The organism is Bradyrhizobium sp. SZCCHNS30572 (assembly GCF_032484415.1).
In the GTDB taxonomy this organism is placed as follows: domain Bacteria; phylum Pseudomonadota; class Alphaproteobacteria; order Rhizobiales; family Xanthobacteraceae; genus Bradyrhizobium.
In genome coordinates this window covers 1-55,796 of record NZ_JAUESY010000003.1, presented here as the reverse complement: position 1 = coordinate 55,796, position 55,796 = coordinate 1, and the positions used below count along the sequence as shown (strand labels likewise).

Here is a 55,796-nt window from a genome sequence, read left to right as displayed (position 1 = left end):
TCTTCGGCCATTGATCGATCGAGATCACGCGCTGGCTCGGACGCTGCACGATGGCATCCTCAATCACGCCATTGTCGTTGCGCAGGGGACGCGCAACCTGATCCGGCGTCAGCAGTTGGATCTGCGGCTGCGAGGTCAGCACCCGCTTGATGAAATTGGCCTCGAGGCCGGCCAGCATCGCCGACATGAACACGATGACGCCGACGCCGATCGCGATGCCGCCGATGATGAACAAGGTCTGCAGCCGGCCCTCGCGCAGGAAACGCACCGCCGCGATCCACTCGAAGGGCAGCCAGCGGTTCACGGCAGCACCGGGCGGAAGCGCTGGCCGGTCAGGATGCCGGAACTCTGGGGCACGGCGATGTCACCGGCGTTCAAGCCGTCGACGATCTCGACATGGCTGTTGCCGCGGATGCCGACGCGCACCGGCTGCTTGGCGGCGCGGCCGTCCTTCACCCCGAGCACCCAGGGCTGGCCCGAGGTGATATCGTGAACCGAGCGCACCGGCAGCTCCAGCGTATCCTTGCGGGAGGCGACCTCGATGTCGACAGACACCGTCATGTCCTGGCGCAGATAGTCGGGCGGGTCCTTGACGATCAGCTTGACCTGGACGGACGCGCGGGAAATATCGATGCCGGGGTTGATGTAGCTGACCACAGCGGGGAAGCGCCTGTCGGGGTAGGCATCGGCCGACGCGAGCGCCGTCTGGCCGAGCGCCAGCTTGCCGAGATTGCGCTCGTCGATCTGCAGGACGAGCTGGAGATCGCCGGCAGGCGCCAGGACGAGCAGCGTCTTGCCGGGCTGCGCCACGGTGCCGCGCTCGACACTGCGCGTGATCAGCACGCCGTCGCGCGGCGCCGAGATCGTCGCATAGCCGAGACGAGACTGCGCCGTGTCGAGATTGGCGCGCGCCTGGTTCAGCTGCGTCTCGGCCATGACATAGTCGCTGCCGCCGGGGCTCGCCGTGAAGACCTGGAATTCGGCGGCACGCTTCTGGGCCAGCGCAACGTCGAGCGTCTTCTGGGCCTCGTCGAGCGCCGCGCGCGTGGCATAGCCGTTGCCGGTCAGCTGCGACGTCCGGTCATAGGTCTGCTGGGCATTGAGCAAGGTCGCCTGCACCTGGCGCAACGCCTCCTTCGCCGACGGCAAGGTCAGCTCGGCGAGCTGGCGCATCCGCGCCTCGGCCTGCGCCACCTGCCCTTGTGCCTGCACCACCGCAGCCTTCAGCTCGCGCGACTCCAGCGAGATCAGCGGCTGGCCCTTGGTAACGTGCTGGCCTTCCAGCACCAGCACCTCCTCGACGGTGCCGGTGATCTGGCTGCCGATCTCGACGCGGAACGGCGTCTCGACGTGACCGCTGGCAACGACCGCCTCGACGAGGTCGCCGCGCCGGACCTGATCGACCACGATGGCAGGCCCAAGCATGACCCGGACGCTTTGCCAGCCGCCAAGGCCGAGCAGCACGATGATGGCGAGAGCGAACCAGCGATGCGCCCAGACCGCCGCTAGGACGGCCGGACCAACGGCGGCTTTCGTAGGGGACGGGAGAGCTGCGGCATGATCGGCCATGATCGTCAACACAAACTCGTCAATGCGGATGATGCCCAGTGACGCGCCATCCATTCCTTGAGTGCGGCCGTCAGCCCGCGGCGCATTGCATACAAAGCTAGGGGATCGCGACAGCAGGATGTTGCGCTAGGTCAACCGGCGGACGATCGTTCATGCAAATCAGGCATGATGACCATTACCAATCATCCACGAACATGAACGGACGCATGTGAGCACTGATACGACCCCCGGCCTGCACCGGTTCTGGCGCCTGTCGCCTGCGCAGGCAGGCGCAGCGCTGGCCTGCGACCTGGACGGCCTCGGCAGAGCCGACGCCGAGCAGCGGCTGCAACGCTACGGCCGGAATGCCGACTCCCCATCGCATGTCGTGGGGCCGATGCGCGCCGTGCTCCGCCGCCTGCTCGAGCCGCTATCGCTGATCCTGCTGGTGGCCGGCATCATCTCGATGGTGACGGGCGACGTGATCGGCGGCGCCATCATCGTCCTCATCCTCACGCTGTCGATCGGACTCGATACGGTTCAGGAGGGGCATGCCGTCAAGGCGGCCGAGGAGCTCCGCCGCTCCGTGGCCCTGAAGGCCGAGGTCAAGCGGGACGGCGCCTATCGCGAGATCGACGTCGACGCCGTCGTTCCCGGAGACATCCTGCGCGTCCGCGCGGGCGACATCGTTCCTGCCGATGCGCTGATCATCGAAAGCAAGGCCTTCACTGCCGGCGAGGCGGCGCTGACGGGAGAGCCCTATCCCGTGACGAAACAGGCCGGTATTCCCAGCGATGAGAACGACACGTCGAATGCGCTGTTTCGTGGCTCCGTGGCTCAGACCGGAGAGGCCGTCGCGCTCGTCGTCAACACCGGGCCGAACACGATGTTCGGCGCTGCCGCCTCGGCGCTGGCCGAAGCGCAGGCCCGCACGCCGTTCGAGCGCGACCTGCACGAGTTCGGCCTCGTCATCGCGCGGCTGACGCTGGCGCTGGTCGTGATCGTGCTCGCGGTGCGCGTCGTGTTCGGCCGTGATGTGCTCGACTCGCTGTTGTTCTCGGTGGCGCTGGCCGTCGGACTGACGCCCGAGCTGCTGCCGATGATCACCACCGTGACCCTGTCGCGCGGCGCGCTTCGCATGGCCAACCGCAAGGTGATCGTGAAGCGGCTCGCGGCGATCCATGATCTCGGCGCGATGTCGGTGCTGTGCACCGACAAGACGGGAACATTGACCTCAGCAGAGATCACGCTCGCCCGAAGCATCGCGCCCGACGGCAGCGACGACCCGCGAGCCGCGGAGCTCGGCGCGATCGCTGCCGCGCTCGGCGGCGATCGGGGCTCGCTCGACACCGCGCTCATCGCCGGCGCGGACCGTGCGGCAGCAGGATGGACCCTGGGCGGACAGCAGACCTTCGACTTCTCGCGCCGGCTCGGCTCGGTGCTGGCGATCCGCGGGGCAGATCAGATCCTGATCGTGAAGGGCGCGCCAGAGGCGGTGATCGAGCTCTGCACGCAGCAACGGCAGGGCAGCGCGACTACGCCGATCGACGCCAGCGGCCGCAACGAGATGTGCGCGCGCGTTCACGCGCTGGCGCGCGAGGGCCTGCGCACGGTCGCAATCGCGTCACGGCCCTGGACCGGCGCGCCGCGCGAGATCGAGACCGATGACGAGCAGGAACTGATCTTCGAGGGTCTGTGCGCGTTCGCCGATCCCCCCAAGCCGACCGCAGCCGCGGCCATCGCACAGCTTGCGCGCGCCGGCATCGCGCTGAAGATCCTTTCCGGCGACGATCCGGTCGTGGTCAAGCGACTGGCCGGGCTGGTCGGACTGAGGGCGGATCGCGTGCTGTCCGGCAGCGACATCGCCGAACTCAGCGATGACGCGCTCGCGGTGCAGGTGCGCTCGGCCGACGCGTTTGGCCGGCTCGCCCCCGATCAGAAATCGCGCATCGTCAAGGCGCTGCAGGCCTCGGGCCACGTCGTCGGCTTCCTGGGTGACGGCATCAACGACGCGCCGGCGCTGAAGGTGGCCGACATCGGCCTGTCGGTCGACGGCGCCACCGCCGTGGCGCAATCCGCCGCCGACATCATCCTGCTCGCCTCCGATCTCGAGGTTGTCGCCGACGGTGTGGAGGAAGGGCGGCGCACCTTCGCCAACATCCTGAAATACGTGCGAATGGGCGCGAGCTCGAATTTCGGCAACATGCTGTCCATGGCGCTCGCTTCGATCATACTGCCCTTCCTGCCGATGCTGCCGACGCAGATCCTGCTCAACAACCTGCTCTATGATCTCTCCGAACTCGGCATCCCGTTCGATCGTGTGAGTCCGCAGGCCACCGCGCGGCCACAGCGCTGGGACATGAAGCGGCTGCTGCGCTTTGCCGCGATCATGGGCCCGCTGTCGTCGCTGTTCGATTTTCTCACTTTCGGCGCCCTGCTCTATTTGTTCCATGCGACGCCCGACGAGTTCCGGACCGCCTGGTTCCTCGAATCGATGGCGACCCAGATCCTCGTCATCTTCATCATCCGGACCAACGGACGGCCATGGAGCAACCGCGCCGATCCGATGCTGACTGCGTCGTCACTGACCGCGCTCGCCGTCGCGCTCGTCGTGCCCTTCACCCCGGCCGGCGCCTGGTTTGGCTTCGTGGTGCCGCCGATCGCCGTGCTGGCCACCATCGCGGCTCTCGTTATCGCCTATCTGGTCTGCGCCGAAGGTCTCAAATCGGTCGCCGTACAGTCCACGACCTTGCGAACTCACCGGCGGCATCACCACCGCGGTTCATGACCAGCGCCGCTGCATAGTCGCGATGCATCTGCCCTCTTGATAGGCCGCTGCAATTGGTGTCTGTCGACGAGGCCGGGGAGGACCAGCGGCCGGGATGACCGGGCCGGATGCCGCGGCGCACGAACCGGGACCAACACCGCCGCATGTCTGCCGCCGATCCCACCGCGTCCGCCGCGCCCGCGCGCGGCTGGATCGCCAACCAACCTTACGTGCTGCTCAGCATCACCGCGCTGTGCTGGGCCGGCAACGCGATCGTCGGCCGGCTGGCTGCCGGGCACATTCCGCCTGTCACCCTGTCGTTCCTGCGTTGGTCGCTGGCGTTCCTGATCATTCTGCCGCTGGCCTGGAAGCAGCTTCGCCAGGACTGGCCGGCGATCCGCTCCAAGCTCGGCGTCATGATCGCGCTGTCGGTGACCGGCATCGGCGCCTTCAACACGCTGCAGTACTGGTCGCTCGAATACACCCAGGCGCTCAACACGCTGCTGCTGCAATCCGGCGGTCCGCTGATCGTGGCGCTCTGGTCGATGCTGCTGCTGCGCGTGCACCTCACTTTGGCGCAGGCGATCGGCATCGTGCTGTCGATGATCGGCGTGCTGCTGATCCTCACGCGCGGCCATCCGGCGGCGCTCGCCGACATCAGCTTCAACAAGGGCGACCTGATCTTCCTGGTCGCGATGGCGGTGTTCGGCTTCTACTCGGTGCTGACGATCAAGCGACCGCAGATCCATGGCCTGTCGATGGTCGCCTTCACCTTCGGCTGCGGAGCCGCGAGCCTGATTCCGCTGTTGATCTGGGAGCTCAACACGCGCCCGGTGATGGCGCTCGACACCCAGAACCTGCTGTCACTGCTCTACGTCGCGATCTTTCCCTCGACCATCGCCTATCTGTGCTTCAACCGCGGCGTTCTTCTGATCGGTGCCAACCGCGCAGCGCCGTTCTTCCACGTGGTGCCGGTGTTCGGCTCGATCATGGCGTTCGTCTTCCTCGGCGAGCGGCCGCAGATCTTCCACGTGATCGGCTTCGCCCTGGTGCTGAGCGGCGTCTACGCGGCCTCGCGCAAGCAGGCGACATGAGGCGAACGGTTCATCCGAGCGCCTTGAGCGTCATGCAGACGGCCATCAGCGACACGAAGCCCACCAGCAGGACGCGCAACCGTTCCGGCGGAACGCGGTTCGCGAGACGCGCGCCGACATCGGTGCCGACCGCGAGGCCGACGATCACCGCGACGAGGGTGGGCCAGGCCGGCATGGCGCCGTGCCGCCAGTAGATCCAGGCGGATGGAAGCGTCGTGGGCACCAGCGTCAGCGCCAGGCTGATCATCTGGGCGCGGTGCTGTGCCATGCCCAGCACCGCGCTCAAGCCAACCACCGTGGCGAGCCCGCCGCCGATCCCAAGAAAGCCTGAGGACACGCCGGCCGCGCAGCCAACTGCAAGGAGCGCTGCTCGATGTGGATCCGGCGCGGCGCCGGTTGCTTCGGCGGACTCCTTCGCCCGTCGCCTGCGCAGCAGCAGAGCATCGAGCAAGAATAGGTAGATCACATAGGCCCATTGCAGGACCGCCGCCGTCGTCCAGTTCGCGATCAGTGCGCCGACGATGCCGCCGACCAGGAATCCCAGGCCGAGCCAGAGCAACACCGCAGCCGTCACCCGATTGCCGCTATCCCAATAGCGCCTGATGCCGGCCGCGCTGGTCGGCGGGATCTGCGCGACCAGCGAGAGCCCTTGCGCGGTGTGCTGCTCGGCGCCGAGCAGCATGACCGCGAACACGACGAGCCCACCACCGGGAGTGACGCCGAGCAGCCCCGAAGTGAAGCCGCCGACCAGCCCGGTGCCGAGACCGGCAATGAGATCAGGAACGCTCGTCATCGAGACCCGCCCGGTACGGTTGGAGAGGCAGTCGCTTCAGGTCATCGCCGCGCCGTGAGTCCCGTCAGCAGCGTCTCGAATGCGGCCATCGCTTCGGATGACGAGAACGGCTCGCCCCACAATCGCTGCAGCACGAACCTCTGGAACATCGCGACGATCGTGCGGGCCATGCTGCGTGGATGAACGGAGCGGTCGATGACGCCGAGCCGCTGGCCCCGCTGCAGCAGCTCGGTGATCAAGACGGCCGGCTTGCGCACACCGTCCGTCACCTGCGCGCGGATATCATCGTCCCGCAGCGCCTCGGCCCAGAGCTGCAGCGCGATGCGCCGGTGGCGCAGGCCCTCTTCCTTTTGCATGTCTGCCAACGAGGCGCGCGCAATGGCGCGCAACGCTTCCAACGGATCAGAAATCTCACGCGCCGTGGCCAACAGGGCGGCATCACGGGCATGGCGATGCTCGCCGATCGCCTGAATGAGCTCTTCCTTGCTGGCGAAATGGCCGTAGATGCAGCCCGCGCTCAAACCAGATTGCGCAATGACATCGGCGATCGTGGTCTGATGGAATCCCTGCCGGGCAAAGCAGGCCTCGGCGGCCTGCAGGATCTCGTCCCGGCGCGCGGCCATCGTCTCGGGCTTGAGTTTCGGCATGCGCAGCTCCTGCCGAGCCGTTGCAGGGTTGCGGCTGTCGGCTCGATGGCGTTCCCGTCTGCGATGAGCATACAAAACGAATATTCGTTTTGTAATGGAGGCCCATTGGTGTTTCGACATGGCGGCCTTCCGCCCGGCGCTCTTGTCCCGCCCGCCATTTCGGGCACAAGCTCCGGTCAACAAGAGAAGCCGATTCCTTGCCCACCGCATCGCATCCGACCTCGCCGCTGGCCTGGCTCAACAACCAGCCCTATCTGCTTCTGACGCTGGCCTCGCTGTTCTGGGCCGGCAACATCGTGCTGGCGCGCTATGTCGCCGGGCACGTGCCGCCGCTGACCCTGTCCTGCATCCGCTGGATCGGAACTTTCCTGATGCTGTGGCCGTTCGCGCGGACGCATCTCGTACGCGACTGGCGTACCTTGCTGGCCAGCTGGCCGCTGCTGCTGGTGCTGGCGCTGACCGGCTTCGCCATCAACAATGCGCTGTCCTACTGGGCGATGCAGTACACCCAGGCGCTCAACGGGCTGCTGATCCAATCCTCGGCCCCCCTGTTCGTAGCGCTATGGTCGCTCGTGCTGTTCGGGGTCAGGCTGACGGCGGCGCAGTTCGCCGGCATCGCGATATCCTTGACCGGCGTGCTGGTCATTTTGCTGCGCGGAGACCTCGGCGCATTGGCCGCCATTCAGTTCAACCGCGGTGACTTGATGTTCGCCGGGGCGCTGCTGGTGTTCGGGATCTACTCGGCGGTCATGACGCGGCGGCCGGCCGTGCACCAGCTGTCGCTGATCTCGTGCTGCACGGCCTTGGGCGCCCTGCTGCTGCTGCCGCTGGCCGCGTGGGAATACGCGTCCGGCTTCGTGCTGCAGCTCGATCTGCTATCGCTCCTGACCCTCGGCTACGTCGTGGTGTTCGCCTCGACGCTCGCCTATCTGTTCTTCAATCGCGGCATCGGCCTGATCGGGCCGAACCGCGCCGCGCCGTTTCTACATCTGGTGCCGCTGTTCGGCTCGGTGCTGGCGATCCTGCTGCTCGGCGAGGAGCTGAAGCCGTTTCATCTGATCGGCTACGCGCTGGTCATCGCCGGCGTGATCATCGCCTCCCGCACCGGCCGCACCAAGGTCGCGTGAGCGCCTGCAAGCTCACGCCGTGCTTTCAAGGCCAGGCCCGGTCCATCACCGCTGCGACTAGGCCGTGCGCACCTTCGCCATGAAGCCATCGACGGCCTGCTGCAGCAGGCTCGACTGGCTGTCGAGCTCACGTGCGCTTGACAGCACCTCGGCGGCAGCCATGCCTGTCGCTTCCGCCGCCTTGGTCACGCCGCCGATGTGCGCGCTGATCTCGTTCGAGCCGGCGGCGACCGACTGGATGTTGCGCGCGATCTCGCGCGTCGCGTCGCCCTGCTGGGCGATCGAGGTCGAGATCGAATTGGTGATCTCGCTCATCTGCGCGATGGTCTGGGTGATGCCGCTGATGGCGGTGACCGCATCCTGGGTCGAGGTCTGCATCGCCGCGACCTGCGCCGAAATCTCCTCGGTCGCCTTCGCCGTCTGGTTGGCGAGTGCCTTCACCTCCGAGGCGACGACGGCAAAGCCCTTCCCGGACTCGCCGGCGCGCGCGGCTTCGATGGTGGCGTTCAGCGCCAGCAGGTTGGTCTGCGCCGCGATCGAGTGGATCAGCTTGACGACCTCGCCGATCTTCTCGGCGCCGGTCGACAGCACCTGAACGGTGGCATTGGTGCGCTCCGCGTCGCCCACGGCTTTGCTCGCAATCTCGCTGGAACGGGCGACCTGGCGCGAAATCTCATTGACCGAGCTCGACAGCTCTTCGGCCGCGGCCGCGACCGTGCCGACATTGTCATTGGCGCTCTGGGTGGCGGCGCTGACGGTCGAGGCGCGCGAGCTGGCATCGCTCGCGGTCGAGGTCATCGATTGCGCGGTGTGCTGCATGCCCTCGGCCGCCGACGCCACCGAGCGGACGATGCCGTTGACGCTGCGCTCGAAGTCGGCGGCCAAATTCTGCATGGCCGCGGTCCGCTCGGCGGCCGCACGCTGCTGGGTGGCGGCCTCGGCCTGCTCGAGCTCGCGCATCCGCAGCGCGTTGTCCTTGAAGATCTGGACAGTGGAGGCCATCCCGCCGATCTCGTCGCCGCGGCCGACACCGGGAATCTCGCCCTCGAGCCGGCCATCGGCGATCTCGCGCATGCGGACGCCGAGACGATCGAGCGGCACGCTGATGCTGCGGCTGATCAGCCAGGCGATCCCGCCGGCGACGACCGCGATGCCTGCGCAGGCCATCCAGATCAGCCATTTCAGCGGCTTCATCTTCGCGTCGAGATCGTCGACATAGACGCCGGTGCCCACGAACGTATTCCAACCGGGAATCATCACGGCATAGGAGATCTTGCGGGTCGGCTGCTCCTGGCCGGGGCGCAGGTATTCGTAGTGCAAGGTGACTTCGCCATCCTTGGCAACGCCGTCGCGCAGCTCGACGACGAGCTTGCGGCCGTTGAGCTCGAAATCGATCACGTTCGAGCCGCGCTGCTTCGGATCCTGGGAAAGCACCACATTGCCGTCCATCGTATAGGCGAACAGATAGCCCGTGCCCTTGTCGAAGGTCATCGTTCTCCCGCGATTGACGAACTCGTCGAGCGCAGCCTCCTTCGTCAATTTGCCGGCTTCGACATCCTTGATGAGGCCGAGGGCCATGTTACGCGCGGTCTCGACGATCGCCCGGCACTGTTCGATGCGGGCATTGACCATCTCCTTTTGCATCAGAGTGCCGGCAAACGTACCGGCCGCGGCAAGGCCCAGCATCGCCACGCCGACGACGATGGCGAGCTTGGGGGCAATCTTCAGGTTGTTCAGCAGCACGCAACGAACTCCGCCCGGTCCCCGATCGACGACCTCGATCTGTCAAGGTGAGCCGCTGGTTAACTGATCAGGCGATGGTTAGAGTTCGGTTGCGAACGCCCTCCGTAGAATCCCGGATCAGCTCGGGGCAACGGCATCCCGGACCGGGACCGCAGCGGAGGCCGGCCGCAACGGCGCGAACTCATCGGCGGTCAGCGTCTCCTTGGCAATCAGGAGCGCGACGCCGCGCTCGAGGTCCGGGCGATGGCTTTCGAGAATCGCCCTGGCACGGGCATCGCCGTCTGCAATCAGATCCCGTACGGCGAGGTCGATCTCGCGCCCGGTCTCCTCCGCCGCCGACACGATCTGATCCTGTGGCTGCAGGAACGACACCTGTGGACGCGGCGCGTAGGTGCGCTGCCCGACGGTCGCATCCATCCCGTATTTGGTGACCATCTCGATCGCGATCTCGGTCGCGCGCTGCAGATCGTCGGCGGCGCCGGTCGAGACATCGCCATCGAAGATCAGCTGCTCGGAAGCCCGCCCGCCCATCAGCACGGCGATGCGGTTCTTCAACTCGCTGACCGCGAGCAGGAAGCGATCCTCGGTCGGGCGCTGCATCGTGTAGCCGAGCGCGCCGACGCCGCGCGGAATGATCGAGACCTTCTGCACCGGATCAACGCCGACGAGATTGGCCGCGACCAGCGCGTGACCCATCTCGTGATAGGCGACACGGCGGCGCTCGGCGGGACTGAGCACGCGGCTCTTCTTCTCGATGCCGGCGACGATGCGCTCGATCGCCATCGTGAAATCGTCGAACGTCACCTCGTGGCCCTTGCGGCGGGTCGCCGCGATCGCGGCCTCGTTGATCAGGTTGGCGAGGTCGGCGCCGGTGAAGCCGGTCGTCAGTGCCGCGACCTTGTCGAGATCGACGCTGTCGGCGACCGTGATCTTGCGGACATGCACCTTGAGGATTGCGAGCCGCCCGCCCCTGTCAGGACGGTCGACCAGCACCTGACGATCGAAGCGGCCGGCGCGCATGAGCGCGGGATCGAGGATCTCCGGCCGGTTTGTCGCGGCGAGCAGGATGACGCCGGAGCTTGGGTCGAAGCCGTCGAGCTCCGCCAGCAATTGATTGAGCGTCTGCTCCTTCTCGTCGTAGCCGCCAAACTGGCCGCCGACGCTTCGGCTGCGGCCAAGCGCGTCGAGCTCATCGATGAAGATGATGCAAGGCGCGGCCTTGCGGGCCTGCTCGAACAAATCGCGCACGCGGGCAGCGCCGACGCCGACGAACATCTCCACGAACTCGGATCCGGAGATCGAGAAGAACGCCACACCCGCTTCGCCCGCTACCGCGCGGGCGAGCAGGGTCTTGCCGGTGCCGGGCGGGCCAACCAGCAGGATGCCCTTGGGCACGTGCGCGCCGAGCCGGCCATAGCTCTTCGGATCCTTCAGGAACTGCACGACCTCCTGCAGCTCGAACTTCGCCTCGTCGACACCGGCGACGTCGGCGAAGGTGACCTTGGTGTCGGTCTCGACATAGACCTTGGCGCGCGACTTGCCGATCGACATCAGACCGCCGAAGCCCTGGCGATCCATGACCTTGCGGCCGAGGAACACCCAGATGAGATAGAACATCAGCGCCGGCACGACCCAGGACAGCAGCGCCTGAATCAGCCCGCCCGAGGGCACACCGGTCACCGTCACGCCCTTCGCGGCAAGCTTTGCGGCCAGCGGCGGATCGACGCGCGCGGTGATGAACGACGTCTTGCCGTCGGACTGCTTGTCCTTGAACTTGCCCTGGATGGTGTCCTGGCTGACCGACACCTCGGAGATCTTGCCCTGCTCGATCAGCTGCTCGAACTGGCTATAGGGAATCGTCTCGACCGTGTTGTAGGTCGTCAGAAGCCATTGCAGCAGCAGCATGCCGACGCCGGCGAGGAAGATGTAGCCGACGGCGACGGCCTGCTTGCGGGTGTTCGGGTCGGATTCCATGTCGGCGCTCTCGGTCGAGATCGATCACGGCCGGACAGGACGTGATCGAACGGGGTCCCACTCGCGCATAACAGGGCCGGGACCGGGCGGCTTGTCATGGATCAAACGGCGCCGATCCCACGCCGGGCAATCAGCCCGACGGCTGCAACACGATCGACTTGTCCTTCGGCCAGCGCACACGCCAGGCGAAGGCGATATCCTTGGCCTCGCCGGGTCTGGCGTCGATCACCCATTCGACGACACCACGCCGGTCGCGGACGTTGGTCGAGGCCGGCGGCGTGGTCGCAGGAAGCATCTCAACCGTGATCTCCTCGTTCTCGCTGACCGGCAGTTGATCCTGGATCGCGACCTTGATCGGGAAATCATGCGCGTTGCGGACCGTGGTTTTGAAGGCGCGCTCGTCGATCTTCGCCGTCGTCACGATCAGACCGGCCGAACCTTCGTTCCGTTTGACGACACTGCGCTCGACTTTGACCTTGTCGTCGGCCCCGAAGCCGACATGAACGACCTCGTCCTTGCCGGCCGACGCCAATCTGCTGGTGCCGACGAACATGCCGTCGCGATAGATCGAGACCTTGCCCGGCAGCAGCGGCGCCTCCTCGCTCTGCGGGAAGCTCGCTTCGAGATAGGCGGTGGGATCGATGAGGGGCGCCGAACGGATCGTCAGTTCGGGCGTGATCGTCGCGGTGGAAATACGCAGGCTCTTCGCGCCATCATTGGCACCGACGCTGACGCGTCCGGGGAGGTGGAAGACGGTCTGAAAGGCGCTGATCTCCGCGACCGTCTGCTGCTCGACGGCCTTGTCCGCGAGATCTCCGAACGTCGTCCCTCCGCCAAAGCGAAACTCCTGCCGGCTCTCCATGAGTCCTCGTGCCGCGCTGACGGCCGCCGGCTTCGGCGCTGGCTGTGGCGGCGGCGGATATTGCGCGATGATCGTCCTGAGCTCGGGCGCGCTGCCGCCGCGTCCGGTCCGCACCGTCGAAACCGTGAGCGCGACCTCGGACCAGTCCTCCCCGGTGGCCTGCTGGATCTCGGCGCGTCGCACCAGTTCGAGAGCCGGTTTGCGGTCCTTCGCCGTCGTGTCGAGACGCGCGTCGTAGAGCGGCACCCAGCGGGCATTGCGCACCGCGTAGGTCACGCGCAAGGTCGCCTTGGTCGCCGCCGCAGCCGACAATTCGATCCGCACCTCCAGCTTGCTCGGGGGCTTCGTCGTGAGATTGTCCTGCAGGCGCGCGATCTCGCGATCGATCTCGCGCTGCTTGCGTTCAGCATCGCGGATCGCCGCGTCGGCCTGTCCGACCTCGTCGGCAACGGCGGCGAACGCGGCACGCCATTCCGTGATCGGACGCGCCTCGCCCTTTTCGCCGAGCCCGGCCGGCGATGCCTCGGCAAAACGCTCGGCAAATTTCTTGCGCGCCACGGCCGCGGCGATCGTGCCATCGAGATTGGCGCGCTCGTCCTTCAGCGCTTCGATGCGCTTGTCGATGTCGGGCAGATTGACGGGCGGCGCCGCACGCGGTGGCTTGGCGTCGACGGTGCCGATCACGAGCTTGGCGCCGGCCTCGCCTTCCACACGAAGCGAGGACGCATCGAGTCCGAGCGGGAAGTCCTTGGCGATCGCCGTCGTGTCACCGGTGGGAAGGTCGAGCGAGATGACCCGGGTCACGGTCGCACCGTCGGGATACACGGTGACGGCATCGACGGTGGACGTCGCGTCGAGGTTTGCCGCATGGCCCGGCGCCGTCGCCAGCGAGGCACCGAGAACGAGAGTTGTCGTAACCAGCCACGTCGTTCGCATTGCCATCGATCTCTCCGTATCCCAGCGCCCCTGAGAACCGGATGAGCCGGTCCCTTGCGGGGCGTTAGACGCCACGAGAGGTCCGCGGGTTCAAATCGTGCGACCGCAAAGCTTGCCGTTGAAATTCCGCCGAGCACAGACGAGCACAGAAAAGGGCAGCACGGCCACGGTGCCGTGCTGCCGCTTTCGGTCGGCCAATTTGGCCCAGCGCGTGAAGAGTTGAGGTCTGGTTGCGAACCGCGAAGGATGTGCGCTCCCTCTCCCAGTTGGGGGGAGGGCTGGGGTGGGGGTGCCTCCTCGATTGAGGCTGCCCGAGTGGAGCAAGCCCTCACCCGGCGCTTCGCGCCGACCTCTCCCGCAAGCGGGAGAGGTGAACCGAGCCAGCGGCTAAGTCGATTCAACCAAGAAGCACCGCGCGCGCTAGCGCGTCATCAGAACGCCAGCGCCTTGGCCTGCTTGACCTGCGGCAATGCCTGGATCTTGGCGAGCAGATCCGCCGGCACCGCACCGTCGACCTCGACCAGCGCGATCGCGTCGCTTCCCGGCGCGACACGGCCGAGATGGAAGGTCGCGATGTTGATCTTCGCGTCGCCGAGGAGGCTTGCGAACTTGCCGATGAAGCCCGGCTTATCCTCGTTGGTGACGTAGATCATCGACTTGCCGAACTCGGCGTCGACACGGATCCCCTTGATGTCGACGAGGCGCGGCTTGCCGTCGGCGTAGACCGTGCCCGACACCGCGCGCTCCTGATGCTCGGTGGTGACCGCGACCGTGATCAGGCTCTCATAGTCGCTCTCGCCGGCGCGCAGCACCTCGTCGACGATCATGCCGCGCTCCTTGGCGATCACCGGCGCCGACACGACGTTGACCTCGCCCAGCATCGGCCGCAGCAGCCCGGCCAGCACCGCCGAGGTCAGCGCCCGGGTCTTCATCTCGGCGACGTGGCCTTCATAGGTGATCTGGATCTTGGTGATGCTGCTTTCGGTGAGCTGGCCCGCGAACGAGCCGAGTTTCTCGGCGAGTGCGATGAACGGCTTCAGCTTGGGCGCTTCTTCCGCGGTGATCGACGGGAAGTTGATCGCGTTCGAGATCGCGCCGGTGAGCAGGTAGTCCGACATCTGCTCGGCGATCTGCAGCGCGACGTTCTCCTGCGCTTCCGTGGTCGAGGCGCCGAGATGCGGCGTGCAGATCACGTTGGCATGACCGAACAGCGGATTGCTGGTCGCCGGCTCCTCGGCGAACACGTCGAGGGCCGCGCCCGCGACATGCTTGGAGTTGAGCGCCTCCAGCAGCGCCTGCTCGTCGATCAGGCCGCCGCGCGCGCAATTGATGATGCGCACGCCCTGCTTCATCTTGGCGATCGCCGCGGCATCGATGATGTTGCGGGTCTTGTCGGTGAGCGGCGTATGCAACGTGATGAAGTCGGCGCGCTTCAGCAGCTCCTCGAGCTCGACCTTCTCGACGCCGAGATCGAGGGCGCGCTCCTCGGTGAGGAACGGATCGAAGCCGATCACCTTCATGCGCAGGCCCTGCGCGCGGTCGCAGACGATCGAGCCGATATTGCCGCAGCCGATCACGCCCAGCGTCTTGCCGGTGATCTCGACGCCCATGAAGCGGTTCTTCTCCCACTTGCCGGCCTGGGTCGAGGCGTCCGCCTGCGGAATCTCGCGCGCCAGCGACAGCATCATCGTGATCGCGTGCTCGGCGGTCGTGATCGAATTGCCGAACGGCGTATTCATCACGATGATGCCCTTGGCGGTCGCCGCGGGGATTTCGACATTGTCGACCCCGATGCCGGCGCGGCCGATCACCTTGAGCCGCTTGGCACGCTCGATGATCTTGGCCGTGGCCTTGGTCGCGGAGCGGATCGCAAGGCCGTCATAGTCGCCGATGATGTCGGCGAGCTTGTCCTTGTCCTTGCCGAGATTGGGCTGGAAGTCGACCTCGATGCCGCGATCCTTGAAGATCTGCACGGCGGCCGGGGAAAGTGCGTCGGAAATGAGAACTTTGGGTTTGGACATGACGATGTTCCTTCACGCCTCTCGCGAGAGAGGGACAGCGCATCGGCGCCGGAATGGGTGGAAGCAATCGAATCGTAGGGTGAGCAAAGCGCAGCGTGCCCACCGTCTTTCGCGTCGGTTGACGTTGATGGTGGGCACGGCGCTTCGCGCCTTTGCCCACCCTACGCGTCTTGAATTTCGTCATTGCGAGGAGCGGAGCGACGAAGCAATCCAGACTTTCTTCGTGGCCCTGGATTGCTTCGCTGCGCTCGCAATGACGGCACGAAGAGCGTGCGTCACGCCGCCTTCGGCAGCGCGGCCTTGGCTTCGGCGAACGCCCAGTCGATCCACTGCGTCAGCAGCGCGACGTCGTTGGCTTCCACCGTCGCGCCGCACCAGATGCGCAGCCCCGCCGGTGCATCACGATAGTGCGCGAAGTCGAAGCCGGCGTTCTCCTTCTCGACCAGCGACACCAGCTTCTTGGCGAACTCCGCCTGGGCATCGGCCGAAAGCGATGTGATCGCGGGATCGACGACCTTGAGGCACACCGAGGTGTTGGAGCGGATGGCGGGATCCTTGGCGAGAAAGTCGATCCACGGCGTCCGCGCCTTCCAGTCGGCGAGGACCTTGGTGTTGGCGTCGGCGCGGGCGATCAGCGCCTTGAGGCCGCCGATCGACTTGCCCCAGTTCAGCGCGTCCAGATAGTCCTCGACGCACAGCATCGAGGGCGTGTTGATGGTCTCGCCCTCGAAAATGCCGGCGTTGAGCTTGCCGCCCTTGGTGAGGCGGAAGATCTTCGGCAGCGGCCAGGCTGGCTTGTAGGTCTCGAGACGCGCCACCGCGCGCGGCGAGAGGATGAGCATGCCATGCGCGGCCTCGCCGCCGAGCGCCTTCTGCCAGGAGAACGTGACGACGTCGAGCTTCGGCCAATCGAGGGCTTGCGCGAATGCGGCCGAGGTGGCGTCGCAGATCGTCAGGCCTTCCCGGCTCGCGCTGATCCAGTCGGCATTCGGCACGCGCACGCCCGACGTGGTGCCGTTCCAGGTGAAGACGACGTCACTGGCCGGATCGACCTTGGACAGATCCGGGATCTCGCCATAGCCGGCGTGCAGCTTGGTGACATCCTTGAGCTTGAGCTCCTTGACGATGTCGCTGACCCAACCCTCACCGAAGGATTCCCAGGCGATCGTGGTGACAGGCCGCGCACCGAGCAGCGACCACAGCGCCATCTCGACCGCGCCGGTGTCGGACGCGGGCACGATGCCGATCTTGTAGTCGGCGGGCACTTCGAGGACGTCGCGCGTCAGCTCGATGGCCTGCTTGAGCTTCGCCTTGCCAATCTTCGCGCGATGCGAGCGGCCGAGGGGAGCGTCTTTGAGATTTTCGGAGGTCCATCCGGGGCGCTTGGCGCAGGGGCCGGAGGAGAAGTGCGGCACGGCAGGCCGCTGCGAGGGTTTCGCTGCAGTCATCGTCTATCCTTCCAGATAGTAAGCCTCCCGTTGGGGGGAGGTGTCCCGCCGGCGTGAATACGGTAAGGGTCGTTCCGCGTCAAGGAACTTCGCGCGCCTCCTGTCTGCGTTCACGCGGTCGTGCTGGCATGCAAGCGAATGCAATTCATTCCGGCGCGGCGCCGACCGGTGCCTGACCAGCCGGCGGACGATGCAGGAAGGTCATCGAGCCGTAGGCGCCGATCCAGGAGCCGACCGCCGCGAATGCGACGTAGATCCAGTTCTCCGTGTAGCTGATCACCGCGAATGACGACAGCATGTACCAGATCGAGCTCCAGGTCGCCGCTGACAACCGTCGCTTGGCAACGACCGCCGACGTGAACATGACGTAGACCGCGTCGGTGGCAGCCGTCGCCAGCACGACACCGAAGGCCGTCAGTGGATTGATCGCCGACATCGTCCTCTCCTCTTCGTTGTACTGCACCATGCGACGTCATTGTTTCGTCGAACGCATCCGTGCACAATGACGCGATCTGCACGCGCCGAACAACAAGGATAGAAGAATGGAACGCGTCCGTCTCGGGAGGAGCCCGCTCGACATCACCCGACTCGGCCTCGGGACGGCGCCGCTCGGCGGTCTTTTCGAGCCGGTCAGCGACGGCGATGCCGAAGCCACGATCGCCGCGGCGTGGGCGCGCGGCGTGCGCTTCTACGACACCGCGCCGCTCTACGGCTTCGGCCTCGCCGAGCAGAGGCTCGGTGCATTTCTGCGCCGGCAGCCGCGCGACAGCTATGTGATCTCGACCAAGGTCGGCCGGCTGCTGCGGCCGGACCCGACCGCCTCGGGCGAAGATCCGCACTACAAGGGCACGCCGCCGCTGCGGCCGCGGTTCGATTACTCCTATGACGGCGTAATGCGTTCGGTCGAGGAGAGCCTGGTCCGGCTCGGCCTCGATCGCATCGACATCCTGCTCGTGCATGATCCCGACGATCACTATGACGAGGCTGTGGCCGGCGCCTTTCGCGCGCTGCAGCGGCTGCGCGACGACGGCAGCATCCAGGCGATCGGCGCCGGCATGAACCAGTCGGAGATGCTGACGCGCTTTGCGCAGGCCGTTCCGGTCGACTGCTTTCTCCTGGCGGGCCGTTACACGCTGCTCGACCAGGGCGCGCTGACGACGCTCTTTCCGATCTGCCGCGAGAACAACATCGCCATCATTCTCGGCGGCATCTACAACAGCGGCATTCTCGCCAACCCTCACGGGCCGGCGAAGTTCAACTACGAAGATGCCGATGCCGCGCTGGTGGCGCGGGCGCGCCAGCTCGATGCGCTGTGCAGACAGCACGGCACCGAGCTCAAGGCTGCCGCGATCCAGTTCTGCCTGGCCCATCCCGCCGTGACCGTCGGCCTGCAGGGCGCCCGCAATGCGCAGGAGGCGGCCGACAACATCGCGATGGCGCAAGCTCCGATCCCGCCCGCCTTCTGGCGCGACCTGCGTGCCAGCAATCTCGTCGATGCTCGGGCGCCGCTGCCGGGAGACGCGCCATGAGCCGTGTCATCGACGCGCATCAGCACTTCTGGGATCCCGGTCGCGCCGACTATCCGTGGATGGCCGGCGACGCGCTGGCGCCGATCCGCCGTCCGTTCGGTCCCGCCGACCTCGCCCCGCTGCTGGCCGAGAACGCTCTCGACGCCAGCATCCTGGTGCAGACCCGCTCGTCGCTCGACGAGACCGAGGAATTCCTGCGCATCGCCCATGCGACGCCATTCGTCGGCGGGGTCGTCGGCTGGGTCGACCTGACCGATCCGTCGATAGGGTCGACGATCGACCGGCTGCGCGGCCTGCCCGGCGGCGACAGGCTGGTCGGCATCCGCCACCAGGTCCATGACGAGGCAGATCCGGCGTGGATCTTTCGCGGCGACGTCAGGCGCGGCCTCGACAGCGCGTTCGCGCACGACTTGACGTACGATCTGCTGGTGCGCACGCGAGAGCTGCCAGCGGCGATTGCGACGGTGCGCGCCTTTCCAAGAGCGCGCTTCGTGCTGGACCACGCCGCCAAGCCGCCGATCGCAACCGGCTTCGATCAGGACTGGGCCGATCGCATCGCCGAGCTCGCGGCTTGCGGCAATGTCTGGTGCAAGGTGTCGGGGCTCGCCACGGAAGCCGTCTGGACCGACTGGGACGCGGAGCGGCTGCAGCCCTACGTGACACATGTGGCGCGCTGTTTCGGCGCCGACAGGCTGATCTTCGGCTCGGACTGGCCGGTCTGCCTGCTCGCCGGCAGCTACCGTGAAATCAAGCAGGCGCTCGAGCGCTGCCTGACACAGCTCGGCTCGGACATCCGCGACAAGGCGTTCGGCCCGAACGCCGTCGCGGCCTACCGCCTGCCGCGCTGATCAGAACCGCATCACCATGCCGAAATGGCTCTTGGCGAAGCCGAGCCGCCCGTAGAAGCGTTGCGCGTCGGTGCGGCTTTGATGCGTCATCAGCTCGACCAGATTGCAGCGCTGCTTGCGCGCCTCGGCGATCGCCCATTGCAGCAGCTGCTCGCCGATGCCGCGGCTGCGGCGGTCGGTGGCGACCCGAACATCCTCGACCAGCGCGCGCGACGCGCCTTGCGAGCTGAGCCCGGGCAGGATGCAGAGTTGCAGGCAGCCGACCACCCGGCCCGCCTCCTCGGCAACGATCAGGGTGATGTTCCCATCCCGCGCGATCGTCTCGAACGCGTCGTAGTAGGACTGCGGCAACGGCTGCTCGAGGCGCTCGCGCGCCCGGCCGAGATGATCGTCGGCGAGCATGGCGACAATGGCAGCGACGTCGTCGCGCTGCGCAGGACGGATGCTGACGGACATCGGCATACAGGACAGGCTTGCAATCAGCTCAGAACTTGTAGCCGAGGCCCGCGCGCACCGTATTGATGCTGGTGTCGACCGTCGAGGTGAAGCGGACGTATTCGTATTCGGCCCGCGCAAACAGGCCGCCGACCAGATTGACGTCGACGCCGAGACCGGCGCTGTAGCCGTAGATCAGGTGATTGTGCTGAAGGTTGTTAGCGCTGAGCGGCGCAAGCGGCGTGTAGGTGCCGAGAAATGTCGTGCTGACCCGGTCCTGAACCGTCACGGACTGGCCGATATCTGCGTTGCCGAGTGCAAGGCCGAAAAATGCGTAGGGCAGGAAGCAACCCATCGCATAGCCGGCACGACCGCGGATCGTCGCCATGTCGGTGATCGAGATCTGCGAGGACTGCGTCGACGTCACGGCGTGGAAGTTGCCGTCGGTCAGTGCGGCCGTGCTGACGAGCGTGCGGCTCGAAGAGGCCATGCCGCCGTATTTGCCGTGCAGATAGCTCGCCTCGACGCCGAGCACGACGTCGTCCCACTGACTGTTGTAGCCGACGAAGGCGCCGAAGCCCGATGCGCGCGAGGATTGCTTGCCGAGATTCGGGTTCCAGGACGATACCTGCATCTGGCTCTCGATCAGCGTGTTGGCCAACACCGCCGCCGTCATGTTCTTGGTCGAGCCGTTGAAATTCTCATCGGACGAGCCGTAGCCGCCCTGGACGCCCACATAGTAACCGTCCCAGTTGACCCGCGAATTGTTCAGGCCCTCGGTCAGGCCACCGCGCAGGATCGGAAGGTCGGACAAGTCCGCGGCCTGGGCCGCGGAGACCATGCCGCACACCGAAACCGCCACCACCAGGCTACGCATCGCAACGCTCCAATCAGCACTTGACTCTCTGTTCCGATCATCGCGCGTTAACCTTAATCATTCGTTGTCGCAGCGCTCTGCACGGAAATTCTTTCAGCGAAAGCGCGCGGTTCGCTCGATCAGAAACGCGAAACGGCGCGGGAGGCCCGCGCCGTTCGTTCGATTTGCAGTGAGGGCGAGCGCTCGATTCAGCCCTTGCGGATCAGCGCCGGCATCGGCGGCGGCGGAGGATTGTCGAAATTCCAGCGCACGCCGAGCTTCAGGTCGTGCGAGGTGATGTCCTTGAACTTGAAGACGTTGCCGGTGGTGTTGCCGACGTAGTCGGATAGTACACCGGTCTGCCCGTGACCGAGATCGACGTAGCTGTAGGCCAGCTCCAGCACCAGGTTCGGATTGACGTTGTAAGCCAGACCGGCATGGGCCGCCCATGCGAAATTCCATTTCGAGGAGGTCGGCGCCGTCGCGAAGCTCGTGGTCGTGAACGGCAGGTTGTTGATGCCCGTGTCGGTGAAATTCGAAATCGTCACCCGCGCACCACCGACACCCGCGCCGATGAACGGCGTCACGCACCACCAGGTGCCGAGATCGACATAGGCGTTGGCGAGCACCAGCCATTCGGACTTGCTGCCGCTGTAATTGTCGATGCCGCTGTAGGGCACGCCGCCCGCCGTTGCATTGAAGCGGTCGGTGGCCTTGAAGTTCGCATTGCCGCGATACTGGCCGGTGACGTCGGCGCGGAACCAGCTGTTGAAGCGATAGCCGACGCCGACGCCATAGATGCCCGCGGTATCGAACGCCGAGGTCTGGTTGAACGACGTCATCGGCGTGTAGGCGGATTCGCGCGAGTAATGGACGTCCTTGACCTTCTGATTGCTGAAACCGATGTCGCCGCGCAGATACCAGCCACCGAAATCGGCCGCCGGCGGCGGCGCGTAGACCGGAGGGGGCATGATGGGCATGTCGGCAGCGAAGACCGAAGTGGAAAACAGAGTGGCCGCTCCGGCGGCGATCAGAAACTTAACGCTACGCATTTTTTCGTCCCTTTGGCCGGTGAAGCAATCGGAGAATTGCTTCCACATCACGCTGATGCCACACTATCACGCCAAATGCTTAAGCAGCGCTTAACCCTAATAATTAAGGTTGATTTTTCATGAGCGCGCGGAGTCGTTAACGGCCAAGCAACCCCTCCTAACAATTCGTTAGCGACAATTTTGACCGCAGGATGAAGAACAACTAATTAGTTGAGTCCTATCTCAATCGGTCGCAGCCAAGGGCGCTGGCGCGCAGGCGATCGCGTCCGGCAGTCCGACGCGCCCTGCTCGATCAGGCACATCCGCTCCCATCAGCTTGCGAACAGAGAAGGGACCAACAAAAAGGCCTGCCATCCGACGTCGATGGCAGGCCGCAGAGATTGATAAATTCCCGTCCGCGATCAAGCAGCAGCCGCAGCGTTGCCGACGGCAGCGACGATCTCGTCGACGACCTCTTCGACCAGATCGCGGTCGTCACCCTCGCCCATCACGCGGATCACCGGCTCGGTTCCGGAGGAGCGTACGAGCAGTCGGCCATGGCCGTTGAGGCGCTTCTGTCCGGTGTCGATCGCCGACTTCACCTCGTCCGCGTCGAGCGGCTTGCCGCTGCGATAGCGCACGTTCTTGAGGATCTGCGGCAGCGGATCGAAGCGATGGCAGACCTCGGAGACCGGACGGCGCAGCCTCTGCACCGTCGCCAGCACCTGCAGCGCCGCGACGAAGCCGTCGCCCGTGGTCGCGTAGTCCGAGAGAATGATATGGCCCGACTGCTCGCCGCCGAGATTGTAGCCGTCGGCCAGCATGCGCTCGAGCACATAGCGGTCGCCGACCGGCGTGCGCACCAGCTCGAGCCCTTGCCCCTGCAGGAAGCGCTCGAGACCGAGATTGGACATCACGGTCGCGACAATACCGGCGCGCGCCAGGCGGCCGTCCTCCTTCCAGCTCTGCGCGATGACCGCGAGCAGCTGGTCGCCATCGACGATGTGGCCGCGCTCGTCGACCAGGATCACGCGATCCGCGTCGCCGTCGAGCGCGATGCCGATGTCGGCGCGCATTTCCCGTACCTTCCGGCACAGTGCCTCCGGCGAGGTCGAGCCGCATTCCTTGTTGATGTTGAAGCCGTCCGGCTCCACGCCGATCGAGATCACATCGGCGCCGAGCTCCCACAGCGCCTCGGGCACGACCTTGTAGGCCGCGCCGTTGGCGCAATCGACCACCACGCGCAGGCCGTCGAGCGAGAGGTCGCGCGGCAGCGTGCGCTTGGCGAATTCGATGTAGCGATCGTGCACGCCGTCGATGCGGCGGGCGCGGCCGAGGCTCGCGCTCTGCGCCAGCTTCTTGTCGAGCGATTCATCGAGCAGTTGCTCGATCTGCCTCTCGACATCGTCGGACAGCTTGAAACCCTGCGGCCCGAACAGCTTGATGCCGTTGTCCTCGAACAGATTGTGCGAGGCCGAGATCATGACGCCGAGATCGGCGCGCATCGACTTGGTGAGCATGGCGACCGCGGGCGTCGGCATCGGGCCGACCAGCAGAACGTCCATGCCGACCGAGGTGAAGCCGGCCACCATGGCGTATTCGATCATGTACCCGGAAAGGCGCGTATCCTTGCCGATCACCACCCGGTGGCGATGCTCGCCGCGCTGGAACAGAAGACCTGCGGCCTGCCCGACCTTGAGCGCGAGTTCCGGCGTGATCAGGCCGTTGGCGCGGCCACGAATCCCATCGGTCCCGAAATAGTTACGGCTCATATGACCCCCAGCAACGGCTTCTGGATTTCGTTACCGGCGGGCGCGAATCACAGGACCCGCCCTGCCGGTCAGCCCGCGGGTTATAGTCGCCTTAAGGCTAAGATGGCTTCAAAAAATGTGATGAATCATTACCACGAAACCGCCACGGCCTCTGTAAGCCGTTGTTAAGGCTAATTTTTCATTCGACCTGACGGCTCTGGAGAACTCACCCGTCGGAGCCCCGGCGCAGCAGGAATGCGCTCGCTCCGGCAGCCCTGACGCCGTGTTGTTGCGGCACGCTCGCAGTTTGCGTGTCTTGCCCGGCCGCCGTGGCGGTTCCCAAGTTGGATTTGGCAGGCGCCGCAAAGATGCTAGAGGACTGCCGAGCCCAAGAAACGAGACGTCGGTGGGGGAGTCGAAGAGCGCGATGAAACACGTCACCTGCATTGAAGACCTGCGCCTGCTGCACAAGCGCCGCGTGCCCAAAGCCTTCTTCGACTACGCCGATCGTGGCTCCTATGCCGAGGAGACGCTGCGCGCCAATCGCGAGGATCTGCAGAAGATCAAGTTCCGCCAGCGCATCCTGGTCGACGTCTCCAAGCGCGATCTGTCGACGACGATCCTCGGCGAGCCCTCGTCGATGCCGCTGATCCTGGCGCCGGTCGGCCTCCTGGGCATGCAGCACGGCGACGGCGAGATTCACGCCTGCCGCGCGGCGCAGGCCGCCGGCATCCCGTTCACGCAGAGCACGATGTCGATCTGCTCGATCGAGGACATCGCGGGCAGCGTCGAGAAGCCGTTCTGGTTCCAGCTCTACGTCATGAAGGACCGCGGCTTCATCAAGGCCCTGGTCGAGCGCGCGATCGCTGCGAAGTGCAGCGCACTATGCCTGACCGTCGACCTGCAGGTGATCGGCCAGCGCCACCAGGACATCAAGAACGGCATGAGCGTGCCGCCGGAATGGACGCTGTCGAAGCTGTTCGACTTCGCCACCAAGCCGGCCTGGGTGCAGGGCGTGCTGCAGGGCAAGCGCCGCACCTTCGGCAACATCGCCGGCCACGTGAAGAACACCGAGGATCTCACCAAGCTCTCGGCCTGGACCGCCGCGCAGTTCGACACCTCGCTGAACTGGAAGGACGTCGACTGGATCCGCTCGATCTGGCCGGGCAAGCTGATCATCAAAGGCATCCACGACATCGAGGACGCCAAGCTCGCGGTCGAGACCGGCGCGCAGGCGATGGTCGTCTCCAACCATGGCGGCCGCCAGCTCGACGGCGCACCGTCCTCGATCCACGTCCTGCCCGGCATCGCGGAAGCGGTCGGCGACAAGATCGAGATCATGTTCGATGGCGGCATCCGCTCCGGCCAGGACGTGATGCGTGCGCTCGCGCTCGGTGCCAAATCCTGCATGCTCGGCCGCGCCTATGCCTACGGCCTCGGCGCCGGCGGCCAGGCCGGCGTCGCCAAGGCCATCGACATCATCCGCAACGAGCTCTTGACGACGATGGGCCTGTGCGGCGTCAACACGGTGGCCGAGATCGACCGGAAGGTGCTGGCGGATTAGCTCGAGAATCGGCGAGCAAGGTGCTCGGACTAATCAGCTTACGCGCCCCCGACTTCCACCATGCAAAAGCTGTCGTCCCGGACAAGCCGTGACGCGCGTCAGCGCGGCGCGGCGCTGATCCGGGACCCATACTCCGCGGCCGTCGTGTTGGGCAAAAGCCCAATTGCCACTGCGCCCTAAACTCCTCCCTGGGGGTATGGGTCCCTGCGTTCGCAGGGACGACACCGGCAACGGAGACGCAGTTGAGCACACAGAGAAAGGCAGGTCACATCGGCGGCGTCAGCCCATCGCGGCCGACGCTGACGCGGCTGGTCTCGAGCGAACCGTCAGGCAATTGCTTGACGGTGGCGATCACCTTGGCGCCGGCTTTCAGCTCGGACTCGTCGCCGGGCACGAAGGTGACGATCGGCGTGTCCGGCGTAATGTCGACGCGCTTTTCGCCCCCCTTGTACTTGACGAGCAGCGAGTGACCGTCGGTCGAGACCGAGCTTTCGGACACGGTGGCGTTGGTCATGCTCGAGTTCGGCTTCAGGTCCCACGACCGCGAGCCTTCGCCCGTTCCGCGCATGTCCTCGGGAAAAATGTGGATCTCGACCGCCTTCGGCGCGCCATCCGGGCCGGGCACCGTGGTGGCGCCGATGAACGAGCCCAGCTTGATGTCGGAAAGCTGCGCCTTGACGACACCCGAGACGCGCAGATCACCGGCCATGCGCAGCTTGAAGATCTCGCCGCTGCGGGCTTTCACCGTCATCGTATTGGCGTCGACGCTTTCGATGGCGCCGCGCACGCGCGTCGGCACCGGCGCCTGCTGGGCGATGGCGAGCGCGGATACAGTCGCAGCCATGGCGAGTGAAGCGACGGAACGGAACAGGATGAGACGAGCGGACATGCATGGCTCCGAGGGCGAGAGAAGATCATCCGCGTCCAATGCGGGGCTACGCGGACGCTCGATCAATGAGACGCCGACCATCTGCGCTTATTCCGCGCTCAAGCCCTTGTGAGATCGGCCTCGACCAGCGCGCGCAACTCGGGCGTGACCTGCGGACGGCGGCCGAACCACAATTCGAAGCCACGCACGGCCTGGTGCAGCAGCATGCCGAGTCCATCGGCAGTGCGCAGCCCCCTCGCCCGCGCCGCCGCGAGCAACTGCGTCTCCAGCGGCACGTAGACGATGTCGGCGACGACGGCCTGCTGCGGCAACAGCTCGACGTCGAGCTCGAGCGGCGGCTGACCGTGCATGCCGAGCGAGGTGGTGTTCACGAACAGGCCCGCGCGCGGCAGCAGCGCGCCGACGCGGTCCCAGCCTTCGGCAACGACATGGCTGCCGAACTGATCAGCCAGGGCTTGTGCGCGCGCCGCGGTGCGGTTGATGATGTGGACGCGGCCGATGCCGCGCTCGAGCAGGCCGAACACGACGGCCCGCGCCGAGCCGCCGGAGCCGAGCACCAGCGCCTCGTCGGTGCGGTCCCAGCCTGGGGCAGCGGCGTCCAGATTGCCGATGAAGCCTTCGACGTCGGTGTTGGTGGCCCGCAGGATGTGGTCCTCGTACCAGAGCGTGTTGGCCGCGCCGACGGCGCGGGCACGCGCGTCCGGCTCGCTCAGCTCCAGCACGCGCTCCTTGTGCGGGATCGTGACGTTGGCGCCGACGAAGCCGCGACGGTCGAGATGCATGACGAAGTCCGCCAGCTCTTCCGGCGGCACCGCCTCGATGGTGTAGCCGCCGACAATGCCGAGCTCGTGCAGCCAATGATGATGGATCAAGGGCGAGCGCGAATGCGCGGCAGGCCAGCCGATCAGGCACGCAGCGCGGGGTTTGGCGGCAAGGGTCATGGCCGTGACATCGGACAAGCCCCGGCTGGAGTCAATGCTGGGGCTCGGCAGTCGCCCCCAGGCGCCATGGCCCAAACGGCGACGCGGCGTTGAGGCCGCGTGTCAGCTCGCGGCGAGCCCATCGGCGACGTCCGCCGGTGCCGTCTCCTTGCCCTTGATGTCGGCCACCGCGCGCTCGATGGTCTCGCGGTAGCGCACCAGCGGCGGCCGCACGCCATGGGTCAGCAGCGCCCGACGCACGGTCGGCGACGCCCCGGTGATGAACAGGCGGATGCCCTGGCGCTTGGCCTTGGCGGCAACGCGGCTCATGGCGTTGGCGGCCGTCGAATCCAAGAACGGCACCGCTGCGAAATCGACCACGAAGGCCTTGCGGCGGTCGGCGATCGAGTCGAGCACGGTGCCGACGGTCGAGGCGGCGCCGAAGAAGAACGCACCGGTGATGCGATAGACCAGCACGTCCTTGTCGGCGCTGAGCTTCGGATTGTACGGCACCCGCGCCTCATCCTCGAAGTCGGCGCGGTCCTTTGCGACCAGAGGCGACCCGTCCTCGACGCCGGTCATCTGCGCCATCCGGTTGATGAACAGCACGGCGCCGAGCGCGAAGCCGACCAGGATGCCCTCGGTGAGATCGCGGAAGACCGTCAGCCCGAAGGTTGCGAGCAGCACCGTGGCATCGCCCCAGGACGATCGGATCAGGGTGGCGAACTCGTGCTTCTCGGCCATGTTCCAGGCGACAACGACGAGCACCGCGGCGAGCGCCGACAGCGGGATATAGCTCGCCAGCGGCGCCGCGATCAGCATGAACACCAAAAGAAACAGCGAATGCAGCATGCCCGACACCGGTCCGCGGGCGCCGGCGCGAACATTGGTGGCGGTGCGCGCGATGGTGCCGGTGACGCAGATGCCGCCGAACAAGGCCGAGCCGATATTGGCAAAGCCCTGCGCCACCAGCTCGCAGTTGGAGCGATGGCGACGGCCGGTCATGCCGTCGGCGACGACGGCCGACAGCAGCGATTCGATGGCTCCGAGCAGTGCGAAGGCGATCGCATCGGGAAACACCGCCTGGATCTTGGCGAGCGAAAACGCCGGCAACGCCGGCGCCGGCAGCTCGCGCGGGATACCGCCGAATTTCGTCCCAATGGTCTCGACCGGAAGCTGCAGCGCGAAGGTGATGATGGCCGCGACCACCACCGCGATCAGGATGCCGGGCCAGGTCGGCCGCAGATGCTTGAGGCCGATGATGATCGCGATCGACAGCGCGGCCGTCACGACCGCAGACATGCTCGCGGTCGGCGCGCCATGCGCGAGCGCCGTGAGCTTCGGAAGCAGCTCGCCCGGCTCCTTGCCCGCAAGCGTGATACCGAACAGATCCTTCAGCTGGCTGGCAAAGATGATGACGGCGATGCCCGCGGTGAAGCCGACTGTGACCGGATAGGGAATGAACTTGATGTAGGTGCCGAGCCGCAGATATCCGGCGATCACCAGCATCACGCCGGACATCATCGTCGCGATCAGCAGGCCATCGAGACCCTGGCGATCGACCGTCGCAGCGACCAGCACGATGAAGGCACCCGCGGGACCGCCGATCTGAAAGCGGCTGCCGCCGAGCAGCGAGACCAGGAAGCCGCCGATCACGGCGGTGTAGAGACCACGCCCCGGCGAGACACCGGAGGCGATCGCGATCGCCATCGACAGCGGCAGCGCCACGATCGCCACCGTCAGGCCCGCCAGCGCGTCGGCGCGAAAGTCGCTGAGGCCGTAGCCCTCGCGCAAGACCGTCAGGAGTTTGGGGGAATAAAGCTCGGCGAAGGTCGGCTCATGATGTCCGACCCGCCCGTGCGAACGGTGTTCGTTTGCGATGCTCATGCCCATCACGCTCCCGTCGCCTCATCGGGCCGCGGCGCAGCCGACGATGCGTCCCACACGAAGCGCCCAGGGGCCCCGTGCCCGCGCGATGAGCCTAGCTCGCGTCATCGCGCACAATGTCAGTTTGACGGCCCATGCGGCGGGGCGGCCCCGGGTCCTTCAGGCGAACACCACGCCCGCCATTCTCGCTGCGGGAATGCTCACCGATCAGATCCACGCCCGCACGATTGAGCGCATCGACGACCTTGGTCAGCGAGTCCACCACGCCGCGGACGTTGCCCGTTGAGGCTTCCATCCGCTGGATCGTCGGCAGCGACACGCCGGCCAGCTCGGCCAAGGTTCTCTGATCTATCCCGAGCAGCGCTCGCGCTGCCCGCATCTGGAACGACGTGATCACGATGGCCTCACGTAGCAGACACCATAAATGATGTCTGAGACAAAGACAATGATGTAAAATACATCACAAACTGATCCCGGACGCAAGCTGGAACCCGGCCCTCGCCGTTTGTTCCCTGCGCGCGAGCGAGGGCCATGACGCGATCCGGCCCGCCATCCCGAGAGAGGATGACGGGCCGGCGCTGTTCGGCGCGGAGCGTTCGGCTCAGGCGGCGTCACGATGGGAGGCGATGATGTGGTCGGCGGCGCGGCCGGTCACCTCGGCCATGTGGTCGAATTGGCGGGTGAAGCTGCCGGCGCCGGCCGTCGCCGAGCGCAATTCGACGATCAACTCGCCGATCTCGGCCTCCGGCATCATCGCCCGGACGCAATCCCAGCCCGGCCAGCCGTCGCGGGTGTCGAACGACAGGATCTGGCCGCGCCGCGCCGACAGGATCGCGTTGATCCTGGCGGTCGCTTCCGTCGGGCAGACGATCTCAACGGTGTGAATCGGCTCCAGCAGCACCGGCTGGCATTGCGGCAGCCCCTCGCCGACGCCGACCCGCGCCGCGGTGCGGAACGCGAGGTCGGACGAATCCACGCTGTGATAGGAGCCGTCGGTGAGCGTCACCTCGACGTCGATCACCGGAAAGCCCAGGGGGCCGCGGGCCATTGCGTCGACGACGCCCTCCTCCACCGCCGGGATGTAGTTGCGCGGCACCGCGCCGCCGACCACCTTCTCGGCAAAGCGGAAGCCTTCGCCGCGCGGCAGCGGCCTGATGTCGAGCACGACGTCGCCGAACTGGCCGTGACCGCCGGACTGCTTCTTGTGGCGGCCGCGCTGCGTGATCGGCTTGCGGATGGTCTCCTGATAGCCGATCGCAGGCTGATGCGATTTCACGTTGACGCCGAAGCGGTCGCGCAGCCGCTCCAGCGCGACGCGCAGATGCATCTCGCCCTGCCCCCACAGCACGGTGTCGTGGGTGCGCGGGTTCTGCACCATGGTCAGCGACGGATCCTCCTCGTGGAGCCGCTGCAAGGCCTGGCCGAGCTTGACGTCGTCCTTGCGGTCGACGGCGGCGATCGAGAGCGCCAGCACCGGCGGGCACGCCTCCACCTTTGCCAGCGGCGGTGGTGCCGTCTTGCCGGTCGCAACCGTATCGCCGGTCTTGACCGCGTCGAGCTTGCCGAGCGCCACCGTGTCCCCGGCCTGGGCGCCCGCGCGCTTGCTGTCGTAGGCGCCGGTGGCAGCCAGGATGCCGGACACGCGCGCCGCCTCGCCCGAGGCGGCATGCAGCGTCGCGCCGTCGTCGAGATGGCCGGACAGCACCCGCGTCAATGACAGCTTGCCACCATGCTGCAGATGCAGCGTCTTGAAGACATAGCCGAGCGCCTCCTTGGTGTCCTTCACGCCGAGCCGCTGCGCGGTCTCGGCGATTCCGGGCGCCTCGTGGCGCAGCGCCTTCATCAGCCGCAGCACGCCGTTCTCGCGCAACGCCGAGCCGAGCAGCACCGGGCAGATCAATCCCTCGCGCAATTCGCGCGCCAGATCGTCGAACACGGCGTCGCGCGGCGGCGGGATGTCCTCCAGCAGCTGCTCCATCAGCGAATCGTCGTGATCGGCGAGCTTCTCCAGCATCGAGAAGCGCGCCTCCTTCTCGCGGTCGAGATCGCCGCCTTCGAGCGCGATGACTTCCGACGCCTTGTGCTCGCGATAGATGAAGGCGCGCTCCAATGCGAGATCGACGAAGCCCTCGATCAGCTCGCCGTTCCAGATCGGGATCTGGCGCAGCACCAGCGGCACGCGCGAGGCAGGCTGCAATGTGGCAAGCGTCTCCCTGATCCGCGCATTGGCGCGGTCGATCTTGTTGAGAAACAGGAAGCGCGGAATGCGCAGCTCCTCGAGCTCGCGCAGGATGATCTGCAATTGCGGCAGCTTCTTCTCGTCCGCCTCGCAGACCACGATGGCGGCATCGACCGCCGGCAGCGCGGCGCGCATGTCGTGGATGAATTCGATCGAGCCAGGACAGTCGAGGAAGGTGTAGCTGTCGCCCATGAAGGTCGTGGTCGCCGCCGTCATGGCGACGCTCATCTTGTGCTGACGCGCCTCCGGGCTGGCATCGCCGACGGAGGTGCCGGCGTCGACGCTGCCCGCGCGCGGGATCGCGCCGGTCCGCGCCAGGATCGCCTCCAAGAGAGTGGTTTTACCGCTTTGGAAAGGGCCCACCAGCGCGATGCACCGTGGACCTCGGGGACTTCTCAGGTCTTGTCCCATTCGCCGCCTCCTCGTTGTGGAGCTCGGCCCTTGATTGGGTCGGCAAAGCCGAATGCTCTGCCTCGGCTGCCGCTTTGGCAAGCAGGCGGCCTGCGAAAAACGTTGCTGCAGTGCGGGGGATCGCGCCGTCTTCCCGCACGATGGCGGGAAGATCGCTGTTCACGGCAAAGGGAAGATCACCGCCCCGGGCGCAATTCGAGGCTTTGCAGCCCCGCCGAGACGCTGAGGCCGACCTGGCCCTGGACGCTGAGCGGCTGCAGCGCGATCGAGTTGGCGGAGCCGCCGACCAGCACGTTGCCGCCGACACCGACGCCGACCGCGGCCGAGCCCTGGGCGCCGGCATAGTCGCCGGAGAGATCGCCCGGCCCGAGCCGCGCGACCGGTGCATAGACCACCCAGGCCAGCAGCGATTCCTGGGTGATGCCGAGATCGAGGCCGACCTTACGGATGGTCGCGACGTAGCGGTCCTCGGGCAGGCCGTCGGCGCGCAGCACGCAGCCGAGATGGGTCACCGAGCCGACGATGAAGCCGACACTGGCGCCGCCGCGGCATTCGAGGACACCGACCCGCACGCGATCTTGCGCCTGGGCAGCGCCGGTGCCGGTGCAGAGGACGACCGCAGCGGCGAGCCCGGCGAGGATGGTCGAGCGCATGAATAAAACTCCGGCTGAAATGAACGTGTGATGCAGACCCGTCGATCGGACGCACGATCACAGGGCACCACATCTATGCCACAAGCCTTACAGCCGCACCAGATTCGGCGCGCCGTCGGCACGAGCCGGCGCGCCGACGCAGGCAGCGACTGCGACGCGTTCGCCTGGACGTGTCCGAGTCTCTCCGATCGAGGGTCTCAGCGATAGAAGCGCGAGAAGTAGGACGATGAACGGCTCGGGCTCGGGTGGATCGGCAGCAGCGGCACCAGCTCGACCTCGGTGATTCCGGCAGCGAGGTTCAAGCCGGTCTGCCCCTGCAGGCTGATCGGCTGCAGCGCCGCGGCGCGATCGGTGTCGCGCACCAGGAAGCTGCCGCCGAAGCCGACCAGAGCCGCGGCATTGGCGGACAATCCGCCATAGCGCCCGCGCAGCTCGCTGCGGCCGAAATCGTTGACTGGTGCACTGACCGCCCACGCCATCCTGGTCACATCCGTCAGGCCGAGATCGAGGCCGTAACGCCGGACCCTGGCGACATAGCGCTCCGGCTGGCGGCCCTGACTGCGAAACACGCAGCGCAGGCGGGACTGGGACATCACGAGCTTGCCGGAGGTCTTTCGTCCCTCGCATTCGAGCACGCCGGCGCGCATCGGCCGCCCCTGATGGGCCTGCGCGACCGGCACGATCATCACCATCAACGCGATCGACAGCAGAAGCAGCCGCATCGAACTTCAACCCTACGCCACCAGACTTGTCGGCCGACAAAAGAAAGGCGCCATGTTCAAAACATGGCGCCTTTCGGCCTGGAAATTGGCTTCTGGTGTTTCGAGAGGGATGTTGCCCGATTACCTCAGATTGCCGCAGAAGCGCTGGATGCGCTTGCAGGCGTCCTCGAGGTCGGAGGTCTTGGTCGCGTAGGAGATGCGGAAGGCCGGGCCGAGGCCGAAAGCCGAGCCCTGCACCACGGCGACGCCCTCGGTCTCCAGCAGCTCGGTGACGAAGGCCTCGTCATTGTCGATCACCTTGCCCGACGGCGCGGTCTTGCCGATCGTCCCGGCGCAGGACGGATAGACGTAGAACGCGCCTTCCGGCCGCGGGCATTCGATGCCATTCGCCTGGTTCAGCATCGACACCACGAGGTCGCGGCGCTCCTTGAACACCTTGTTGTTGGCCGGGATGAAGTCCTGCGGACCGTTCAAGGCCTCCACCGCCGCCCATTGCGCGATCGAGCACGGGTTCGAGGTCGACTGCGACTGGATCGTCGCCATCGCCTTGATCAGGTGCGCCGGGCCGCCGGCATAGCCGATGCGCCAGCCGGTCATGCAATAGGCCTTGGAGACGCCGTTCACGGTCAGCGTGCGGTCGAACAGCGAGGGCTCGACCTGCGCCGGCGTGGTGAACACGAAGTCGTCATAGACGAGGTGCTCGTACATGTCGTCGGTCATGATCCAGACATGCGGATGCTTGACCAGCACCTCGGTGAGCGCCTTCAGCTCGGCCTTGGTGTAGGCCGCGCCGGTCGGGTTCGACGGCGAACACAGGATCAGCCACTTGGTCTTCGGCGTGATCGCCTTCTCCAGCGCCTCCGGCTGCAGCTTGAAGCCGTGGGCGGCGGTGCAGACCACCGGCACCGGCTCGCCGCCGGCGAGCGCGACCATCTCGGGATAGCTGACCCAGTACGGCGCCGGGATGATCACCTGGTCGCCGGGATTGATGGTCGCCATCAGCGCATTGTACAGCACCTGCTTGCCGCCGACGCCGACGATCACCTGGTTCGGCTTATAGGTGAGGCCGTTCTCGCGCTGGAACTTGCCGATGATGGCTTCCTTCAGCTCGGGGATGCCGTCGACCGCGGTATACTTGGTCTTGCCGTCCTGGATCGCCTTGATCGCGGCCTGCTTGATGTTGTCGGGCGTATCGAAATCCGGCTCGCCGGCGCCGAGGCCGATGACGTTGCGGCCCGCCGCTTTGAGGACGCGCGCTTTATCCGTGACCGCGATGGTCGCGGACGGCTTCACACGGTCGAGCGCAGCGGCGAGAAAGGACATCATCAGCTCCTATGCAGGCGTCGTGAATCACCCCCTCGGGGCCACGACCAGTCATGTCAGGGAAACGCCCATTTGTAGGGCCCCCAGCGCTGCATCGCAAGAAGCTTGGGCACATGGCTCCCAAGACTTTAGAGAACGTTAAAGCCGCCCCGTTAGCGTGGACCGACGATTATCCAGAGTCTCAGGCCGAAATGACCACTATCGGGTACGCCCTGCGATCCGGCGACTGGCTGACGGCCACGCGGATCAAGTCCTACAGCTGGATTCTGCTCGCGGTCACGATCGCGGCAATCGCCGGCTGGATCGCGCTGTCCGATGGCCTGGTCGACCGCAACGGCAAGCCGATCGGCACCGACTTCTCCAATGTCTATGCGGCAGGCGTGCTGACCCTTCAGGGCAAGGCGGCCGATGCCTATGATCCGCCGCTGCAGCATGCGACGGAAAAGGCCGTATTCAACGGCCGCGACGTGCCGTTCTTCGGCTGGCACTACCCGCCCTTCTTCTTCGCGATCGCCGCCATCACCGCCCTGCTGCCCTATGCCGGAGGGCTCGCGCTCTGGGTCGTGTCGAGCCTGCTCGCATACCTCGCGGTCATGCGCGCAATCCTGCCGCGTTCCGGGACCCTGCTGGTCGCGACCGCCTTTCCCGCCGTGTTCGTCAACATCGGTCACGGCCAGAACGCGTTTTTCACCGCGGCGCTGCTCGGCGGCGCGCTGTTGCTGATGGAGCGCGGCCGGCCGTGGGCGGCCGGCTTCCTGATCGGCCTGCTCGCCTACAAGCCGCAATTCGGCGTGCTCATTCCCGTGGCGCTGCTCGCAGGCACGCGCTGGCCGACGATTGCTGCGGCAGCCGCCACGGTGGCCGCGCTGGTCGCGATCAGCTTCGCCGCGCTCGGCAGCGACGTCTGGCACGCTTTCTTCCAGTCGATGACCTTCACACAGAGCGTCGTGCTTGAGCAAGGCGGCACCGGCTGGGAGAAGATCCAGTCGGTGTTCTCGGCCGCGCGTCATTGGGGCGCCGATATCAGGTCCGCCTATGCGCTGCAGAGCCTGCTGGCGCTGTCGCTCGCGGCCGGACTTGCATGGCTGTGGCAGAGCGAGGCCGCGTTCGATCTCAAGGCTTCGGCACTGGCGAGCGCGAGCCTGCTGGCGACGCCCTACGTGCTCGACTACGACCTCGTCGTCGTCGCGGTCGCGATCATCTTCTTCGTCCGGCACGGCCTCGCGAACGGCTTTCGCGACTACGAGCTCAGCGTGCTCGCGGCCGCCTGGATCGTGCCGCTGCTCTCGCGCAGTGTCGCCGGGCTGACGACGATACCGCTGGGCCTCATCGTTCTGATGGCCCTGTTCGCGCTGACCCTGCGCCGCGCACTCACCGATCGCGCCGTCGAGATCGGTGGACACGCGCGCATCGCGCAGGCGTGATCTCGATTGTTTGAATCTATTGGAAAGTTGTTATTCGAGAGTGCAGTGCAGTAGCGCATTTCGACTTTTTCCATCCGCCGGCTCTTGCAGCCTGCGCCCATCGGCATCATTGTCTGGCCGCATTGCGGGACGATCTGGCGTCTGGATGTGCGATGCGTCCAACCTTTGATTCCTCGAACTCGAAATCGGCCGGATGTACAAGCTCTATTCGATGCAGCGGTCAGGCAACAGCTACAAGGTCCGCCTTGCGCTCGCGCTTCTGAACGCGCCCTATCAGGCGATCGAGATCGACATCCTGCGCGGCGAGAGCCGCACGCCGGATTTTCTCGCCAAGAATCCCAGCGGCCAGGTGCCGCTGCTGGAGGTCGGCGAGGACCGCTTCATCGCCGAATCGAACGCGATCCTCTGGTATGTCGCCGGCGGCACGCCGCTGGTGCCGGAGCAGCGCATCGAGCGCGCCGAAGCGCTGCAGTGGATGTTCTTCGAGCAGCATGCGCTGGAGCCGAACATCGGCGCCGCCTATTTCTGGCTGCTGCTGGTCAAGGGCGGGCGCGACCTGCAGACGCATGCGCTCGAGGACTGGATGGAGCGCGGCTACGCCGCGCTCCAGGTGATGGAGAATCATCTCAAGAGCAACGACTACTTTGCCGCGAAGCAGCTGACGGTCGCCGACATCGCGCTCTACGGCTACACCCACGTCGCCGATCGCTGCGACTTCGACCTGTCGACCTTCCCGAAGATCCGCAACTGGCTGCGCCGCGTCGAACAGACACCCGGTTTCGTCGCGATGGATTGGCAGCCGGCGCTGATCGATTCGGCAGGCATCGCCGCCGACTACGGGTGAGGCATTCACCGTAAGACTACGGACCGTCCGTAGAACAGCGGGGAAAATACACGCTTCGGCGGGAACAAACACCGCCAGCGCCATGTTCCTGCCTTTTTTTCCGATTTGCCGCCGCAATCCTGCCCAGCGCGACCTTAGAATTTACCTCTGCGAGTGATTCGCTCGCGGATGTATGGGTAAGGGATTTCGACTTCATGTCCGGGTGGCGTCTTGCTTCCGTTCCGAGGTTCAGTTGGGTCCGCGGCCATGCGTCGCCGCAGCAGTCGGACCATTGTCGAGGGCTCCTCACGCCGATCAGCGGCTTTCACGACGACGCGACGCTCACCCTTTCGCCCAGCCTGACCACCGCCGTGGTCGCAACGATCGCGGCCAGCACGCTCTCATTGGGTGTCTGCGTCACCATCGCGGTGGTGTCGATCCGCGCCGTCTTGTCGATGCCCGCTTAACAGGAAGCCATTTTGACAACCCTTCGCGGTTTTCGCGACAACAGGCGATGATTGTCTCGCGCACAAAATGGCGATGAAATCAACGGTCGTAATCGTTGCCGTGACCCTGGCACTCGCGATCCTGCTGGCGGCGTCACTGCTGATCCTGATCGAGCGGCGGGGCGAGCTCTCGCTCTCGCCGCTGACCGAGGAAGATCGGTCTGTCTATGTCGAGCTGGTACGGCCGCCCACCGCCGAACCGGTGCAGCCCGTCCCGGATTGATCGCCAACGCGGCTGCGCGTATCGAAGGTCCGTCGAGATTCAAACGGACGGCGAAGCCTTCATGCACGAAGCACTCACTGTGCGCGCCATCGCGCGCGACGACCATGATCGCTGGCTGCCGCTCTGGGACGGCTACAATGCCTTCTACGGCCGTTCGGGGCCGACGGCGCTGCCGGCCGAGGTGACCGCGATGACATGGTCGCGCTTCTTCGATGCCGACGAGCCGGTCCATGCCCTGGTCGCCGAGAGCGGTGGCGAGTTGATCGGCCTGGCGCACTACCTGTTTCATCGCGCCACCACCACGATCGGGCCGCTTTGCTATCTCAACGACCTGTTCACGAGCGAGGCCGCCCGCGGCAAGGGCGTCGGACGGGCGCTGATCGAGGCGGTCTACCGCGAAGCGCGTCAGGCCGGTGCGCCGCGGGTCTATTGGCAGACGCACGAGACCAACACCACGGCACAGGCGCTCTACGACAAGATCGCCGAGCGCTCGGGCTTCATCGTCTACCGCAAGGCGCTGTGAACGGGTGGTGTCACGCCGCCGTCACGGGGCGGGCCTACGCTCCATCGAGCGCCTGATCATCCCCCGTCACCGGTCACGCGTTTCAGCGGTCCCCGTCAGTCGCCGTCTCTGACCGGGGCCGCATTTTTTGTCTGGCCTTGGTCGTTGGACGTGGCGCGTCTCACGCTACGTTGGTCGTCGTGTTCTGCTGCTTCAATGGGACCTGCTGAGAAGCCTTCGCCTGCGCGACTTCGACGCACATTCTGACAGCCTCACCCATGCTCGCCGCGACCAGATCGGCCTTGGTGGCTTCCTGCAGCACCTTCGCGGCCTCCTGATCGACGTCGGTCGCGCAGCAGACCAACATCACTCTTGCCTTGGGGAGTCGTCGCTTCAACCGACGAACGGAGTAGCGCATATGTGCGACGCCGGAATTGCCGATATAGATCAGGCAGGCAATCGCAACACCTGCGGGCTCGAGCTTGATGACGTTCGCGGTCGAGAGCGCCTCCGCTCCTGAGACCTTCGCGCCCAACCCGTGCGCCGACGACAGTTGCGCGAGAATCACCGCCGCCGCTTCGTCGATCGGGGTTCGCCCGGCCACGCACAGGACCGGCTGCTCGCTCCACCATCCTTCGGCGAGATTGTCCTTGCTGAGGATGGGTATCGTGTCGATTGCCCCACTGCTGGCCGAGCTGTCGACGGCCGATGCCGCCTCCGGATCGCTGGTGGTCTCGCGTTTCGCCAGCGGACCATCATTCTGATCGGAAAGATCGGCGGTCAACTCGGCGACGGCGTCACGGATCGTTGCAAGGCGATCATAGGCGAGCGCCCCTCGGTCGGCGTCCGCTTGGGCCAATTGCAGTCCCTTCACCGCGACCTCGTCGCAATAGGCAATCAACGAGCGCTCCTTCAAGAACTCCTCTGCCTTCTCGGCCGCTTCCGTCGGATCGTTCGCAAGCATGCGCTGGTAGAAGATCTCGGCAGGAGACAGCGCTGGACGATCACCGAACATGACGTCGAGGAACTCCAGGCGCTCCACATGTCGTCCGATGACGACCAGGCAGACCGTCAGCGGCGTCGCGAGCACCAACCCGATTGGGCCCCACAGCGCGGTCCAGAACGCGGCTGAAACGACCACCGCCACCGGGGACAGGCCCGTGCTGCGCCCATAGACCATCGGTTCGATGACGTGGCCGAGCAACGGCTCGACCACGAGAAACAGGGCCAAGGTCCAAATCAGCATCGACCAGCCAGGGTCGACCGCTGCCGCCAGAGCAAGCGGAAACGCCGCGGCGATGACGGCGCCGATATAGGGCACGAACCGAAGCGCTGCGGCGAGGATCCCCCAAAGCAGGGCGCTGGGGATGCCGATGAACCACAGACCGACGCCGATCACGACGCCGAATCCGCCGTTCAGGGCGAGCTGGGTGAGGAACAGCCGGCTGAGCCTGTAAGCCGCATCATCGAGCGCCGCCGTGGTGCGCTGCAGGTCCGATGATCCCGCAAGGCGAATGAGCCGATTCCGCAGGTCCTCGCGTTGAAGCAATATGAAGATCACGAAGATGATGATGATGCCGGTCGTCGCCAGCGGATGAATGAGCGGCGAAATCAGCGTGCGAAGACTGTCCAGCGCTCCGGGATCGGGCTGCCGGACCTCCACCGGGATCGGGGTCACAGGGACTGAGGAATTCGTTCGCAGTCCGCTCGGCAGCCGAGCCGCTTCCGGCTCTTTCGGTTTGTCGAGTTCCTTGCCCAGATCCTTGAGCATGTCCGATGCACGCTCGAGCGTCCCTCTGCCGGCTTTGGTGTCGCGGAACGACTGGATCTTGTTGCTCATCGTCGATTGATAGTTCGGCAGCTCACTGGCAAGCTGGGTGAGCTGGGTGGCGAGCAGGCTGCCCAGTGTAAAGATCACGACGAATGCGAGAACGACCACGCTGACGACGGCCAGTCCGCGCGGGGCACGAAGCCGCTGCAGTTGCGCGACCAATGGCGCCAATACGAAGCTGAGCAGGATGGCCAGGGCCACGGGGACCAGGATATCGCGACCAAAATACAGCAGCGCGATGATGATGACCGCAAAAATGGCGATGGCCAGCGCGCTGATCAGCCCGAGAACTTCCTCTGGGGTGCGGACCTTGAGCGGCTGTCTGATGATCATCGAATCTCTCTCCGAACGAGGAAGGGCAGCGCGCGTCGCTCATGCGGTCAGGCTGTCAACGTCGACGAAGGTGGCGCGTTGCAACGGAGGGAAGCTTCTGACGATGTCGCCGGCGCCGGTGGTCATATGCCAGAAGGTTCGTCCTCGATCCGAGCAACCCTCCGGGCCTTCGCTCGAACAGAACGACCGAGGGCGCTGGCTGGCGCTGCCCGCCCCGCCGGACATTCGGCTTCCTGTTTCAGACACGCGATAACAGCCTCGTGAGGCTCCAGTTCCCGAGAGCGCCTGAGGTCGCATGCGCGTCTGCCGACGGCGACGACTAGTCAGCGTCGGCACACCGTCGCACCTCCGCGACTCAGCCGGAACTTCACTGGGGCGTCGTCCTTGTTGATGTCAGCAGGTTCGGCGGTACGGCTTGCCCGGCGAGGCCCGGCGCGAGCAGCTTCCGAGGGCGCACGACCGGCGACCGTCCGGGTCCTGTCGGCCGCCGTGTCGTTCAGCGCAAATCAAGCGTCCGCTCGGCCGTGCTCAGCCAAGACGGGCCGCGGAGACGGATCTCGTCTGAATGGTGGACTCTGTCCTTGTCCTACGCCTTGCTGCCTACCGTTTGGCGGACCTCGAACCCCTCGAACTGCGGCGGGCCGAGATAGTGCACCTTGGTGTCGCCGGCCCGGTGGTGCGCGGCGCGGAAGGCTTCGGACCTGGTCCAGTCCTCGAACGCAGCTTTCGACGCCCAGATCGTGTGCGAGGCATACAGCGTATGGTCCTCCGCTTCCGGTCCCTTCAACAAGTGAAACTCGACGAAGCCCGGCACCTTGTCGAGATGGCTGTCGCGCGACAGCCAGACCTGCTCGAAGGCGGCCTCCGAGCCCTTGGCGACGCGAAAACGATTCATGGCGATGAACATGCTGATCTCCTGAGGGGTGAATGCCGCAGGTCGAGGAGTAGCAGACTTCGCGGTGCAATGCGCTCGCGGCGGTGGCCGCTGATGCCGCGATGTGGAACGCTTCAGGGCCCCGATCAGGACATGGCGCAAGCGAGCCCTAGGCCACGAGCCCCTTGATCGGCTTCACGGCCGCGCTGTCCGGAAACACCGCGCCGCCGAGCGCGTGCTCGCCGATGCCGAGATGATCGGCAAGTACGCCCTTGAACACCGCGCGCAGATCCGTCGTCGGCGCAAGATCGCGTCCCTGGTAGAGGCTCGCCATCTTCAGCGTCGGCCAGTCGGCGATCACCCGCCCGCCCTTCACCGCGCCGCCGGCGAGCAGCGCAATCGTCCCGGTGCCATGATCGGTCCCCTGGGTGCCGTTGATCTTCGCCGTGCGCCCGAACTCGGTTGCGACCACCACGACCGTATCCCGCCAGCGTGGGCCAAGACCGCTCTCGAACTCGGCGAGCGCGCCGTCGAGGCCCGACAACAGCTGCGCCAGCCGGCCGATTGCGCCGCCTTCATTGGCATGCGTATCCCAGCCGTCGAAGGCCAGCGCCGCGATGCGCGGACCATCATCCGCCGCGATCAGCTTCGCCGCGCCGCGCGCGACCTGGCGCATCGCCGCGATCTGGTTGCCGCCCGGCTTGGGCTTCATGTCGTCACCGAACGCGACCTTCTCGAGCTTCAGCCCTTGCGACAGCGCAGCCGCCAATGCGGGATCGCGATGCGCATAGAGGTCGACCAGCCGCGTCGCGGTGTCGTCATCGGCCTGCGGCAAGGTTACCGGCGCCCAGCCGACGGTGGGCGCTGCGCCGCGCAGCACCAGCGGTGCCGTCGGACCGACCGCGAGCGCGCCCGTGACGCGGGGGCCGCGCGGCAGCGCCTCGACTGCGCGGTTCAGCCAGCCCGATTGCACGCGGCCGGGACCGGCGAAGCCGCTCTCGAGCACGTCCTGGCCATCGAAATGCGAGCGCTCGCGATACGGTGTCGCGACCGCGTGAACCACGGCAGCCTGCTTGTCGCGATACATGCGCGCGAATTCCGGCATCGACGGATGCAGCGCAAAGAACGAGTCGAGCGGCAGCGCCGGAGTTGGTCCCGCCGTCGTCAGCGCGATCGCGCCATGCAGTCCGGCGTAGTCGGGATCCCCGACCGGCGCGACGGTGGCGAGGCCATCGAGCGCGCCGCGCAGGATTACGACGATCAGCCGCGGATCGCGCTGGTCGGCGGCGCGGGCGAATTTCGGCAAATAGCCCCACGCGGCGAAGGACGCGCCTGCCAGCAGCAAGTGGCGTCGCGAGGTCAACAGCGAGGTCGCGATCCGGTCCATCGTCATCTCCTCTGGAATTCCGGCGACATCAACAGCAGCGCCAGCGCCTGCTGGCGCGACTCCGCGCGCTCGATCGTGCGGCGTGTCTCGGTCGACGCAGCATCGCCGGCGACGAGCTCGAGCAGCTCGCGCGGATCGAGATTGTTGCCGAGTCGGCCGCCGAGCTGCGACGAGATGTCCAGCCGCAGCTTCATGCCTTCCGGCGCGGCCCACACCGCATTGGTATCAGCGAATCCGTTTGGTCCCGCGGGCGTCCACAACGGCTGGCCCAGCGTGTTCAGGGAAGTGAGATAGAAGCCGGGATCCTCCGGCACGCGCGCCAGCAGCCGGCCGCCGGCGACCAGGAACTCATAGGGCGAGCGGATCTTGGTGAGCGGCGCCGACCAGGCATCGTCGGAGTCCACCAGCGCCAAGGTCAGCGCCTTGAGGTCGCCATCGCTCCTCCTGAACACGGCTTCGAGTCGCGCGACGAGCGCGGGCGGCGGATCGTCGGCAATGAAATGACGTGCGAGCTTGGCGGCGATGAACTTCGCGGTCGACGGATGCCGTGCGATGTCCGCGAGCGCAGCTTCGCCCTGGGCGAGGCCATCATCCGCATAGACCTTGCCGAGCAACGTCTGCGGCCCCGGCTGATGCGCATTGGCATTGAACACGAAGCTGCCGGGCGCCGCGTTGCGGGTGTTGCGGCCGGCGAAGCTCCAGCCGGTGATGATGCGCGCCAGCGAGGTCACGTCCTCCTGGCTGTAGCCGCCGCCGACACCCAGCGTGTGCAGCTCCATGATCTCGCGCGCGAGATTCTCGTTGAGGCCGCGCTTGCGGTTCTGGCCGGCACGCGAGTCCGGTCCGAGCGATTCCTGGTTGTCGAGAAAGAACAGCATCGCCGGATGCTGCTCGACCGCCTTCAGCATGTCGACGAAGCGCCCGAGCACGTGCGGCCGGATCGCCTCGCGCTCGAACGCGCCGGCCCACATCCGCGCCAACTCGCCCTTGCCGGCGGAGATGCAGAAATGATTCGACCAGAACGCCACCAGCCGCTCGGTGAAGCCGCAATCGGCGAGCACGGCGCGCTGCAGCCGCGCCAGCGCTTCGGCACGGAAGGTCTTCTGGACGACGTTGGGCGGCTGCTGGGCTTGCGCGGGCTTTGCCGGCGCTCCCTGCATCGCGGGTGCGGGGTCGGCACCGGCCGCTGGGGCCGCCGAGGGCGTTGCGGCCATGGCTTTGTCCGCGCCGTTCGTCGACAGACCGCGCGTGGGGCTGGACTGCTCCTGCGGCGCAGCCTCCGACTTCGCGGCCTCGCGGGCCCGCTTGACCTCGTCCTGATAGGCGAAGACGGCAGCGGCGAGTGCTGCCGTCGGCTGCAGACCCGGCGCCTCCAGCAGCGCTCCATCGGGACGGCCGAGCTCGGCCTTGACGAAGCCGCGCGGGTCCGACGCCGCATTGACGAGATCGCCCGAGGCACCGCCACGCGCGCCGAAGCCGAAGCGATTCAATGCGACAAGAGCCGCTCGAGCATCACGCGCCATGCCACATCCTCGAGCCCGTCATCGCGGGAGCTCCCGAAACGCTGTGTTGCCGCGACCGCAGACTGCGATGGCGCGGCAGATTGTCACGCACTATACTTGCCCCGGCAGATGAACCGGACATGAAAAGGGCTGGTCGGACGTGGTTCCGAAGGTGACAAATCGTTTGGCGGACATGACCGCGCGGCAACTCATCTGCGAATCGTGCGGCACGGCGTTCAGCTGCGATCCGGGCGGCTCATGCTGGTGCTTCGACGAGGCCGTGCGCCTGCCGCTGCCCAAGACCGGACAAAGCAATTTCAAGGACTGCCTGTGCGCCAGCTGCCTCAAGAGACTGGCGGGCAAACCGGAGCCAGGCTCGTGACGCGCTGGCACGTCGAAGCCGTCCTGCTCGACATGGACGGCACGCTGCTCGACACCGAGAAGGTCTATCTCGAGGCTGCGATCGCGGCGCTGAATGCGCTCGGCTACAGCGACGGCGTCGTCGAGCTCTGTCACGCGATGATCGGCATTCCCGGACCCGACAACGAGCAGACCCTGCGCGACCATTTCGGCGACGATTTTCCGCTGGCCGAAGTCAACCGCCTGTTCGCGGCCAAGACGGTCGAGATCCTGCAGGCGGGCATGCCGCTGAAGCCTGGCGTCATCGCGCTGCTCGATGCGATCGACGCGGTCGGCCTGCCCAAGGCCGTCGTCACCTCGTCCTCGCGCCGCACGGCCGCGGAGCATCTCCGCCTCGCCCGCATCGATCACCGCTTCGATGCGGTCCTGACGCGCGACGACGTGGCCCGCGCCAAACCGCATCCGGACCTCTATCTGCTTGCCGCGGAACGGCTGCGGACGCACGCGCCGGCCTGCGTCGCGATCGAGGATTCCAATCCCGGCGTCGCCTCCGCGCACGCCGCCGGCGCGATCACCTTGATGGTGCCGGACATCGTGCCGCCGAACGATCATTCGCGGGCGAATGCGGCGGCCGTGCTGCCGGATCTCGATGCCGCCATCGCGCTGCTCGCGCGCCGTTCGGTGTTGCCCCTCAGGACGTGACGTCACCTCGGCAGGCTGTGAATCGCCGTGCAGCCTTCTCATGAGCCATTTTCTTCAAACGCGGCCGAACACGGTCACGATCGGTTCACGTCGTTGCGCGCCGCCGGCGGCCCTATCGGATGCATTAACCCGCACGCACTACCGTGCAGGCGTTGGCGGATGGGCTTATTTCATGTTGCGATTCATTGGCGCCGCGGGTGCGGCATTTTTGGCTGCGTTCGCAGGTGTGAGTTGGGCGGTCAGGGGATTTCCGCTTCCGGATGGACCGTGGCGGGGCATGATGCGGACAGCTTCGATTGAAACGGTCTCAAACCTTGCTGCGCCGGCGCCGGGGGGCGTGGCTGTCGTGGCTCCCCTATCCCCCACGGTCGACATGACCTTCGGCGGCCCGGAGGCAAAGGAGTTCGACCGCAAGGCTTGGCTCGCGCAGCACACCTCGCAGAGCGACAAGAATCCCAAGCTCGACGCGTTGCGGATGGACGCGTTGCAGGCCGCGACGGCCTACAAGCTGTCGCCGTGCGACAAGACCATGAAGCAGAACCTGGTGGACGCACTGACGGCCTACACCCGCGCCTATGTTGCCAAGCTGGATTGCAAGCGGCAGTTCTGGGGCGCAAAGATCTGCACCGACAAATCGCTGCAGGAGGCGGCCGACAGCGTCGGCACACCGCTCGATCAGCGCGTGAAGGAGGCGTTGTTCGAAGCCTTCGAGGAGAAGGGGATCACCAAGGCGGACTTTCCGGCCGATGTGCGCGAGGAGGTCCCGCAATTCGCCGGACCCGCCTTCTGGTCCGACGAGTCGGCGGTGTGCCGGACGCGGCAGGCGCAACGGGACCGGCGATAGCAAACGAGCGCTGCCATGAACCGGCTGATCTTCATCATTGCGGCCATCGTCGTCTGGCAGGTTGGCGGACGCCTGTTCCTGACCGAAGCGCCGACCGCGGCGGCGTTTCCGCCGGTCACCGGCGCGGAGTTTCAGGACCACGAGAAATACACCGAGGACGCCCGGCGTTCGCAGCGCGAAGACGCGCTGAAGTCGCTCGACCTCGCCTGGAGCGACCGCTGCGGCGCCAAGCGCGACAGCTTCATCAGCGGCCTCAACCACTACTACTATCACCGGCAGAACCAGAACGAGCGCTATCCCGAGACCTATGGTCCGGCTGGCGCCGCCTATATCGCCGGCGTATGGACCACCGCCGAGGATCGAAGGATCGAACGGCTCACCCAGGAAGCCTACGCCGCCGGCTACATCAAGCCATCCGATTTCGACGGCATGGCCAGCCGGATGGTCGCAACGATCGTTCGCGGCGAGCAGGTCAGGGGACGCGGCTGCGCCGGCTGACGGTCCTGCGAGAAGCATATCGCCTTCCCTTTGGCAGCGCCGCCGCGACCAGCGTCCGTGCCGCCGCGCCCGCGGTTTCCATGTAGCTGGCGTCCCGATGCAGCAGCACGACCGCGAATGCGCCGTCGAGCAGCAGCAGCATCTGCCGCGCGAGCCCGCCTGCTTCGGCAATTCCCTGCTCCTCGAAGACCGCCTGCAGCCAGGCCTCGAACTTCTTCTTGTGGGCGGCGCCGATCCTGATCGCGGGATGGCCGGGCAGATTGGCGAGCTCCGCGGTGGTGCGCAGGAAGCCGCAGCCGCGCCATTTCGGATGTCGCGCGGCGCGCGCGAGCTGGTTGAAGATCCCGGCGATCTTGTCGGGCAGCCCGCCCTCGGTCTCGTCGAACCAGCGCTTGAACAGCGTCAGGTTCGGCTGGTCGCGCGCGGCAAGATAGGCCGCGACCAGATCGTCCTTGCTGCGGAAATGATAGTACAGCGTCTTCTTGGTAACCCCCGCCTTCTCCGCCACCGCGTCGACGCTGACGGCGCGGATGCCTTCGGCATAGAACAGCCTGCTCGCGGCGGCGACGATGCGGGCGGGCGTGGGATCGGAGGATCGGGGCATGGCGGCGCTCGGTCTCGGTCAATGTATACTGACCAGTGAATATACCTCGGCTGCCGCGACGCCTAGTCTTCGCTTGCTCCAACCACCAGCCTGCGAGACGCCATGACCGACCTCCTCCTGCTCGACATCTCCGACCGCATCGCCATGATCACGCTGAACCGGCCGCAGCGGCTGAACGCGCTCAGCTACGCGCTGATCGATCGATTGATGGGCGCGCTCGACCGCATCGAGACCGATGCCGGCGTCAGGGCCGTGATCGTCACCGGTGCGGGACAACGCGCCTTCTCGGCCGGCGCCGACATCGACGAATTCACCGCAAGCGTCCGCCAGGGGCGCGCTGCCGCGCTGCGCGACTTCGTCCGGCGTGGCCAGGCGATGACGGCGCGGCTGGAGGCGTTCCGCAAGCCGGTCATCGCCGCCGTCAACGGGCTCGCCTTCGGCGGCGGCTGCGAGATCACCGAGGCCGTGCATCTTGCGGTCGCCAGCGAGCGCGCCAGCTTCGCCAAGCCCGAGATCAGGCTCGGCATGCCGCCGACCTTCGGCGGCACGCAGCGGCTGCCGCGGCTGGTCGGCCGCAAGCGCGGACTCGAGCTGCTGCTGACCGGCGATTCTTTCCCGGCACAGCGCGCGCTGGAGATCGGCCTCGTCAACGCCGTCGTGCCGCATGACGAGCTGTTGCCGGCGGCGCGCGCGCTGGCGCAGCGCATCATCCGCCACGGGCCGGACACCGTCGCCGGCATCATCACCGCCGCGACGCGCGGGCTCAACATGGCGATCGGCGAAGGGCTGCAGGTCGAGAGTGAACAGTTCGCGAGCCTCGTCGGCAGCCGCGATCTCACCGATGGGCTGGCGGCCTGGCGCGAGCGCCGGCCGCCGCGTTGCTAGACCGGATGGCCCGGCGACTTGCGCGCCAGCCCGTCGAACGCATCGAGCAGCCGCTCGCGCCAGGCATGGACGCTGTCGCTCTCCTCGAGCAGCCGGAACGGGCTCACCACCCGCGCCCATTGGAACCCGCCGAACACGATGTAGTCGGCATAGTCGGGCGTATCGCCGCCGATGAAGGCCTGCGTCTTCAGGGTCTGCCGCAGCGGCTCCAGCGACCTGCGGAAGCCGATGACCGCCTGGTCGCGCGAGGCCATGACCTCTTCGAGGCTCTTGCCGAACCGCGCCTCGCGCGATTTGCGGAAATAGTCGGCATCCTCGGCGGCGAGGTTCTTCGGAATGTCGGCGATGATCAGCGGAAAGATGCCGCCGACGATGGCGATGTCGCCCCAGGCATTGAGGAAGCGCGCCATGGCGCGGCCGCCGGCGCCGCCGAACAGCGACGGCCGGTCCGGATAGGCGTCCTCGAGGTAGTTGGCGATCGCCCAGGAATCGGCCACCGCGCGGTCGCCGTCGAGCATGACCGGCACCTTCTCCGAGCCATGCGGCGCGATCGCGCTCTTCTCGGTGAAGCGCCACGGAATCGTATCAGCGCTCAGCCCCTTGTGCGCCAGCGCCATCCGCGTGCGCCAGCAAAAGGGGCTGAACGGGCGGCCCGCATCGGTCCCGACGAGTTCATACAGTTTCACGGCCATTCCCGGTCCTTCCTCCAAGTCCGGACCGTTCTAGCGCACGACGCGGCCGTTGTCGCGCAGCAGCCGCGCACCGGCATCGGTGACGATGATGAAGAGGCCGGCGCCCGTGATCGCCTCGCGCGTGACATAGCCCAGATCGGCGGCATCCTCCCACACCGTCAGGCGCGGGCAGCTCGTCCGCCAGGTCGCCACCACTTCGGCATGGCTGCGCGGCGCGCGCGCGACCCATTCGACGAAGTCCAGCACCAGGGGGTCTGCCGATACGGCCATGCTCGCCTCACTCTGCCGCCGCCGAGCTCTGCGCGGCCAGCAGCAGCCAGCCGCCATAGAGGATGTAGTAGCTCGCCACCGCCGTGATGATGCGGTTGGCCCAGGTGCGGAACTGCTGCTCGCTCATCGCCTCGAGCAGCCGCCGCGCCAGGCTCGTGCCGAGCATCGACGCGCCGACGGCGACGAGCGCGAGCACCGGATCGAGGCCCGCGGCCTGATCGATGATGCCGCCGAAATAGATCAGCTTGGTGAGGTGGCTCGCGACCTGACACGTCGCCTTGGTGGCGACGATCGAGCGGCGGTCGAACCGCGCGCCGAGAAAGAACGTGTCGAGCAGCGGCCCCGACACGCCGGTCATCAGCATCAGCCCCATGCAGATCGTGCCGTAGATCGCGCCCTGCCAGACGCTGTCCGGATCGGGCTTGAGGCCGGCCGGCATCAGCCGCGCCATGAACGGGGTGACGCCGAGCAGCAGGAGCGCCGCCGGCTTGTCCGGCACGTAGCGCACCAGCGCCCACAGGCCGAGCGCCAGCGCGCAGCCGACGAGATACACCGCGACCGGCCGCCAGCGGATGTGCCGGCGCCACAGCACCGCACGCCAGCCATTGGACGCCATCTGCGTCGCCGCGTGCAGCACCATCGCCGCCGGCAGCGGCATGATCGCCAGCAGCACGCCGATCAGGATCAGCCCGCCGGCCATGCCGAACAGGCCCGACAGGAACGCCGTCGCCACCATCAGCAATCCGAGCGCTGCAATCAGGGCGGGTGTCATGGCTGATCTCCTCGCCATGCAATTTGTCGCACTGGCGATATCCGCACAAACCGAGTTATCTTGCCCTCCATCAGTTTTCCTGAGGGCGCGATGAGACGGCTGCTGTTCCTCAACGGCATCAAGGCGTTCGAGGCGGCGGCGCGCACCGGCAGCTTCGCCGCGGCAGGCAGCGAGCTCAACGTCTCCGCGGCCGCGATCAGCCGCATGGTCAACCTGCTTGAGCAGCGGCTGGGCGTCGTGCTTTTCGAGCGCAAGGCCAACCGCCTGGCGCTCACCGCCGCCGGCCGCGCCTATCAGAGCGGGCTGACGCCGATCTTCGACGCGCTGTCGAGCCTGACCGCGCAGATCATGGCGCCGTCATCGATGCGGGTGCTGACGCTCGGCGTCGGGCCGACGTTCGCGATGAAATGGCTGATCCCGCGTCTGGCCGATTTCAGCACCGAGCAGCCGGACATCGAGGTCCGCATCACCACCGGCGGGGCGGCGGTGCCGTTCGGCGACGACTGGAGCTGCGGCATCAAGCTCGGCCACGGCGCCTGGCCGGGCCTCGTCGCCGAGCCGCTGTTCGCCGCGGATCTCGTGCCGGTGTGCACGCCGCGGCTCGCCGCGACCTTGAAGAAGCCTGCCGATCTCAAGGGCTCGAGCCTGCTGCGGGTGTCGCATGCCGCCGAGGACTGGGCGTTGTGGCTGAAGGCCGCGGGCGTCACGCGCGTCAGCGCGCGCGGCACCGAGTTCCAGTACTATGGACATGCGCTGCAGGCTGCGATCGACGGGCTCGGCGTCGCCATGGGCATCCGTCCCTATATCGACGACGACCTCGCGGCGGGACGCCTGGTTGCACCGTTCGCATTGACCGTCCCAAAAGGCGAGCGCTGGTATCTTGTCTACCGCCATTTCCAGGCCGGCCAACGTGATTTCGCCGCGTTCCGACGCTGGATCATGCGCGCGGCGTCACAGCCCGCGACCCGGAATTCCCAGCGCAGGGACGCCATCAAAAAAGACGCTGACGTGTGAACCCGTTCACAAATGCCCGGACCAATTCATGCTGTCGTTGCCGTTCGGGACATCAGGACTGCGCAATGACGTATTTGTACGAGGACTTCGCCATCGAGCCGTTCGAAGCAGGACGCGGCTTGTGGCACGCGCGGATCCGCCGCGCGGACATGACCCCGGTGGTGATCAATGGCGTTTCGTTCCCCTCGCTCGAAGTCGGCTTCGCCTGGTCCGATGCGGACATGGCGATTGCCGACGCGAAAAGCCATATCGACCGCTTTCGCAAGCGGTGGCGCTGACAACTGCAGACCGAATCGCAGCACTTTGAAGCACGCGACGGAGGATATCGACCGACCCCCGGGAAAAGACGGATAGCGCGACGTGGAACAATCTCCGAGAGTGAAGTCCCCGAGAGTCCCCTCGCGCGGCCAGACGGTTCCAAGCCAACATCAAACGCCAATTCGAAATGCCGAGTGTATTCGTAATGCGGACTGCAATTCATGGCTGAGCCTGCCGTCAAACACCTCGCTTTTTCGGTGCGTACGCGATGCCCGGACTGCGATGCGGAGCTGAGCGTCCTGAGCGTCATCAACGGCCGCGGCGGTTCCGAGTACTGGGCCCTGCAATGCGTCGCCTGCCACGGCGTGCATCTCGACATCGTCGAGCAGCCGACGCGGCATTGAACGGCAGCGTGGCGTCGCGGCAACGCCATCGTGCGCGCCATGGCTCGCGAGTCGCCCGCTGATCTCGTGTGGCCTTTCGGGAGCAGTGCGTCTCGATGCCTGCTGCTGCCACCATGCTGTCAGCAAGGCTGGTGCGCGGCGCCCGATCACTCTTTCAACTCGGCGCCATCCGTCCCATATTCGGGCCATGGCGAAGACCCCCGACACTCCCAAGAAGCCAGGCCGAACCCCGAAATCGAAAGCGCACCGGCCCGACGTGCAGCCGATCGCGCCCGCGCTCGCCGAGCTGCTCAATCCCGCCATCAACCGCGGCGAGAGCGGCATCGGTTCCTCAACGGGACTGAAGCCGCCGCCGGACAATTCCTGGGACCGCCGCAGCGGCGGCGAGGCCGCCGCGCACCGCGCGCGGGCGTCGACGCGCGGCAAGAGCGCTGAGGTTGCGACGGGCGATGCCTCGGCGCGGTCCATGCCGCTGCGGCCGAATCCGCAGCCGGTGGGTGGACGTTCATCGTCAAACAACGATCCGTCGCATGGCCCGCCCCCACCCAACCCTCCCCCGCACGCGGGGGAGGGCTCCAGGCGGCAGGCGCCGCGTGCCGGCGCCAGCGATGATGCCGAGACTGCGCCGCTAGCGTCCCCTCCCCCGCGTGCGGGGGAGGGCCAGGGTGGGGGCCTCCCTCCGCAGCATCACCCCCTCGGGGCGGATGACGCCGCCTCAGCCTCCGGACTCGCCGAAGCGCCGCAAGCCAATTACGGCACCGCCGCCACCATCCCGACGCTCGATCCGGAACTGGCGCGGCAGCTCGGCCTGCCCACCGCCGAGGACGACGAGGAGGCGCTCGCCCGGCCGCCGCGCAACAAGATGGAGGCGCTCGGCGTCAAGGCCACGGCGGAAGCGCTGGAGTCGCTGATCCGCGAGGGCCGTCCCGAGTTCCGCAAGGACGACGGCTCGGTCAAAGTGTGGACGCCGCACCGGCCGCCGCGCCCCGAGAAGTCGGAAGGCGGCGTCCGCTTCGAGATCAAGTCGGCCTATGAGCCGAAGGGCGACCAGCCGCAGGCGATCAAGGAGCTGGTCGAGGGCATCGCGCGCAACGACCGCACCCAGGTGCTGCTCGGCGTCACCGGCTCCGGCAAGACCTACACCATGGCGAAGGTGATCGAGGCGACGCAGCGCCCGGCCATCATCCTGGCGCCGAACAAGACGCTCGCCGCGCAGCTCTATGGCGAGTTCAAGAGCTTCTTCCCCGACAACGCGGTCGAGTATTTCGTCTCCTATTACGACTACTACCAGCCCGAGGCCTACGTCCCGCGCACCGACACCTACATCGAGAAGGATTCCTCGATCAACGAGCAGATCGACCGGATGCGCCACGCCGCGACGCGCGCCCTGCTCGAGCGCGACGACGTCATCATCGTCGCCTCGGTGTCGTGCATCTACGGTATCGGCTCGGTCGAGACCTACACCGCGATGACCTTCGCGCTGAAGAAGGGCGAGCGCATCGACCAGCGCCAGCTCATCGCCGACCTCGTCGCTTTGCAATACAAGCGCACCCAGCACGATTTCACCCGCGGCACCTTTCGCGTGCGGGGCGACGTCATCGACATCTTCCCGGCGCACTATGAGGACCGCGCCTGGCGCGTGAACCTGTTCGGCGACACCGTGGAGAACATCGAGGAGTTCGATCCGCTCACCGGCCACAAGCAGGACGAACTGGAGTTCATCAAGGTCTACGCCAATTCGCACTATGTAACGCCGCGCCCGACTTTGGTGCAGGCGATGAAGTCGATCAAATCCGAGTTGAAGATGCGGCTCGACCAGCTGCATGCGCAGGGCCGCCTGCTCGAGGCGCAGCGGCTGGAGCAGCGCACCACCTTCGATCTGGAGATGATGGAGGCGACCGGCAGTTGCGCCGGCATCGAGAACTACTCACGCTATCTCACCGGCCGGCTGCCCGGCGAGCCGCCGCCGACCTTGTTCGAATACGTCCCCGACAATGCGCTGGTGTTCGCCGACGAGAGCCACGTCACGGTCCCGCAGATCGGCGGCATGTTCCGCGGCGACTTCCGCCGCAAGGCGACCCTGGCCGAATACGGCTTCCGCCTGCCGTCCTGCATGGACAACCGCCCGCTGCGCTTCGAGGAATGGGACATGATGCGGCCGCAGACCGTGGCGGTGTCGGCGACCCCCGGCGGCTGGGAGCTGAACGAGGCCGGCGGCGTGTTCGTCGAGCAGGTCATCCGCCCGACCGGACTGATTGATCCCCCCGTCGACATCCGCCCCGCGCGCACCCAGGTCGACGATCTGCTCGGCGAGGTCCGCGCCACCGCGCAGGCCGGCTACCGCTCGCTGATCACGGTGCTGACCAAGCGCATGGCCGAGGACCTCACCGAATATCTGCACGAGCAGGGCATCCGCGTCCGCTACATGCATTCGGACATCGACACCATCGAGCGCATCGAGATCATCCGTGACTTGCGCCTCGGCGCGTTCGACGCGCTGGTCGGCATCAACCTGCTGCGCGAGGGCCTCGACATTCCCGAATGCGCGCTGGTCGCGATCCTCGACGCCGACAAGGAAGGTTTTCTGCGCAGCGAGACGTCGCTGATCCAGACCATCGGCCGCGCCGCGCGCAACGTCGACGGCAAGGTGATCCTCTACGCCGATCAGATGACCGGCTCGATGGAGCGCGCCATCGCCGAGACCAACCGCCGCCGCGAGAAGCAGGTGGAGTACAACACGGCCCATGGCATCACGCCGGAGAGCGTCAAGAAGTCGATCGGCGACATCCTCAACTCGGTCTACGAGCGCGACCACGTGCTGATCGAGACCGGCGGCGGCACCACCACCGACGACGTCATCTCGATCGGCCACAATTTCGAGGCGGTGCTGGCCGATCTCGAAACCCGGATGCGCGAAGCCGCCGCCGATTTGAACTTCGAGGAAGCCGCCCGCCTCCGCGACGAGGTCAAGCGCCTCCGCGCCACCGAGCTCGCCGTCGTCGACGACCCCACCGCCAAGCAGCGCACCGTGCAGAGCAAGGCGGGCAGCTACGCCGGCGCCAAGAAATACGGCGACGCCGCCAATCTCCCGACCACGGCGATGAAGGGCCGTGGCGCTGCGGCACGCGCTGGCGGCTCCTCTTCACCCTCCCCTGGAGGGGGAGGGTCGGCCGCCAAAGGCGGCCGGGGTGGGGTGAAGCCCCGCGACCCGCTCGCGCCGTCCCTCGACGACATCATCAGCGGCGGCCCAAGCACCGGCTCCAAAGTCCACAAGCCGCATCTCGACGAGATGCACGGCCCGGAATCCCTGCCCTACCGCCCCAACGCCAAGCTGCCGCCAAAGCCATTCGGCAGCAGCAGCAAGATCATCCAGCCCACCAACTCCCGCGAGTCCGGCCCCGAATTCGGCCCGGCTCCGCGCTCGACCGGTGGCGCGCCGGGAAAGCGCGGCGGGTGGAAGAAGCGGTGAGGTGTAAACCTTCTCGCCGCCTCATTGCGAGGAGCGACAACGACGAAGCAATCCAGTCCATGCACTTGGCCTGATCTGGATTGCTTCGCTTCGCCGCTTCGCTCGCAATGACCTCCGGTCCCGCGATCTCGACTGGAATACATATGATGTTGAGCTACTCTGCTCACATGAAACTCGGCTTCGAAGAATCCCAGACCGCCTACACCAGCGGCACGCAGAAGGCGCGGGCGTGGACCGAGGCGTGGGTTGGCGCGCAAGCCTATTGTCCGAACTGCGGCCAGTCGAACATGACGCAGTTTCCAAACAACAGCCCGCTGGCGGATTTTCTCTGTAAAGCCTGCAGCGAAGAATTCGAGCTGAAGAGCCAGAAGAAGGCATTCGGCGCCAAGGTCGCCGACGGCGCCTATGGGACGAAGTGCGAGCGGCTGGCCGCCAGCAACAATCCCAATCTCCTGCTGATGAACTATGACCGTGACACCCGGTCGGTCATCAACCTCTTCGTCGTGCCGAAGCATTTCTTCGTCCGCGATATCATCGAGCAGCGCAAGCCGCTCGCGGCGACCGCGCGGCGCGCGGGGTGGGTCGGCTCGAACATTCTTCTCGATCGCGTTCCCGAGTCGGGCAAGATTCACATCGTGCAGAATGGCGTCGTCCGCGCCAAGGAGCTAGTGCTGCAGGAATGGAGCCGGACGCTCTTCCTCCGCAAGGAATCCCTGGATGCGCGCGGATGGCTGATCGAGGTGCTGAAATGCGTCGAGTCGCTCGGCAAGCCGGAATTCACGCTCGATGATGTCTACGCTTTCGACCGCCATCTCAGCCTGCTCTATCCCGGCAACCAGAACGTCCGGCCAAAAATCCGCCAGCAGCTCCAGGTCCTGCGCGATCAGGGATTCCTGGAGTTCGTAGCGCGCGGCCGCTATCGTTTGAAGACATGAGGTCCGGCAATGGCCTGGTTCTTGAACTTCTATCGCTGTGAACGTTGCGCGCAGGCCTGGACCGATGAATGGTCGTGCATGTGCGACGACGAGTGTCCTCATTGCGGCGCCCGCGACATGTCTCCGTCCCGGAGCGAGGACCTGACAGAGCTGATTTTGAGAAATGAGGATTGCTTTGTCGTCCTGCGATCGGCTGATGACGCCGAGGACGAGCCGTCCTATGAAGAGCTCGGGCGGTTCTCGAGCCGAGCCAAAGCGGAAGAATTTCTCGCGGCGTCGGACCCAAATTAGGGTGCCCTTCACGAAATCCATCAGACGGCCCGCCAGACAACGCGAGAGATGAAGCGCGCATATTCCGGAAAAAATAAACTTCTTGCGAATTATCAGAAATCATGATTATCTCCTCGCATCCCGCCTCACCGCAGAGGGGCGTAGCGCGCGATCGTCACGACACGCGAGGCGGGGATGCGATGGCCGCGAGAGATCGCAGCATTCTCTTCGACGAGGGTGCCGACGAACGATCGCTTGCGGACGTGAAGTCGCAGCGTCCTGATACCCCGACGCTGGTATCAACCCGGCGCAATGCGAGCGCATGGCGCTGGGGATGGTGGCCAACAAGCCCGGCGCACCAGGGAGACTGCGTATAAGCGTGAAGACCGTCGCGCA

General features: G+C 66.2%; 52 protein-coding genes (1 of these 52 running past the window's edge). 22 read left to right on the top strand and 30 right to left on the bottom strand.

Translation table 11 applies throughout. The annotated features are described in order from the left end of the window. Both QX048_RS08485 and QX048_RS08480 read right to left on the bottom strand, forming a co-directional pair. A protein-coding gene (locus QX048_RS08485; protein WP_315750080.1) for an ABC transporter permease crosses the window boundary here: on the bottom strand, positions 1-304 show its 5' end (the start). 923 nt of this gene lie to the left of the window's left edge; the window shows 304 of its 1,227 coding nt (coding positions 1-304); its start codon is at positions 302-304; its stop codon lies off the left edge, out of view. Continuing rightward, entirely contained in the window at positions 301-1,569 is a 1,269-nt protein-coding gene (locus tag QX048_RS08480) for an efflux RND transporter periplasmic adaptor subunit (RefSeq protein WP_316200371.1), read from the bottom strand. Before QX048_RS08480 ends, QX048_RS08485 begins: the two co-directional genes overlap by 4 nt. Positions 1,570-1,777: 208 nt before the next feature. Between QX048_RS08480 and mgtA the strand changes: the two genes are divergently transcribed. Then, the gene (gene mgtA, locus QX048_RS08475) at positions 1,778-4,336 is read left to right on the top strand and encodes a magnesium-translocating P-type ATPase (RefSeq protein ID WP_316200313.1); all 2,559 of its coding nucleotides are present in this window, start codon (positions 1,778-1,780) and stop codon (positions 4,334-4,336) included. 143 nt (positions 4,337-4,479) lie between these two features. Beyond that, on the top strand, positions 4,480-5,409 hold the full coding sequence (locus QX048_RS08470) for a DMT family transporter (protein WP_316200314.1): 930 nt from the start codon (positions 4,480-4,482) through the stop codon (positions 5,407-5,409). A 10-nt stretch (positions 5,410-5,419) separates the two neighbouring features. Here the strand turns inward: QX048_RS08470 and QX048_RS08465 are convergent, their stop codons facing one another. Together QX048_RS08465 and QX048_RS08460 are read right to left on the bottom strand one after the other, a co-directional pair. Next, positions 5,420-6,202: a sulfite exporter TauE/SafE family protein gene (locus tag QX048_RS08465; RefSeq protein ID WP_315714134.1), complete on the bottom strand. Its 783-nt coding sequence runs from the start codon at positions 6,200-6,202 to the stop codon at positions 5,420-5,422. Between the two features lie 41 nt (positions 6,203-6,243). Then, positions 6,244-6,969 (bottom strand): TetR/AcrR family transcriptional regulator, encoded by a 726-nt coding sequence (locus tag QX048_RS08460; RefSeq protein WP_315827651.1) that lies wholly within the window; start codon positions 6,967-6,969, stop codon positions 6,244-6,246. Between the two features lie 77 nt (positions 6,970-7,046). Here QX048_RS08460 and QX048_RS08455 point away from each other — a divergent pair, with 77 nt between their 5' ends. Continuing rightward, positions 7,047-7,976, top strand: coding sequence for a DMT family transporter (locus QX048_RS08455; RefSeq protein ID WP_315750076.1), 930 nt, complete (start codon positions 7,047-7,049; stop codon positions 7,974-7,976). 57 nt (positions 7,977-8,033) lie between these two features. Here QX048_RS08455 and QX048_RS08450 read toward each other — a convergent pair whose 3' ends face one another. The 6 genes from QX048_RS08450 to QX048_RS08425 form a co-directional block, all read right to left on the bottom strand. Then, positions 8,034-9,719 carry a methyl-accepting chemotaxis protein gene (locus QX048_RS08450; protein WP_315750075.1) on the bottom strand — a complete coding sequence of 562 codons (1,686 nt, stop codon included), beginning with the start codon at positions 9,717-9,719 and terminating at the stop codon, positions 8,034-8,036. Between the two features lie 117 nt (positions 9,720-9,836). Further along, on the bottom strand, positions 9,837-11,693 hold the full coding sequence (gene ftsH, locus QX048_RS08445) for an ATP-dependent zinc metalloprotease FtsH (RefSeq protein ID WP_315714130.1): 1,857 nt from the start codon (positions 11,691-11,693) through the stop codon (positions 9,837-9,839). Between the two features lie 130 nt (positions 11,694-11,823). Further along, positions 11,824-13,491 carry a mucoidy inhibitor MuiA family protein gene (locus tag QX048_RS08440; RefSeq protein WP_316200372.1) on the bottom strand — a complete coding sequence of 556 codons (1,668 nt, stop codon included), beginning with the start codon at positions 13,489-13,491 and terminating at the stop codon, positions 11,824-11,826. Positions 13,492-13,922: 431 nt separating this feature from the next. After that, on the bottom strand, positions 13,923-15,512 hold the full coding sequence (serA, locus tag QX048_RS08435) for a phosphoglycerate dehydrogenase (RefSeq protein ID WP_315714129.1): 1,590 nt from the start codon (positions 15,510-15,512) through the stop codon (positions 13,923-13,925). A gap of 275 nt (positions 15,513-15,787) precedes the next feature. Further along, the gene (locus QX048_RS08430; protein WP_315827650.1) at positions 15,788-16,960 is read right to left on the bottom strand and encodes a phosphoserine transaminase; all 1,173 of its coding nucleotides are present in this window, start codon (positions 16,958-16,960) and stop codon (positions 15,788-15,790) included. A gap of 145 nt (positions 16,961-17,105) precedes the next feature. Continuing rightward, complete coding sequence (locus QX048_RS08425; RefSeq protein ID WP_315714383.1) at positions 17,106-17,396, bottom strand: hypothetical protein; 291 nt, start codon at positions 17,394-17,396, stop codon at positions 17,106-17,108. A gap of 106 nt (positions 17,397-17,502) precedes the next feature. Here QX048_RS08425 and QX048_RS08420 point away from each other — a divergent pair, with 106 nt between their 5' ends. Continuing rightward, complete coding sequence (locus tag QX048_RS08420) at positions 17,503-18,489, top strand: aldo/keto reductase (protein ID WP_315750073.1); 987 nt, start codon at positions 17,503-17,505, stop codon at positions 18,487-18,489. Further along, positions 18,486-19,337 (top strand): amidohydrolase family protein, encoded by an 852-nt coding sequence (locus tag QX048_RS08415; protein ID WP_316192019.1) that lies wholly within the window; start codon positions 18,486-18,488, stop codon positions 19,335-19,337. Before QX048_RS08420 ends, QX048_RS08415 begins: the two co-directional genes overlap by 4 nt. On the opposite strand, the gene QX048_RS08410 is transcribed toward QX048_RS08415, so the two are convergent. The 4 genes from QX048_RS08410 to glmM form a co-directional block, all read right to left on the bottom strand. Next, complete coding sequence (locus QX048_RS08410; protein ID WP_315714125.1) at positions 19,338-19,793, bottom strand: GNAT family N-acetyltransferase; 456 nt, start codon at positions 19,791-19,793, stop codon at positions 19,338-19,340. 28 nt (positions 19,794-19,821) lie between these two features. Continuing rightward, positions 19,822-20,649, bottom strand: a complete 828-nt coding sequence (locus QX048_RS08405) for an outer membrane protein (protein WP_315750070.1) — start codon at positions 20,647-20,649, stop codon at positions 19,822-19,824. A gap of 188 nt (positions 20,650-20,837) precedes the next feature. Continuing rightward, a complete protein-coding gene (locus QX048_RS08400) occupies positions 20,838-21,680 on the bottom strand; it encodes an outer membrane protein (protein ID WP_315750069.1) in 843 nt (280 codons plus the stop codon). Between the two features lie 401 nt (positions 21,681-22,081). Then, complete coding sequence (gene glmM / locus QX048_RS08395; protein ID WP_316169324.1) at positions 22,082-23,431, bottom strand: phosphoglucosamine mutase; 1,350 nt, start codon at positions 23,429-23,431, stop codon at positions 22,082-22,084. Between the two features lie 406 nt (positions 23,432-23,837). Here glmM and QX048_RS08390 point away from each other — a divergent pair, with 406 nt between their 5' ends. After that, complete coding sequence (locus QX048_RS08390; RefSeq protein ID WP_315714121.1) at positions 23,838-24,974, top strand: alpha-hydroxy acid oxidase; 1,137 nt, start codon at positions 23,838-23,840, stop codon at positions 24,972-24,974. 265 nt (positions 24,975-25,239) lie between these two features. Here the strand turns inward: QX048_RS08390 and QX048_RS08385 are convergent, their stop codons facing one another. From QX048_RS08385 to QX048_RS08350, 8 genes are all read right to left on the bottom strand, one after another. Then, entirely contained in the window at positions 25,240-25,818 is a 579-nt protein-coding gene (locus tag QX048_RS08385; RefSeq protein ID WP_410052158.1) for a hypothetical protein, read from the bottom strand. A gap of 143 nt (positions 25,819-25,961) precedes the next feature. Next, complete coding sequence (locus QX048_RS08380) at positions 25,962-26,804, bottom strand: shikimate dehydrogenase (protein ID WP_316200316.1); 843 nt, start codon at positions 26,802-26,804, stop codon at positions 25,962-25,964. Positions 26,805-26,906: 102 nt separating this feature from the next. Next, complete coding sequence (locus QX048_RS08375) at positions 26,907-28,670, bottom strand: SulP family inorganic anion transporter (RefSeq protein WP_315750068.1); 1,764 nt, start codon at positions 28,668-28,670, stop codon at positions 26,907-26,909. Positions 28,671-28,764: 94 nt separating this feature from the next. Continuing rightward, positions 28,765-29,067: a helix-turn-helix transcriptional regulator gene (locus tag QX048_RS08370; protein WP_315757334.1), complete on the bottom strand. Its 303-nt coding sequence runs from the start codon at positions 29,065-29,067 to the stop codon at positions 28,765-28,767. Between the two features lie 204 nt (positions 29,068-29,271). Then, positions 29,272-31,320, bottom strand: a complete 2,049-nt coding sequence (locus QX048_RS08365; RefSeq protein WP_315750067.1) for an elongation factor G — start codon at positions 31,318-31,320, stop codon at positions 29,272-29,274. 176 nt (positions 31,321-31,496) lie between these two features. After that, positions 31,497-31,973, bottom strand: a complete 477-nt coding sequence (locus QX048_RS08360; protein WP_315714116.1) for a DUF992 domain-containing protein — start codon at positions 31,971-31,973, stop codon at positions 31,497-31,499. 197 nt (positions 31,974-32,170) lie between these two features. After that, positions 32,171-32,695 (bottom strand): DUF992 domain-containing protein, encoded by a 525-nt coding sequence (locus QX048_RS08355; RefSeq protein ID WP_316192021.1) that lies wholly within the window; start codon positions 32,693-32,695, stop codon positions 32,171-32,173. Between the two features lie 120 nt (positions 32,696-32,815). Beyond that, positions 32,816-34,018 (bottom strand): pyridoxal phosphate-dependent aminotransferase, encoded by a 1,203-nt coding sequence (locus QX048_RS08350; protein ID WP_315714114.1) that lies wholly within the window; start codon positions 34,016-34,018, stop codon positions 32,816-32,818. 191 nt (positions 34,019-34,209) lie between these two features. Here QX048_RS08350 and QX048_RS08345 point away from each other — a divergent pair, with 191 nt between their 5' ends. From QX048_RS08345 to QX048_RS08325, 5 genes are all read left to right on the top strand, one after another. Further along, positions 34,210-35,442 (top strand): glycosyltransferase family 87 protein, encoded by a 1,233-nt coding sequence (locus QX048_RS08345; RefSeq protein ID WP_316200317.1) that lies wholly within the window; start codon positions 34,210-34,212, stop codon positions 35,440-35,442. Between the two features lie 193 nt (positions 35,443-35,635). Next, positions 35,636-36,286: a glutathione S-transferase family protein gene (locus QX048_RS08340; RefSeq protein WP_315714112.1), complete on the top strand. Its 651-nt coding sequence runs from the start codon at positions 35,636-35,638 to the stop codon at positions 36,284-36,286. 194 nt (positions 36,287-36,480) lie between these two features. Continuing rightward, positions 36,481-36,732 (top strand): hypothetical protein, encoded by a 252-nt coding sequence (locus QX048_RS08335; RefSeq protein ID WP_316192023.1) that lies wholly within the window; start codon positions 36,481-36,483, stop codon positions 36,730-36,732. A gap of 67 nt (positions 36,733-36,799) precedes the next feature. After that, positions 36,800-36,994: a hypothetical protein gene (locus tag QX048_RS08330; RefSeq protein ID WP_316192024.1), complete on the top strand. Its 195-nt coding sequence runs from the start codon at positions 36,800-36,802 to the stop codon at positions 36,992-36,994. A 61-nt stretch (positions 36,995-37,055) separates the two neighbouring features. Further along, positions 37,056-37,517, top strand: a complete 462-nt coding sequence (locus QX048_RS08325; protein WP_315714109.1) for a GNAT family N-acetyltransferase — start codon at positions 37,056-37,058, stop codon at positions 37,515-37,517. 160 nt (positions 37,518-37,677) lie between these two features. Here the strand turns inward: QX048_RS08325 and QX048_RS08320 are convergent, their stop codons facing one another. From QX048_RS08320 to QX048_RS08305, 4 genes are all read right to left on the bottom strand, one after another. Next, positions 37,678-39,660: an AI-2E family transporter gene (locus QX048_RS08320; protein ID WP_316192025.1), complete on the bottom strand. Its 1,983-nt coding sequence runs from the start codon at positions 39,658-39,660 to the stop codon at positions 37,678-37,680. A gap of 586 nt (positions 39,661-40,246) precedes the next feature. After that, on the bottom strand, positions 40,247-40,567 hold the full coding sequence (locus QX048_RS08315) for an antibiotic biosynthesis monooxygenase (RefSeq protein ID WP_316192026.1): 321 nt from the start codon (positions 40,565-40,567) through the stop codon (positions 40,247-40,249). A gap of 136 nt (positions 40,568-40,703) precedes the next feature. Then, positions 40,704-41,927: a DUF1501 domain-containing protein gene (locus tag QX048_RS08310; protein ID WP_315750062.1), complete on the bottom strand. Its 1,224-nt coding sequence runs from the start codon at positions 41,925-41,927 to the stop codon at positions 40,704-40,706. Continuing rightward, a complete protein-coding gene (locus QX048_RS08305) occupies positions 41,924-43,444 on the bottom strand; it encodes a DUF1800 family protein (protein WP_316192027.1) in 1,521 nt (506 codons plus the stop codon). Before QX048_RS08305 ends, QX048_RS08310 begins: the two co-directional genes overlap by 4 nt. Before the next feature lie 172 nt (positions 43,445-43,616). Between QX048_RS08305 and QX048_RS08300 the strand changes: the two genes are divergently transcribed. From QX048_RS08300 to QX048_RS08285, 4 genes are read left to right on the top strand one after another with little or no spacing between them, the layout of a single operon-like run. Then, positions 43,617-43,805, top strand: coding sequence for a cysteine-rich CWC family protein (locus tag QX048_RS08300; RefSeq protein WP_410052159.1), 189 nt, complete (start codon positions 43,617-43,619; stop codon positions 43,803-43,805). Then, positions 43,802-44,485: an HAD family phosphatase gene (locus QX048_RS08295; RefSeq protein ID WP_316166511.1), complete on the top strand. Its 684-nt coding sequence runs from the start codon at positions 43,802-43,804 to the stop codon at positions 44,483-44,485. Before QX048_RS08300 ends, QX048_RS08295 begins: the two co-directional genes overlap by 4 nt. Before the next feature lie 40 nt (positions 44,486-44,525). Next, entirely contained in the window at positions 44,526-45,329 is an 804-nt protein-coding gene (locus QX048_RS08290) for a hypothetical protein (RefSeq protein WP_316169327.1), read from the top strand. Positions 45,330-45,344: 15 nt separating this feature from the next. After that, a complete protein-coding gene (locus QX048_RS08285) occupies positions 45,345-45,827 on the top strand; it encodes a hypothetical protein (RefSeq protein WP_315750057.1) in 483 nt (160 codons plus the stop codon). Here the strand turns inward: QX048_RS08285 and QX048_RS08280 are convergent. Next, the gene (locus QX048_RS08280) at positions 45,802-46,431 is read right to left on the bottom strand and encodes a helix-turn-helix domain-containing protein (protein ID WP_316192029.1); all 630 of its coding nucleotides are present in this window, start codon (positions 46,429-46,431) and stop codon (positions 45,802-45,804) included. The genes QX048_RS08285 and QX048_RS08280 overlap by 26 nt on opposite strands. A 102-nt stretch (positions 46,432-46,533) precedes the next feature. Here QX048_RS08280 and QX048_RS08275 point away from each other — a divergent pair, with 102 nt between their 5' ends. Next, positions 46,534-47,316 (top strand): crotonase/enoyl-CoA hydratase family protein, encoded by a 783-nt coding sequence (locus QX048_RS08275; RefSeq protein WP_316192030.1) that lies wholly within the window; start codon positions 46,534-46,536, stop codon positions 47,314-47,316. Here QX048_RS08275 and QX048_RS08270 read toward each other — a convergent pair. From QX048_RS08270 to QX048_RS08260, 3 genes are read right to left on the bottom strand one after another with little or no spacing between them, the layout of a single operon-like run. Beyond that, positions 47,313-48,008 (bottom strand): glutathione S-transferase family protein, encoded by a 696-nt coding sequence (locus tag QX048_RS08270; protein WP_315714099.1) that lies wholly within the window; start codon positions 48,006-48,008, stop codon positions 47,313-47,315. The genes QX048_RS08275 and QX048_RS08270 overlap by 4 nt on opposite strands. A gap of 30 nt (positions 48,009-48,038) precedes the next feature. Next, complete coding sequence (locus QX048_RS08265) at positions 48,039-48,278, bottom strand: hypothetical protein (protein ID WP_315714098.1); 240 nt, start codon at positions 48,276-48,278, stop codon at positions 48,039-48,041. A 7-nt stretch (positions 48,279-48,285) separates the two neighbouring features. Next, positions 48,286-49,050 (bottom strand): sulfite exporter TauE/SafE family protein, encoded by a 765-nt coding sequence (locus QX048_RS08260; RefSeq protein ID WP_315714097.1) that lies wholly within the window; start codon positions 49,048-49,050, stop codon positions 48,286-48,288. Positions 49,051-49,140: 90 nt separating this feature from the next. On the opposite strand from QX048_RS08260, the gene QX048_RS08255 reads away from it, so the two are divergent. The 6 genes from QX048_RS08255 (at position 49,141) to QX048_RS08230 (ending at position 55,421) form a co-directional block, all read left to right on the top strand. Continuing rightward, positions 49,141-50,064 carry a LysR substrate-binding domain-containing protein gene (locus QX048_RS08255; RefSeq protein WP_315714096.1) on the top strand — a complete coding sequence of 308 codons (924 nt, stop codon included), beginning with the start codon at positions 49,141-49,143 and terminating at the stop codon, positions 50,062-50,064. 65 nt (positions 50,065-50,129) lie between these two features. Then, positions 50,130-50,342, top strand: a complete 213-nt coding sequence (locus QX048_RS08250) for a hypothetical protein (protein WP_035655128.1) — start codon at positions 50,130-50,132, stop codon at positions 50,340-50,342. Between the two features lie 201 nt (positions 50,343-50,543). Continuing rightward, a complete protein-coding gene (locus QX048_RS08245; protein WP_315714095.1) occupies positions 50,544-50,726 on the top strand; it encodes a hypothetical protein in 183 nt (60 codons plus the stop codon). 187 nt (positions 50,727-50,913) lie between these two features. Next, positions 50,914-54,195 carry an excinuclease ABC subunit UvrB gene (gene uvrB / locus QX048_RS08240; protein ID WP_316166506.1) on the top strand — a complete coding sequence of 1,094 codons (3,282 nt, stop codon included), beginning with the start codon at positions 50,914-50,916 and terminating at the stop codon, positions 54,193-54,195. A 146-nt stretch (positions 54,196-54,341) separates the two neighbouring features. Next, positions 54,342-55,130 (top strand): DpnI domain-containing protein, encoded by a 789-nt coding sequence (locus tag QX048_RS08235; protein ID WP_315714093.1) that lies wholly within the window; start codon positions 54,342-54,344, stop codon positions 55,128-55,130. A gap of 9 nt (positions 55,131-55,139) precedes the next feature. Further along, positions 55,140-55,421, top strand: a complete 282-nt coding sequence (locus QX048_RS08230) for a hypothetical protein (RefSeq protein WP_315714092.1) — start codon at positions 55,140-55,142, stop codon at positions 55,419-55,421. Positions 55,422-55,796: the final 375 nt, after the last annotated feature.

What these genes read in the sequence shown, in the direction of transcription:
- QX048_RS08480 (WP_316200371.1), bottom strand. Translation starts at nt 1,569, where the DNA reads ATGGCCGATCATGCCGCAGCTCTCCCGTCCCCTACGAAAGCCGCCGTT.
- QX048_RS08470 (WP_316200314.1), top strand. Translation starts at nt 4,480, where the DNA reads ATGTCTGCCGCCGATCCCACCGCGTCCGCCGCGCCCGCGCGCGGCTGG.
- QX048_RS08465 (WP_315714134.1), bottom strand. Translation starts at nt 6,202, where the DNA reads ATGACGAGCGTTCCTGATCTCATTGCCGGTCTCGGCACCGGGCTGGTC.
- QX048_RS08460 (WP_315827651.1), bottom strand. Translation starts at nt 6,969, where the DNA reads ATGTCGAAACACCAATGGGCCTCCATTACAAAACGAATATTCGTTTTG.
- ftsH (WP_315714130.1), bottom strand. Translation starts at nt 11,693, where the DNA reads ATGGAATCCGACCCGAACACCCGCAAGCAGGCCGTCGCCGTCGGCTAC.
- QX048_RS08440 (WP_316200372.1), bottom strand. Translation starts at nt 13,491, where the DNA reads ATGCGAACGACGTGGCTGGTTACGACAACTCTCGTTCTCGGTGCCTCG.
- serA (WP_315714129.1), bottom strand. Translation starts at nt 15,512, where the DNA reads ATGTCCAAACCCAAAGTTCTCATTTCCGACGCACTTTCCCCGGCCGCC.
- QX048_RS08430 (WP_315827650.1), bottom strand. Translation starts at nt 16,960, where the DNA reads ATGACTGCAGCGAAACCCTCGCAGCGGCCTGCCGTGCCGCACTTCTCC.
- QX048_RS08425 (WP_315714383.1), bottom strand. Translation starts at nt 17,396, where the DNA reads ATGTCGGCGATCAATCCACTGACGGCCTTCGGTGTCGTGCTGGCGACG.
- QX048_RS08420 (WP_315750073.1), top strand. Translation starts at nt 17,503, where the DNA reads ATGGAACGCGTCCGTCTCGGGAGGAGCCCGCTCGACATCACCCGACTC.
- QX048_RS08415 (WP_316192019.1), top strand. Translation starts at nt 18,486, where the DNA reads ATGAGCCGTGTCATCGACGCGCATCAGCACTTCTGGGATCCCGGTCGC.
- QX048_RS08410 (WP_315714125.1), bottom strand. Translation starts at nt 19,793, where the DNA reads ATGTCCGTCAGCATCCGTCCTGCGCAGCGCGACGACGTCGCTGCCATT.
- QX048_RS08405 (WP_315750070.1), bottom strand. Translation starts at nt 20,649, where the DNA reads ATGCGTAGCCTGGTGGTGGCGGTTTCGGTGTGCGGCATGGTCTCCGCG.
- QX048_RS08400 (WP_315750069.1), bottom strand. Translation starts at nt 21,680, where the DNA reads ATGCGTAGCGTTAAGTTTCTGATCGCCGCCGGAGCGGCCACTCTGTTT.
- glmM (WP_316169324.1), bottom strand. Translation starts at nt 23,431, where the DNA reads ATGAGCCGTAACTATTTCGGGACCGATGGGATTCGTGGCCGCGCCAAC.
- QX048_RS08390 (WP_315714121.1), top strand. Translation starts at nt 23,838, where the DNA reads ATGAAACACGTCACCTGCATTGAAGACCTGCGCCTGCTGCACAAGCGC.
- QX048_RS08385 (WP_410052158.1), bottom strand. Translation starts at nt 25,818, where the DNA reads ATGGCTGCGACTGTATCCGCGCTCGCCATCGCCCAGCAGGCGCCGGTG.
- QX048_RS08380 (WP_316200316.1), bottom strand. Translation starts at nt 26,804, where the DNA reads ATGACCCTTGCCGCCAAACCCCGCGCTGCGTGCCTGATCGGCTGGCCT.
- QX048_RS08375 (WP_315750068.1), bottom strand. Translation starts at nt 28,670, where the DNA reads ATGAGCATCGCAAACGAACACCGTTCGCACGGGCGGGTCGGACATCAT.
- QX048_RS08365 (WP_315750067.1), bottom strand. Translation starts at nt 31,320, where the DNA reads ATGGGACAAGACCTGAGAAGTCCCCGAGGTCCACGGTGCATCGCGCTG.
- QX048_RS08360 (WP_315714116.1), bottom strand. Translation starts at nt 31,973, where the DNA reads ATGCGCTCGACCATCCTCGCCGGGCTCGCCGCTGCGGTCGTCCTCTGC.
- QX048_RS08355 (WP_316192021.1), bottom strand. Translation starts at nt 32,695, where the DNA reads ATGCGGCTGCTTCTGCTGTCGATCGCGTTGATGGTGATGATCGTGCCG.
- QX048_RS08350 (WP_315714114.1), bottom strand. Translation starts at nt 34,018, where the DNA reads ATGTCCTTTCTCGCCGCTGCGCTCGACCGTGTGAAGCCGTCCGCGACC.
- QX048_RS08345 (WP_316200317.1), top strand. Translation starts at nt 34,210, where the DNA reads ATGACCACTATCGGGTACGCCCTGCGATCCGGCGACTGGCTGACGGCC.
- QX048_RS08340 (WP_315714112.1), top strand. Translation starts at nt 35,636, where the DNA reads ATGTACAAGCTCTATTCGATGCAGCGGTCAGGCAACAGCTACAAGGTC.
- QX048_RS08335 (WP_316192023.1), top strand. Translation starts at nt 36,481, where the DNA reads ATGTCCGGGTGGCGTCTTGCTTCCGTTCCGAGGTTCAGTTGGGTCCGC.
- QX048_RS08330 (WP_316192024.1), top strand. Translation starts at nt 36,800, where the DNA reads ATGGCGATGAAATCAACGGTCGTAATCGTTGCCGTGACCCTGGCACTC.
- QX048_RS08325 (WP_315714109.1), top strand. Translation starts at nt 37,056, where the DNA reads ATGCACGAAGCACTCACTGTGCGCGCCATCGCGCGCGACGACCATGAT.
- QX048_RS08320 (WP_316192025.1), bottom strand. Translation starts at nt 39,660, where the DNA reads ATGATCATCAGACAGCCGCTCAAGGTCCGCACCCCAGAGGAAGTTCTC.
- QX048_RS08315 (WP_316192026.1), bottom strand. Translation starts at nt 40,567, where the DNA reads ATGTTCATCGCCATGAATCGTTTTCGCGTCGCCAAGGGCTCGGAGGCC.
- QX048_RS08310 (WP_315750062.1), bottom strand. Translation starts at nt 41,927, where the DNA reads ATGACGATGGACCGGATCGCGACCTCGCTGTTGACCTCGCGACGCCAC.
- QX048_RS08305 (WP_316192027.1), bottom strand. Translation starts at nt 43,444, where the DNA reads ATGGCGCGTGATGCTCGAGCGGCTCTTGTCGCATTGAATCGCTTCGGC.
- QX048_RS08300 (WP_410052159.1), top strand. Translation starts at nt 43,617, where the DNA reads ATGACCGCGCGGCAACTCATCTGCGAATCGTGCGGCACGGCGTTCAGC.
- QX048_RS08290 (WP_316169327.1), top strand. Translation starts at nt 44,526, where the DNA reads ATGAGCCATTTTCTTCAAACGCGGCCGAACACGGTCACGATCGGTTCA.
- QX048_RS08285 (WP_315750057.1), top strand. Translation starts at nt 45,345, where the DNA reads ATGAACCGGCTGATCTTCATCATTGCGGCCATCGTCGTCTGGCAGGTT.
- QX048_RS08280 (WP_316192029.1), bottom strand. Translation starts at nt 46,431, where the DNA reads ATGCCCCGATCCTCCGATCCCACGCCCGCCCGCATCGTCGCCGCCGCG.
- QX048_RS08275 (WP_316192030.1), top strand. Translation starts at nt 46,534, where the DNA reads ATGACCGACCTCCTCCTGCTCGACATCTCCGACCGCATCGCCATGATC.
- QX048_RS08270 (WP_315714099.1), bottom strand. Translation starts at nt 48,008, where the DNA reads ATGGCCGTGAAACTGTATGAACTCGTCGGGACCGATGCGGGCCGCCCG.
- QX048_RS08265 (WP_315714098.1), bottom strand. Translation starts at nt 48,278, where the DNA reads ATGGCCGTATCGGCAGACCCCCTGGTGCTGGACTTCGTCGAATGGGTC.
- QX048_RS08260 (WP_315714097.1), bottom strand. Translation starts at nt 49,050, where the DNA reads ATGACACCCGCCCTGATTGCAGCGCTCGGATTGCTGATGGTGGCGACG.
- QX048_RS08255 (WP_315714096.1), top strand. Translation starts at nt 49,141, where the DNA reads ATGAGACGGCTGCTGTTCCTCAACGGCATCAAGGCGTTCGAGGCGGCG.
- QX048_RS08250 (WP_035655128.1), top strand. Translation starts at nt 50,130, where the DNA reads ATGACGTATTTGTACGAGGACTTCGCCATCGAGCCGTTCGAAGCAGGA.
- QX048_RS08245 (WP_315714095.1), top strand. Translation starts at nt 50,544, where the DNA reads ATGGCTGAGCCTGCCGTCAAACACCTCGCTTTTTCGGTGCGTACGCGA.
- uvrB (WP_316166506.1), top strand. Translation starts at nt 50,914, where the DNA reads ATGGCGAAGACCCCCGACACTCCCAAGAAGCCAGGCCGAACCCCGAAA.
- QX048_RS08235 (WP_315714093.1), top strand. Translation starts at nt 54,342, where the DNA reads ATGTTGAGCTACTCTGCTCACATGAAACTCGGCTTCGAAGAATCCCAG.
- QX048_RS08230 (WP_315714092.1), top strand. Translation starts at nt 55,140, where the DNA reads ATGGCCTGGTTCTTGAACTTCTATCGCTGTGAACGTTGCGCGCAGGCC.